Annotated in this window: 55 protein-coding genes (2 of these 55 only partly in view); 30 read left to right on the top strand and 25 right to left on the bottom strand. The window is 60.5% G+C overall.

The annotated features are described in order from the left end of the window. Positions 1-1,869 carry the beginning of a membrane-targeted effector domain-containing toxin gene (locus KSS96_RS23955; protein ID WP_217855369.1) on the bottom strand. 3,879 nt of this gene lie to the left of the window's left edge, so the window shows 1,869 of its 5,748 coding nt (coding positions 1-1,869); it begins with the start codon at positions 1,867-1,869; the stop codon falls past the left edge of the window. 178 nt (positions 1,870-2,047) lie between these two features. Here KSS96_RS23955 and bamJ point away from each other — a divergent pair, with 178 nt between their 5' ends. Beyond that, positions 2,048-2,665, top strand: a complete 618-nt coding sequence (gene bamJ / locus KSS96_RS23950; protein ID WP_017531131.1) for a BamJ family beta-barrel-assembly machinery protein — start codon at positions 2,048-2,050, stop codon at positions 2,663-2,665. Positions 2,666-2,723: 58 nt separating this feature from the next. On the opposite strand, the gene KSS96_RS23945 is transcribed toward bamJ, so the two are convergent. The 3 genes from KSS96_RS23945 to KSS96_RS23935 form a co-directional block, all read right to left on the bottom strand. Continuing rightward, positions 2,724-2,981 (bottom strand): PA4570 family protein, encoded by a 258-nt coding sequence (locus tag KSS96_RS23945; RefSeq protein ID WP_017531130.1) that lies wholly within the window; start codon positions 2,979-2,981, stop codon positions 2,724-2,726. A 162-nt stretch (positions 2,982-3,143) separates the two neighbouring features. Beyond that, a complete protein-coding gene (locus KSS96_RS23940; RefSeq protein ID WP_017531129.1) occupies positions 3,144-3,485 on the bottom strand; it encodes a zinc ribbon domain-containing protein YjdM in 342 nt (113 codons plus the stop codon). A 192-nt stretch (positions 3,486-3,677) separates the two neighbouring features. Continuing rightward, positions 3,678-4,646, bottom strand: a complete 969-nt coding sequence (locus KSS96_RS23935; protein WP_017531128.1) for a polyprenyl synthetase family protein — start codon at positions 4,644-4,646, stop codon at positions 3,678-3,680. Positions 4,647-4,885: 239 nt separating this feature from the next. Between KSS96_RS23935 and rplU the strand changes: the two genes are divergently transcribed. The 7 genes from rplU (at position 4,886) to KSS96_RS23900 (ending at position 10,493) form a co-directional block, all read left to right on the top strand. Next, on the top strand, positions 4,886-5,200 hold the full coding sequence (rplU, locus tag KSS96_RS23930; RefSeq protein WP_017847748.1) for a 50S ribosomal protein L21: 315 nt from the start codon (positions 4,886-4,888) through the stop codon (positions 5,198-5,200). A 34-nt stretch (positions 5,201-5,234) separates the two neighbouring features. Next, complete coding sequence (gene rpmA / locus KSS96_RS23925) at positions 5,235-5,492, top strand: 50S ribosomal protein L27 (RefSeq protein WP_003176049.1); 258 nt, start codon at positions 5,235-5,237, stop codon at positions 5,490-5,492. 193 nt (positions 5,493-5,685) lie between these two features. After that, entirely contained in the window at positions 5,686-6,909 is a 1,224-nt protein-coding gene (cgtA, locus tag KSS96_RS23920; protein WP_003176048.1) for an Obg family GTPase CgtA, read from the top strand. 123 nt (positions 6,910-7,032) lie between these two features. Next, positions 7,033-8,151 (top strand): glutamate 5-kinase, encoded by a 1,119-nt coding sequence (gene proB, locus KSS96_RS23915; RefSeq protein ID WP_026067516.1) that lies wholly within the window; start codon positions 7,033-7,035, stop codon positions 8,149-8,151. Between the two features lie 16 nt (positions 8,152-8,167). Next, the gene (locus tag KSS96_RS23910) at positions 8,168-8,632 is read left to right on the top strand and encodes a CreA family protein (protein ID WP_017531125.1); all 465 of its coding nucleotides are present in this window, start codon (positions 8,168-8,170) and stop codon (positions 8,630-8,632) included. Between the two features lie 100 nt (positions 8,633-8,732). After that, positions 8,733-9,215, top strand: coding sequence for a glutathione peroxidase (locus tag KSS96_RS23905; RefSeq protein WP_065876569.1), 483 nt, complete (start codon positions 8,733-8,735; stop codon positions 9,213-9,215). A gap of 174 nt (positions 9,216-9,389) precedes the next feature. Further along, the gene (locus tag KSS96_RS23900) at positions 9,390-10,493 is read left to right on the top strand and encodes an NADH:flavin oxidoreductase (protein ID WP_017531123.1); all 1,104 of its coding nucleotides are present in this window, start codon (positions 9,390-9,392) and stop codon (positions 10,491-10,493) included. 33 nt (positions 10,494-10,526) lie between these two features. Here KSS96_RS23900 and KSS96_RS23895 read toward each other — a convergent pair whose 3' ends face one another. Beyond that, positions 10,527-11,705 carry a glycosyltransferase family 4 protein gene (locus KSS96_RS23895; protein ID WP_017531122.1) on the bottom strand — a complete coding sequence of 393 codons (1,179 nt, stop codon included), beginning with the start codon at positions 11,703-11,705 and terminating at the stop codon, positions 10,527-10,529. A gap of 54 nt (positions 11,706-11,759) precedes the next feature. Next, positions 11,760-12,524 carry a sulfate transporter CysZ gene (cysZ, locus tag KSS96_RS23890; protein ID WP_017531121.1) on the bottom strand — a complete coding sequence of 255 codons (765 nt, stop codon included), beginning with the start codon at positions 12,522-12,524 and terminating at the stop codon, positions 11,760-11,762. A gap of 281 nt (positions 12,525-12,805) precedes the next feature. On the opposite strand from cysZ, the gene trxB reads away from it, so the two are divergent. Further along, entirely contained in the window at positions 12,806-13,768 is a 963-nt protein-coding gene (gene trxB / locus KSS96_RS23885) for a thioredoxin-disulfide reductase (RefSeq protein ID WP_017531119.1), read from the top strand. Between the two features lie 158 nt (positions 13,769-13,926). On the opposite strand, the gene KSS96_RS23880 is transcribed toward trxB, so the two are convergent. From KSS96_RS23880 to KSS96_RS23855, 6 genes are read right to left on the bottom strand one after another with little or no spacing between them, the layout of a single operon-like run. Next, positions 13,927-14,268, bottom strand: coding sequence for a HopJ type III effector protein (locus KSS96_RS23880; protein WP_017531118.1), 342 nt, complete (start codon positions 14,266-14,268; stop codon positions 13,927-13,929). After that, the gene (locus KSS96_RS23875) at positions 14,261-14,557 is read right to left on the bottom strand and encodes a DUF1244 domain-containing protein (RefSeq protein WP_017531117.1); all 297 of its coding nucleotides are present in this window, start codon (positions 14,555-14,557) and stop codon (positions 14,261-14,263) included. The genes KSS96_RS23880 and KSS96_RS23875 overlap by 8 nt, the downstream gene beginning before the upstream one ends. 16 nt (positions 14,558-14,573) lie before the next feature. Beyond that, entirely contained in the window at positions 14,574-14,945 is a 372-nt protein-coding gene (gene folX / locus KSS96_RS23870; protein ID WP_217855368.1) for a dihydroneopterin triphosphate 2'-epimerase, read from the bottom strand. Between the two features lie 2 nt (positions 14,946-14,947). Continuing rightward, positions 14,948-15,508 (bottom strand): GTP cyclohydrolase I FolE, encoded by a 561-nt coding sequence (folE, locus tag KSS96_RS23865; RefSeq protein WP_065876568.1) that lies wholly within the window; start codon positions 15,506-15,508, stop codon positions 14,948-14,950. A 20-nt stretch (positions 15,509-15,528) separates the two neighbouring features. Beyond that, a complete protein-coding gene (folM, locus tag KSS96_RS23860; protein ID WP_065876567.1) occupies positions 15,529-16,239 on the bottom strand; it encodes a dihydromonapterin reductase in 711 nt (236 codons plus the stop codon). A gap of 57 nt (positions 16,240-16,296) precedes the next feature. Then, complete coding sequence (locus KSS96_RS23855; protein ID WP_017531114.1) at positions 16,297-16,857, bottom strand: putative antibiotic biosynthesis monooxygenase; 561 nt, start codon at positions 16,855-16,857, stop codon at positions 16,297-16,299. Between the two features lie 227 nt (positions 16,858-17,084). On the opposite strand from KSS96_RS23855, the gene KSS96_RS23850 reads away from it, so the two are divergent. Then, complete coding sequence (locus KSS96_RS23850) at positions 17,085-18,044, top strand: MerR family transcriptional regulator (RefSeq protein ID WP_217855367.1); 960 nt, start codon at positions 17,085-17,087, stop codon at positions 18,042-18,044. 2 nt (positions 18,045-18,046) lie between these two features. On the opposite strand, the gene KSS96_RS23845 is transcribed toward KSS96_RS23850, so the two are convergent. Both KSS96_RS23845 and KSS96_RS23840 read right to left on the bottom strand, forming a co-directional pair. After that, the gene (locus KSS96_RS23845) at positions 18,047-18,652 is read right to left on the bottom strand and encodes a hypothetical protein (protein WP_068937468.1); all 606 of its coding nucleotides are present in this window, start codon (positions 18,650-18,652) and stop codon (positions 18,047-18,049) included. A 59-nt stretch (positions 18,653-18,711) separates the two neighbouring features. Continuing rightward, the gene (locus tag KSS96_RS23840; RefSeq protein ID WP_217856504.1) at positions 18,712-19,179 is read right to left on the bottom strand and encodes a PAS domain-containing protein; all 468 of its coding nucleotides are present in this window, start codon (positions 19,177-19,179) and stop codon (positions 18,712-18,714) included. Between the two features lie 128 nt (positions 19,180-19,307). Here KSS96_RS23840 and KSS96_RS23835 point away from each other — a divergent pair, with 128 nt between their 5' ends. The 7 genes from KSS96_RS23835 (at position 19,308) to KSS96_RS23805 (ending at position 29,024) form a co-directional block, all read left to right on the top strand. Next, a complete protein-coding gene (locus KSS96_RS23835; RefSeq protein WP_017531110.1) occupies positions 19,308-19,763 on the top strand; it encodes a flavodoxin in 456 nt (151 codons plus the stop codon). Between the two features lie 200 nt (positions 19,764-19,963). After that, on the top strand, positions 19,964-20,746 hold the full coding sequence (locus KSS96_RS23830; protein ID WP_017531109.1) for a class II aldolase/adducin family protein: 783 nt from the start codon (positions 19,964-19,966) through the stop codon (positions 20,744-20,746). Next, entirely contained in the window at positions 20,746-21,648 is a 903-nt protein-coding gene (locus tag KSS96_RS23825; protein ID WP_065876564.1) for an alpha/beta fold hydrolase, read from the top strand. Before KSS96_RS23830 ends, KSS96_RS23825 begins: the two co-directional genes overlap by 1 nt. 118 nt (positions 21,649-21,766) lie before the next feature. After that, complete coding sequence (locus KSS96_RS23820) at positions 21,767-22,678, top strand: SDR family oxidoreductase (RefSeq protein WP_065876563.1); 912 nt, start codon at positions 21,767-21,769, stop codon at positions 22,676-22,678. A gap of 484 nt (positions 22,679-23,162) precedes the next feature. Continuing rightward, positions 23,163-24,953, top strand: coding sequence for a DUF1302 domain-containing protein (locus KSS96_RS23815; RefSeq protein ID WP_065876562.1), 1,791 nt, complete (start codon positions 23,163-23,165; stop codon positions 24,951-24,953). 26 nt (positions 24,954-24,979) lie between these two features. Next, complete coding sequence (locus tag KSS96_RS23810; RefSeq protein ID WP_217855365.1) at positions 24,980-26,338, top strand: DUF1329 domain-containing protein; 1,359 nt, start codon at positions 24,980-24,982, stop codon at positions 26,336-26,338. A 184-nt stretch (positions 26,339-26,522) separates the two neighbouring features. Further along, positions 26,523-29,024, top strand: a complete 2,502-nt coding sequence (locus KSS96_RS23805) for a LuxR C-terminal-related transcriptional regulator (protein ID WP_217855363.1) — start codon at positions 26,523-26,525, stop codon at positions 29,022-29,024. On the opposite strand, the gene KSS96_RS23800 is transcribed toward KSS96_RS23805, so the two are convergent. After that, complete coding sequence (locus KSS96_RS23800; protein WP_017531103.1) at positions 29,021-29,893, bottom strand: helix-turn-helix domain-containing protein; 873 nt, start codon at positions 29,891-29,893, stop codon at positions 29,021-29,023. The two genes, KSS96_RS23805 and KSS96_RS23800, sit on opposite strands and share 4 nt — an antisense overlap. A gap of 138 nt (positions 29,894-30,031) precedes the next feature. On the opposite strand from KSS96_RS23800, the gene KSS96_RS23795 reads away from it, so the two are divergent. Continuing rightward, positions 30,032-30,934 carry a DMT family transporter gene (locus KSS96_RS23795; RefSeq protein ID WP_017531102.1) on the top strand — a complete coding sequence of 301 codons (903 nt, stop codon included), beginning with the start codon at positions 30,032-30,034 and terminating at the stop codon, positions 30,932-30,934. A 107-nt stretch (positions 30,935-31,041) separates the two neighbouring features. On the opposite strand, the gene norR is transcribed toward KSS96_RS23795, so the two are convergent. Beyond that, positions 31,042-32,583, bottom strand: coding sequence for a nitric oxide reductase transcriptional regulator NorR (gene norR / locus KSS96_RS23790; RefSeq protein ID WP_017531101.1), 1,542 nt, complete (start codon positions 32,581-32,583; stop codon positions 31,042-31,044). A gap of 147 nt (positions 32,584-32,730) precedes the next feature. Between norR and hmpA the strand changes: the two genes are divergently transcribed. From hmpA to queC, 8 genes are all read left to right on the top strand, one after another. Next, on the top strand, positions 32,731-33,912 hold the full coding sequence (gene hmpA, locus KSS96_RS23785) for an NO-inducible flavohemoprotein (protein ID WP_017531100.1): 1,182 nt from the start codon (positions 32,731-32,733) through the stop codon (positions 33,910-33,912). Positions 33,913-34,076: 164 nt separating this feature from the next. Next, the gene (locus tag KSS96_RS23780) at positions 34,077-34,583 is read left to right on the top strand and encodes a disulfide bond formation protein B (protein WP_068937464.1); all 507 of its coding nucleotides are present in this window, start codon (positions 34,077-34,079) and stop codon (positions 34,581-34,583) included. Positions 34,584-35,376: 793 nt separating this feature from the next. Next, positions 35,377-36,318: a ubiquinol oxidase subunit II gene (gene cyoA, locus KSS96_RS23775; protein WP_026067513.1), complete on the top strand. Its 942-nt coding sequence runs from the start codon at positions 35,377-35,379 to the stop codon at positions 36,316-36,318. Between the two features lie 3 nt (positions 36,319-36,321). After that, positions 36,322-38,340: a cytochrome o ubiquinol oxidase subunit I gene (gene cyoB, locus KSS96_RS23770; protein ID WP_217855362.1), complete on the top strand. Its 2,019-nt coding sequence runs from the start codon at positions 36,322-36,324 to the stop codon at positions 38,338-38,340. A 3-nt stretch (positions 38,341-38,343) separates the two neighbouring features. Next, positions 38,344-38,970, top strand: a complete 627-nt coding sequence (locus KSS96_RS23765; protein ID WP_003176004.1) for a cytochrome o ubiquinol oxidase subunit III — start codon at positions 38,344-38,346, stop codon at positions 38,968-38,970. Further along, a complete protein-coding gene (gene cyoD / locus KSS96_RS23760) occupies positions 38,970-39,305 on the top strand; it encodes a cytochrome o ubiquinol oxidase subunit IV (protein WP_003176003.1) in 336 nt (111 codons plus the stop codon). Before KSS96_RS23765 ends, cyoD begins: the two co-directional genes overlap by 1 nt. An 11-nt stretch (positions 39,306-39,316) precedes the next feature. Then, positions 39,317-40,204, top strand: a complete 888-nt coding sequence (gene cyoE, locus KSS96_RS23755; RefSeq protein WP_003194050.1) for a heme o synthase — start codon at positions 39,317-39,319, stop codon at positions 40,202-40,204. 104 nt (positions 40,205-40,308) lie between these two features. Continuing rightward, complete coding sequence (gene queC / locus KSS96_RS23750; RefSeq protein WP_017531097.1) at positions 40,309-41,007, top strand: 7-cyano-7-deazaguanine synthase QueC; 699 nt, start codon at positions 40,309-40,311, stop codon at positions 41,005-41,007. A 57-nt stretch (positions 41,008-41,064) separates the two neighbouring features. Here queC and KSS96_RS23745 read toward each other — a convergent pair whose 3' ends face one another. Next, the gene (locus tag KSS96_RS23745; protein ID WP_017531096.1) at positions 41,065-41,943 is read right to left on the bottom strand and encodes a queuosine precursor transporter; all 879 of its coding nucleotides are present in this window, start codon (positions 41,941-41,943) and stop codon (positions 41,065-41,067) included. After that, positions 41,930-42,532: a helix-turn-helix transcriptional regulator gene (locus KSS96_RS23740; RefSeq protein WP_017531095.1), complete on the bottom strand. Its 603-nt coding sequence runs from the start codon at positions 42,530-42,532 to the stop codon at positions 41,930-41,932. Before KSS96_RS23740 ends, KSS96_RS23745 begins: the two co-directional genes overlap by 14 nt. A 308-nt stretch (positions 42,533-42,840) precedes the next feature. On the opposite strand from KSS96_RS23740, the gene glyA reads away from it, so the two are divergent. Together glyA and ptaA are read left to right on the top strand one after the other, a co-directional pair. Beyond that, positions 42,841-44,196, top strand: a complete 1,356-nt coding sequence (glyA, locus tag KSS96_RS23735; RefSeq protein WP_068937462.1) for a serine hydroxymethyltransferase — start codon at positions 42,841-42,843, stop codon at positions 44,194-44,196. Between the two features lie 143 nt (positions 44,197-44,339). After that, positions 44,340-45,434 carry a pyoverdine biosynthesis transaminase PtaA gene (gene ptaA / locus KSS96_RS23730; RefSeq protein ID WP_065876557.1) on the top strand — a complete coding sequence of 365 codons (1,095 nt, stop codon included), beginning with the start codon at positions 44,340-44,342 and terminating at the stop codon, positions 45,432-45,434. A gap of 61 nt (positions 45,435-45,495) precedes the next feature. On the opposite strand, the gene KSS96_RS23725 is transcribed toward ptaA, so the two are convergent. Together KSS96_RS23725 and KSS96_RS23720 are read right to left on the bottom strand one after the other, a co-directional pair. Continuing rightward, on the bottom strand, positions 45,496-46,212 hold the full coding sequence (locus KSS96_RS23725) for a hypothetical protein (RefSeq protein WP_116079741.1): 717 nt from the start codon (positions 46,210-46,212) through the stop codon (positions 45,496-45,498). A gap of 131 nt (positions 46,213-46,343) precedes the next feature. Continuing rightward, positions 46,344-47,594 (bottom strand): 2-aminoadipate transaminase, encoded by a 1,251-nt coding sequence (locus tag KSS96_RS23720; RefSeq protein WP_217855360.1) that lies wholly within the window; start codon positions 47,592-47,594, stop codon positions 46,344-46,346. Between the two features lie 222 nt (positions 47,595-47,816). Between KSS96_RS23720 and KSS96_RS23715 the strand changes: the two genes are divergently transcribed. Then, positions 47,817-48,845, top strand: a complete 1,029-nt coding sequence (locus KSS96_RS23715) for an amino acid ABC transporter substrate-binding protein (RefSeq protein ID WP_017531090.1) — start codon at positions 47,817-47,819, stop codon at positions 48,843-48,845. Positions 48,846-48,857: 12 nt separating this feature from the next. Here the strand turns inward: KSS96_RS23715 and KSS96_RS23710 are convergent, their stop codons facing one another. From KSS96_RS23710 to KSS96_RS23690, 5 genes are all read right to left on the bottom strand, one after another. Further along, positions 48,858-49,871 carry a diguanylate cyclase domain-containing protein gene (locus tag KSS96_RS23710; RefSeq protein WP_026067511.1) on the bottom strand — a complete coding sequence of 338 codons (1,014 nt, stop codon included), beginning with the start codon at positions 49,869-49,871 and terminating at the stop codon, positions 48,858-48,860. 137 nt (positions 49,872-50,008) lie between these two features. Continuing rightward, complete coding sequence (locus tag KSS96_RS23705) at positions 50,009-51,901, bottom strand: alkaline phosphatase D family protein (protein WP_217855358.1); 1,893 nt, start codon at positions 51,899-51,901, stop codon at positions 50,009-50,011. 168 nt (positions 51,902-52,069) lie between these two features. Then, the gene (locus KSS96_RS23700) at positions 52,070-54,313 is read right to left on the bottom strand and encodes an ATP-binding protein (RefSeq protein WP_135196887.1); all 2,244 of its coding nucleotides are present in this window, start codon (positions 54,311-54,313) and stop codon (positions 52,070-52,072) included. Beyond that, the gene (locus KSS96_RS23695) at positions 54,310-54,924 is read right to left on the bottom strand and encodes a biliverdin-producing heme oxygenase (protein ID WP_065876552.1); all 615 of its coding nucleotides are present in this window, start codon (positions 54,922-54,924) and stop codon (positions 54,310-54,312) included. The genes KSS96_RS23700 and KSS96_RS23695 overlap by 4 nt, the downstream gene beginning before the upstream one ends. 191 nt (positions 54,925-55,115) lie before the next feature. Next, positions 55,116-55,499, bottom strand: coding sequence for a response regulator (locus tag KSS96_RS23690; protein ID WP_017531086.1), 384 nt, complete (start codon positions 55,497-55,499; stop codon positions 55,116-55,118). A 288-nt stretch (positions 55,500-55,787) separates the two neighbouring features. On the opposite strand from KSS96_RS23690, the gene KSS96_RS23685 reads away from it, so the two are divergent. Further along, on the top strand, positions 55,788-56,052 hold the 5' portion of the coding sequence (locus KSS96_RS23685; RefSeq protein WP_135196889.1) for a c-type cytochrome. It continues 110 nt past the right edge of the window; the window shows 265 of its 375 coding nt (coding positions 1-265); its start codon is at positions 55,788-55,790; the stop codon falls past the right edge of the window.

The following is a 56,052-nucleotide window of genomic DNA, read 5'->3' as shown; positions in this document are numbered from 1 at the left end:
CTTGAAGCTCAGGCCCATCAAGGTTTTTGCCATGGCCTCGCGAAACCGTAGGGCAACGCGTTCCAGCAGGTAATCGCTCATGGTTTTGCCGGCAGCGGAGCCGCTGTTTCGGCTCCAGCTCAGCACGTGGGTCTGACAGGCGATCTCACTGTCGAACGCCATGAATTGTTCTGGCCTGGGCGCGGAGGGCGTACACAGCAACAGGCGAATGGGCTTGCCGTTGCTGTCGACCTGGCGCAGTACCCACAGGTCCTGGAGTTGGGCCCCATGCAGCGAGAGGGTCGATGCACTCAGGCTCGGATCGTTGCCCAGGCGCAGGTTCTGGATCAGTTGGTAGTCCGGCTCGCTGATGTGCTGTTGCAGCAGGGCGGCGTAGGCCAGGCAATTGATGCGTTGATCCAGCATGTGCTGGATGGCCTCCTTGAGCCCGGGCCTGCCATGAATTTCACGCTGGAGCTGGGTGAACGCCATGCGGGGCTGCACGGTTTTGAGCAGTTGCGCCAGATAGCGCGGCGTCAGGTCTTGGTAACGCTCGGGCAGTGGGTCGCCAGCGTAACTGAGCGTGGTTTTTTCGAGAAAGGCCGAGCCGGGATTTTCGTCGCCGGTATGCAGGCCGCGAAGGGCCAGGTCGGTCAGGGACTTTTTATGCTCGTAGGCACCGACCTGCGGCACGTGGCGTTGCGTGGTAACTATCAGTTGATCGGGGTCCAAGTCCTGGATGTCGAGATCGACATCCAACTGTTCGATCAGTTGATAGTGTGCCAGCGCCTGCGGTGAGGCGGCGGGGCCAAAAAACTCGGCCAGTGCCTGGCGGGCCTGGTTGTAGTGCTGAACATGCTCGGCGAGCGAGGTGCGCCTGGCTGTATCGGCGCTGCGGTACCAGTCCGGTGCGCTGTAGCGCAGGCTGCGTTCCAACAAGGCTTGGGCGCGCATCTCAAGACGCTGGTCGTAGGTGGGCAGGGCGGCGCCGACGGCTTTGTCCAGGTATTGATAGAGCTGCCTTGCGCTGTGCTCGGGGTTGTCGATAAGGCTCAGTGCCCGTTCGATGTCCTGCGTGCGCTTGCTGATGCGGGCGTTGTAGAGGTGTTCAAAAAGGGGCGCGTCGTCGATTTTTTCCAAGGCCAGGGGCCAGATTCCTGCCACGCTGAGCGCTTGGTACTGCTGCGCCAGGCAGTCGGCGAATGCTGGGCGCAGGCTGGCGCTGTGAACGGCGTGTTGTAGCCAGGTATCGAGTTGCGCCAACGAATCGAAGGCTTCCAGGCCGCGGGAAGGCAGGAACAGCAGGAGGGGGCCAACGTTGGCGTCGCCGCTCAGGTTTGTAACCACGGGTGTGGGTTTTTCAGTCAGCACAAAGGCGCCGGCGACTTCGACACGTGTGTCCTGGTAGGTGAAGGTCAGTGCATACAGGCCGGGGCGCGCGTCGGGGCCCAGGGATATGTTCTGGATCGTTGTGCTCCAGTCCGGATGAAGCAGACGATCCTTGGCGAGCAGCTTGGCCTCGTGTTCCAGGGCCAAAATGCCGGCCTCGAAGGTGAGGTAGGTCTTGCGACTCTTGTTCTCGATCTGGGTGCGCTCGTCCAGCTCCTTGAGTGCTGGGTTCAGCTCAGCCTTCAGCCGGGTGATCAGTGCCTTACCCTGCGCCGTCTGCAGGTCGCTGTTTTCAACGGGTTGATACAGGGCGCGGGCACTGTGCAGCAGGGTCTGGTTATGGGTTTTGAGGGCCTGGTTCAGGCGCTCCAACTCAACGAGTTCCTCAGGTTTGGCCTGAGCCTTGATCGGGGCGCCCTGCAACAGGTAATCACTGATCTGTCCCAGGTCGTTGCGTATCTCCTGGAACGTCGGTGGGCGGTCAAGTGGGGTGGGGGTCATGTCTGAAGCTCCTTGATATTGAGGGGCTCAGCTTGTCGCCCGGTACCCGGGGCTCGGTAGTAGATACATAGCCGCCAGACGCGGGGCTCATCGGGAAGGGGGCTTGTGTGCTAGTCTGCGGGCCCTTTTAGTTTTGGATGGCGCGGGAAATCGTGTCGTCCTACAGCGGAGCCTCTTCATGTCCGAAGTTAATCTGTCCACCGACGAAACCCGCGTCAGCTACGGTATTGGCCGTCAATTGGGCGACCAACTGCGCGACAACCCGCCACCGGGTGTGAGCCTGGACGCGATCCTGGCCGGCCTGACCGACGCGTTCGCAGGCAAGCCAAGCCGTGTTGACCAAGAGCAAATGGCGGCCAGCTTCAAGGTTATCCGCGAAGTCATGCAAGCCGAAGCAGCTGCCAAGGCTGAAGCGGCGGCTGGCGCCGGTCTGGCGTTCCTGGCTGAAAACGCCAAGCGTGATGGCATCACCACCCTGGCTTCCGGCCTGCAATTTGAGGTGTTGACTGCCGGTGACGGCGCCAAGCCGACCCGTGAAGACCAAGTGCGTACCCACTACCACGGCACCCTGATCGACGGCACTGTGTTCGACAGCTCCTACGAGCGCGGCCAGCCTGCAGAATTCCCGGTAGGCGGCGTGATCGCCGGCTGGACCGAAGCCCTGCAACTGATGAATGCCGGCAGCAAATGGCGCCTGTACGTGCCGAGCGAACTGGCCTACGGCGCTCAAGGCGTTGGCAGCATCCCGCCGCACAGTGTTCTGGTGTTCGACGTCGAGCTGCTCGACGTTCTGTAAGACCTGCTGAAGCGGTGGGAGCGAGCCTGCTCGTTCCCACCGTTGTTGGCTGGTTTTTTCATGGATGGAATTTGCCATTCAGCTCTGTCGCCGGGCGCAACGCACGGGCATAGCAGAACAGAAACAGATTACGCACCACCTCTTTCAACACACTCGGTTCACTCGAACTCAGGCCATTGACGTCCAGGTCGCCCTGGTCCTGTAGCTCATTCAGCGCTTCTTCTTCCAGCACCGCACAGACTTCACCGGTTTCCCGATGCAGGATGCGCAGGTAAGGGTGTGGACGGTCCAGCCAGGCATCGATCAAATAAGTCATGGGGCGCATCTCCTTGATGGGTTTCAATGAGAATAATTCTTATTCGTGGAATAGCAAGAGCCTATTGGCGGTTTCCGGTTTTTTTCTGTGTGGATATTGAGAAGGGTCAACGGAGAGGGCAAAACGCCATCCCGCGGCGGGCGCGGGATGGAAGCAACGTATTCAGACTTTGCGCACGAATTCGGACTTGAGCTTCATCGGGCCGATACCGTCGATCTTGCAATCGATATCGTGGTCACCGTCACACAAGCGGATGTTCTTGACCTTGGTGCCGACTTTCACGACCAGAGACGTGCCCTTGACCTTGAGGTCTTTGATCACGGTAATGGTGTCGCCGTCCTGCAGGACGTTGCCCACAGAGTCTTTCTTCACGGTTTCATCGCCGGCCACTTCGGCCTCGCCGTTGGCGGACCACTCATGGGCGCATTCCGGGCAGATCAGTTGGGCGCCGTCTTCGTAGGTGAATTCGGAATTGCATTTCGGGCAGGGTGGCAACGTGCTCACTAAAGCTCCTCGGGAGTCAGGGATGGCTAAAAGTCGCACATTATATAGGGTTTTGTGCGCGGGGCGGTCTGGAATTGGCAATACACACTAAATGTGGGAGGGGGCTTGCTCCCGATGGCGGTGTGTCAGCCAGCAGATCCGGTGACTGACATACCGCCATCGGGAGCAAACCCCCTCCTACATGCAACTATTTTAGTGCGTACGCGCCACCGCAAATTCACTCAGCTCAACCAGGGCATCCCGGTATTCGCTGGCCGGCAGGGCTTGCAGGCATTTGATTGCGCGGGCCACGTAGTCACGCGCCAGTTGCGCGGTGTAGTCCAGCGAGCCCGAGGCTTCCACGGCAGCGCGGATGCTTTCCAGGTCTTCGATGCCGCCTTTCTGGATCGCCTTGCGCACCAGGGCGGCCTGTTCCGGCGTGCCTTCGCGCATGGTGTAGATCAGCGGCAGGGTCGGCTTGCCTTCTGCCAGGTCGTCACCGACGTTCTTGCCCAGGGTTTCGGCGTCGCCACGGTAGTCGAGCAGGTCGTCCACCAGTTGGAACGCCACGCCCAGGTGATCGCCAAAGGTGCGCAGGGCTTCGGCCTGTTCGACGGTGGCGCCACACAGCGCGGCGGCGCTGTGGGTGGAGGCTTCGAAGAGCATGGCGGTCTTGCCGCGAATGACTTCCATATAGGTTTCTTCGGTGGTGCTGGCGTCACGCACCTTCGACAGTTGCAAGACTTCGCCTTCGGCGATGATGCGCGTGGCCTGGGAGAGAATCTTCATCACCGGCATCGAGCCCAGCTCGACCATCATTTCGAACGAGCGCGAATACAGGAAATCGCCCACCAGCACGCTCGGGGCGTTGCCCCACATCGCGTTGGCGGTCTCGCGGCCACGGCGCATGCCGGACATGTCGACCACGTCGTCATGCAGCAGGGTGGCGGTGTGCAGGAATTCGATGGTGGCGGCGAGCAGGCGCAGGTCATCGCCTTCACGGCCCAGGGCCTTGCCACACAGCAACACTAATAAAGGACGCAGGCGTTTACCGCCCGCCGACGTAATGTAGTCGCCAATTTTGGAGACCAGCGGCACTTTAGACGTCAGCTGCTGCTTGATGATGCCGTCGACGGCGCTAAAATCGTCCGCGACCGCGCGGTAGAAAGCTTGGGGTTGCATCAGCGACAGTCGCTCCAGAAGGGTTGCGCGGCATGCTAGGACCCTGACCCCGCAGTGTCAAGGCGCGATAGACGGCCACTTGCAAGGCCTCAATAGCTTGCGTACAATCGCGCACCCTGAACTTCCTGGGCAGCACCTGCCTTACGCAATTGCATTCGGGACGTCCATCCCATGCAGCCATGCCAGCCAATACCTCTTCTTATAAAGAGCTGGGTGAGCAGGATTATCGGAGAAATACCATGTCGTACGCAGTAATTGTTACTGGTGGCAAGCAATACAAGGTCGCCCCAGGTGAATACCTGAAGATCGAAAAACTGGAACTCGCTACTGGTGACTCCGTGACATTTGATCGCGTTCTGTTGGTCGCCAATGGCGATGACGTGAACATCGGCGCTCCAGTTGTTGCTGGCGCTACCGTTGTGGCTGAAGTGATCTCCCAAGGTCGTCACGATAAAGTCCGCATCATCAAGTTCCGTCGTCGTAAGCACCACATGAAGCGTATGGGCCACCGCCAGTGGTACACCGAGATCAAAATCACCGGTATTCAGGCTTAATTTCAGCCTAATTCCTCACTAGGAGAATTGACTCATGGCACACAAAAAAGCTGGTGGTAGTACCCGTAACGGTCGCGACTCAGAAGCCAAACGCCTTGGCGTTAAGATGTATGGCGGCCAGAAAATCATTCCGGGCAACATCATCGTGCGTCAGCGCGGCACCCAATTCCACGCCGGTTACGGTGTAGGCATGGGTAAAGATCACACCCTCTTCGCGAAAATCGAAGGCGTGATCAAGTTTGAAGTAAAAGGCGCGTTCAACCGCCGTTACGTGAGCGTTGTCGCAGCTTAATTGCGAGATCGCTGGAAAAGCCCTGTCTTGCGACGGGGCTTTTTCGTTTGTGGAGTGAGTCTCTTGCAAAGCTGTTTGTAATGGGCTCAGGCGCTGGATAGGCGGTCGCTGTTTGAGGTCGCTGCGCTCATTTTTGCAAGAGTCTTATGTCTTGGTTTTTTAAGCTCGTCCGTGCGGCGAGAGGCGTTTTGTTATGAAGTTCGTTGATGAAGTTTCCATCCGAGTAAAAGCAGGCGACGGCGGTAACGGTTGCATGAGTTTCCGTCGCGAAAAATTCATCGAAAACGGTGGCCCCAACGGCGGTGACGGCGGTGACGGCGGTTCCATCTACATGATGGCCGACGAAAACCTCAACACCCTGGTCGACTACCGTTACACCCGGCACTTCGATGCCGAGCGTGGCTCCAACGGCGGCAGCACCGATTGCACCGGTAAAAAAGGTGAAGACCTGGTACTGCGCGTACCGGTCGGCACCACGATCATCGACTCCGCGACCCAGGAAGTGATCGGCGACCTGACCAAGGCCGGCCAGAAGCTGATGGTGGTGCAGGGCGGCTGGCACGGTCTGGGTAACACCCGATTCAAATCCAGTACCAACCGTGCGCCACGCCAGACCACGCCGGGCAAGCCGGGCGAGCAGCGTGACCTCAAGCTGGAAATGAAAGTACTGGCGGACGTTGGCCTGTTGGGCCTGCCGAACGCCGGCAAAAGTACCTTCATTCGCTCGGTCTCGGCCGCCAAGCCGAAAGTCGCCGACTACCCGTTCACCACCCTGGTGCCAAACCTGGGCGTGGTCAGCGTCGACCGCTGGAAAAGCTTTGTGATCGCCGATATTCCCGGCCTGATCGAAGGTGCTTCCGATGGCGCGGGCCTGGGGATTCGCTTCCTCAAGCACTTGTCGCGCACGCGTTTGCTGCTGCACCTCGTCGACATGGCGCCGCTGGATGAGACCAGCGCAGCGGATGCGGCCGAAGTGATCGTCAGCGAACTAACCAAGTTCAGCCCGGCTCTGGCCGAGCGTGATCGTTGGCTGGTGCTGAACAAGTGCGACCAGATCCTCGAAGAAGAGCACGAGGAGCGCGTCAAGGAAATCGTCGACCGCCTGGAGTGGACGGGTCCGGTCTACGTGATCTCGGCCATTGCCAAAGAAGGCACCGAACGCCTGACCCGCGACATCATGCGCTACCTGGAAGACCGCGCCGACCGCCTGGCGGCCGACCCGGTGTACAAGGCCGAACTCGCCGAACTCGACCAGCAGATCGAAGACGAAGCCCGCGCCCAGTTGCAAGCCCTGGACGACCAGCGTGCCCTGCGCCGCAGCGGCGTGAAGTCGGTCCATGACATCGGCGACGACGATTGGGACGAAGAAGACGTGGATGATGAAGACGGTCCGGAAATCATTTACGTGCGCGACTGATTCGTTGCAGTAAACTTAAGCGCCGCTCACATGAGCGGCGTTTTGGTATCTGGGTATACGTAGTCACTAATAACGTTATGGGGCGCGCTGGGTCGCGCGGCCCTCACTCTAAGGTTGAAGATGATGCGGAGCAAAGTGACAGGTGCGCAGCGCTGGGTCGTAAAGATCGGCAGTGCATTGCTGACGGCAGATGGCAAGGGCCTGGATCGGGCAGCCATGAGCGTCTGGGTTGAACAGATGGTGGCCTTGCATGAAGCGGGCGTGGAGTTGGTGCTGGTGTCGTCCGGAGCGGTTGCCGCCGGGATGAGCCGCCTCGGCTGGACCGCGCGACCCAGCGCGATGCACGAACTGCAAGCCGCCGCCGCCATCGGCCAGATGGGCCTGGTGCAAGCCTGGGAATCGAGCTTCGCCGAGCACGGCCGCCACACGGCGCAGATCCTGCTGACTCACGACGACCTGTCCGACCGCAAGCGCTACCTCAACGCCCGCAGCACCTTGCGCGCGTTGGTGGAGCTCAAGGTGATCCCGGTGATCAACGAGAACGACACGGTGGTCACCGACGAAATCCGCTTCGGCGACAACGACACCCTGGCCGCCCTGGTGGCCAACCTGGTGGAAGCCGACCTGCTGGTGATCCTCACCGACCGCGACGGCATGTACGACGCCGACCCGCGCAACAACCCCGATGCCCAGCTTATCTATGAAGCGCGTGCCGATGACCCGGCGCTGGACGCCGTGGCCGGCAGCGTCGGCGGTGCCCTGGGCCGTGGCGGCATGCAGACCAAGCTGCGCGCCGCGCGCCTGGCCGCGCGTTCCGGTGCCCACACCATCATCGTCGGTGGCCGCCTGGCGCGCGTACTGGACCGTCTCAAGGCCGGTGAGCGCATTGGCACGCTGCTGTCACCGGAGCGCGGCATGCTGGCGGCGCGCAAGCAGTGGCTGGCCGGGCATCTGCAGACCCGTGGCACCCTGGTGCTGGACGATGGTGCGGTCTCGGCACTTTCCCAGGGCAACAAAAGCCTGCTGCCGGTGGGCGTCAAGCTGGTGCAGGGCAGCTTCCGCCGTGGCGAAATGGTGGTGTGTGTCGCGCCGGACGGTCGCGAGATCGCCCGTGGCCTGGCCAACTACAGCGCCCTGGAAGCGCAGAAAATTATTGGGCAATCGTCTGACGCCATTGTCGGGCTTTTGGGGTATATGGCCGAACCGGAACTGGTTCACCGCGACAACCTGATCCTGGTTTAACCATAGGAAGTACACGATGCGCGTGATGAAGGGATTACTCGGCCTGCTGTTGGCCATGCCGCTGCTGGCCTCGGCCGAAGAGATTGGCCAGGTGTCGACGGTGTTCAAGTTTGTCGGCCCCAATGACCGGATCGTCGTTGAAGCCTTTGACGACCCCAAGGTCGAAGGCGTGACGTGCTACCTGTCGCGCGCCAAGACCGGCGGGGTCAAAGGCGGCCTGGGCCTGGCCGAAGACCGTGCCGAAGCCTCGATCGCCTGCCGTCAGGTGGGGCCGATCCGCTTCAAGGGCGAACTCAAGGACGGCGACGAAGTGTTCAAAGAGCGCACCTCGCTGGTGTTCAAGACCATGCAAGTGGTGCGTTTCCTCGACAAGAAGCGCAACACCCTGGTGTACCTGGTCTACAGCGATCGCCTCATCGAAGGCAGCCCGCAGAACGCCGTCACCGCGATTCCGATTTTGCCGTGGGCGACCGCTCAGTAACCCGCAGGCGAGTTTTGTAATCGGCGTCTATGATTGCAGGCTTGCGGGTTGTAATCTCGAATCACTGCAATGCAAAGACCTGGAATATCTGGAGTTCGTCATGAGTGCTTTCCACGACCTTAAACTCAAAGCTTTAGACGGACAGGAACTGCCGCTGGCGCCCTTCAAGGGGCAAGTCGTGCTGGTGGTCAATGTGGCGTCCAAGTGTGGCTTGACCCCGCAATATGCGGCGTTGGAAAACCTCTATCAGCAATACAAGGACCAGGGGTTTACCGTGCTGGGCCTTCCCTGCAACCAATTTGCAGGCCAGGAGCCGGGTACCGAGCAAGAGATTCAGGCGTTCTGCAGCCGGAACTACGGCGTGACCTTCCCCCTGGGCAGCAAACTCGACGTCAACGGCCCTGATCGTCACCAACTGTACCGCTTGCTGGCAGGCGAGGGCGCCGAGTTTCCAGGGGATATCACCTGGAACTTCGAGAAATTCCTGCTCGGCAAAGACGGTCGCGTACTCGCGCGTTTCTCGCCACGCACGGCGCCGGATGATCCCACAGTCATCCAGGCCATCGAAAAAGCCCTGATCTGACCCTTCCCACTGGGCTTTTGGGGTGAGCGGGCTTGCCCGCGTTGGGCTGCGCAGCAGCCCCGTCTAACCTTTGCCGCTTTTACCCTTTAATCACCCAGATCAATAGTGCTACTCAGCACCGGGCACGGCCCATATTATCCGCGTCATAAACCTCGTCTTTCGTGGAGTGCCCGCATGCCTGTCCAAGCCCTGTTCAAACCCTTCCAGCTCGGTGCACTGCAGCTGTCGACCCGTGTGGTCATGGCGCCGATGACGCGCTCGTTTTCTCCTGGCGGCGTTCCCAATTCCAACGTCATCGAGTACTACCGTCGCCGCGCGGCGGCCGGCGTAGGCCTGATCATCACCGAAGGCACCGTGGTCGGTCACCAGGCCTCCAATGGGTACCCGAATGTGCCGCATTTTTACGGCGAGGCTGCGTTGGCCGGTTGGAAGAAGGTGGTGGATGCCGTCCACGCCGAGGGTGGCAAGATCGTCCCGCAACTCTGGCACGTGGGCAGCGTGCGGCGTATCGGCACCGAGCCGGATGCCAGCGTGCCGGCTTATGGCCCGATGGAAAAACTCAAAGATGGCACGGTGGTCGTCCACGGCATGAGCGCCCAGGACATCAAGGACGTGATCAATGCCTTCGCTCAAGCCGCCAAGGATGCACAAAGCATCGGCATGGACGGTGTAGAGATCCACGGCGCCCACGGCTATCTGGTGGACCAGTTCTTCTGGGAAGGCAGCAACCAGCGTACCGACGAATATGGCGGCAGCCTGGCCAACCGTTCGCGGTTTGCCATCGAATTGATCCAGGCCACGCGCGCAGCCGTCGGCCCGGACTTCCCTATCATCTTCCGTTTCTCCCAGTGGAAGCAGCAGGATTACACCGCACGCCTGGTGCAAACCCCTGAAGCGCTGGGTGAGTTCCTGAAGCCGTTGTCCGACGCGGGCGTGGATATTTTCCACTGCTCCACCCGCCGTTTTTGGGAGCCGGAATTCGAAGGCTCCGACCTCAACCTGGCCGGCTGGACCCGCCAACTCACCGGCAAACCGACCATTACGGTGGGTAGCGTCGGCCTGGATGGCGAATTCCTGCAGTTCATGGTCAACACCGACAAAGTTGCGCAGCCAGCCAGCCTGGAGAAACTGCTGGAGCGCCTGAACAACGATGAGTTCGATCTGGTTGCCGTGGGCCGTGCGCTGCTGGTTGATCCGGAGTGGGCGGTGAAGGTACGGGAAGGTCGCGAGGGCGATATTCTGCCGTTCAGTCGTGAGGCGTTGACGACCCTGGTCTAAGCGGCGCCAGCGATCTGACAAGCCTCACGCGTGTCAGATCAGGCGCGAGGCCCCCGCAAGCGCAGGCTGCTCGCCGCACGCCCCACGCAGTTGCTGTTCGAACTGCTCGATAATCGCCGGCCAGCCCTGGCGGCTGGCGTGTTGGCGTGCATTCAGGCGCGCCCTGCGCAACGTTTCCCGTTCTTCCAGCAGCCAAATGGCCGCATCGCAAAACGCATCCTCATCCCCCGGCATCGCCAGCACACCGTTGTAGCCATGGCGGATGTGCTGGGTGGCGGCCGCCTGGTCATAAGCCACTACGCCCAACCCTGAAGCCATTGCTTCCAACACCACATTGCCAAAGGTTTCGGTCAGGCTGGGGAACAGGAACAGATCCCCAGAGGCGTAATGCCTTGCCAGTTCCTCGCCGCGCTGGGTCCCGCAAAACACCGCGTCGGGCAGCTCGCGCTCCAGCAACAGGCGTTGCGGGCCGTCGCCGACGATGATCAGCCGCATCCGGCGCTGTGGGTACGTTGCCCGCAAGGCATCGAAACAGCGTTTGAGTAACCCGAGGTTTTTCTCCTGGGCCAGGCGCCCAACGTGCAGCACGGCAATATCGTCGTTTGCCAAGCCCCAGCCCTCACGCAGTGCGTTGTCGCGCTTGATCGGGTGGAACAGTTGGCTGTCGACCCCACGCGACAACATCCCCAGGCGTTCGAAATGCCGACGCTCCAGTTCCAGGCGCTGGCTGGCGCTGGGCACCAGGGTCAGGGTGGAGCGGTTATGAAACCAGCGCAGGTACTGCGTGACCATGCGGCTCAACAGGCTCAAACCGTACTGGTTCGAGTACTGCTGGAAGTTGGTGTGAAAACCGCTGACCACGCTGATCCCCAAGCGCCGCGCCGCCCGCAAGGCCGACAGCCCCAGCGGCCCCTCGGTGGCGATATACAGCACGTCCGGGCGCTGCCGTGTCCAGCGTCGCAGCAGCTTGTGCATCGAAGATTGACCCCATTGCAGGCCTGGGTAACCGGGCAACGGCCAGCCACGGCACAACAACAATTGGTCGTCGCTGGGGCGGCTTTGGTCGGCGCCCTGGCGTGGGCGTACCAGTTCGACTTGATGGCCACGCGCACGTAGCCCTTCGCACAGGCGGCCAAGGGTATTGGCCACTCCGTTGATCTCTGGCGGGAAGGTTTCGGTAATCAGGGTGATATGAAGCAAAGCAGTCGTCATGACCCACAGTGTCCCTGTGGGCCATGTCGCCATTGTGTCGTGCAGATGATGGATTTATGACGGGGTCACTTTCGCCACGGCCATCGCCTCGGCACCCTGCTCGCGCACCCAGAACAACGTCGCCCCGGCCACCGCCGCCGGCATCATCAGCAGGTTGAGCACCGGCACCAGCAGCACCAGGTAGACGATTCCGCCGAAGCTCATGCTCTGCCAGCGTTTCTGGCGCAGCCAGGCGAGCATTTCGTTCCAGCCCAGCTTGTGGTTGTCGGCCGGGTAGTCGATGTATTGGATCGCCATCATCCACACGCCGAACAACAGCCACAACGGCGCGGCGATCAGGTTGACCACCGGGATAAACGACAGGATAAACAGGCCGATGGCCCGCGGCAGGAAATAACCCAACTTGCGCATTTCACGGGCCAGGGTGCGCGGCACCATGGCGATCAGCTCGCCCCAACTAAAGGCCGGGAAGTCATCGGTGCCACGCACCACCACTTCGACCTTTTCCGAGAGAAAGCCATTGAACGGTGCCGCGATGATATTGGCGAGCATGGTGAAGGTGAAAAACACCATCAGCACCACCAGCACCACAAACAACGGCCAGAGCAGGTAATTCAAAAAGCTCAGCCAACTCGGCAGGGTCGGCATCAAATGGTCAACCCAGAGGCTGAACTGATGACCGGCGAAATAAATCAGGCCGACGAACAGCACGAGATTGATCACCAGCGGTAGCAGCACAAACAGGCGCAAGCCAGGGCTCAGCACCAGTTTGAGGCCTTCACGCAGGTATTGCGGGCCGGAAAGAGCAGGGGCAGGCATGGAAAACTCCGAGCATAGGGACGAACGCGCCGACCTTACCGGCTTTGTATTCCGGGCGAAAGCGGCGACATCAGCGGTAACAAACCTGTCGATTGACCGAGCCGACTGCATAGAGACCACCTATGAGCTGGATTGTTATTCCGTATTTCCTTAATCTTGCCCCCCTCTATACGCTGCACCCATTATTTTCAGGATCTGCGAGTTCAAGCCTTCCCCAAGTGCTTCGCGGTCCTTTTTTATTCCAGCCGTCTTGTAGTCCGGGCGGTCGATAGGAGCGAGTCATGTCTGATACCCGTCATTCGCGAGTGATTATTCTGGGTTCCGGCCCTGCCGGTTACAGCGCTGCCGTCTATGCTGCCCGGGCCAACCTCAAGCCGCTGCTGATCACCGGCATGCAGGCGGGCGGTCAGTTGACCACCACCACCGAAGTCGACAACTGGCCTGGGGATGTCCACGGCCTGACCGGCCCGGCGCTGATGGAACGCATGAAAGAGCACGCCGAGCGCTTTGAAACCGAGATCGTGTTTGATCACATCAACAAGGTCGACTTCTCCAAGAAGCCTTACAGCCTGACCGGCGACAGCGGCGTGTACACCTGTGACGCGCTGATCATCGCCACCGGCGCCAGCGCCCGCTACCTTGGCCTGCCGTCGGAAGAGGCGTTCATGGGCAAGGGCGTTTCGGCCTGCGCCACCTGCGACGGGTTCTTCTACCGCAACAAGCCGGTCGCCGTGGTCGGTGGCGGCAACACTGCCGTGGAAGAGGCGCTGTACCTGGCCAACATCGCCAGCACCGTGACTCTGGTTCACCGCCGCGAAACGTTCCGCGCCGAGAAGATCCTGATCGACAAGCTGCACGCCCGTGTCGCTGAAGGCAAGATCATCCTCAAGCTCAATGCCACCCTGGACGAAGTCCTGGGCGACAACATGGGCGTGACCGGTGCCCGCCTGAAGAACAACGACGGCAGCTTCGACGAGCTGAAAGTCGACGGTGTGTTCATCGCTATCGGCCACACCCCGAACACTTCGCTGTTCGAAGGTGTGCTGGAAGCCAAGGATGGTTACCTGGTGGTGCAGGGCGGCCGTGAAGGCAATGCCACCGCGACGAACATCGAAGGTATCTTTGCTGCGGGTGACGTGGCTGACCACGTGTACCGCCAGGCCATCACCTCGGCCGGCGCCGGTTGCATGGCGGCTCTGGATGCCGAGCGGTACCTCGATGGGTTGAAGGACGCTTCGTTCTAACCAACGCCGCAAAAAAACAAATGTGGGAGGGGCGGTGCGACGATTCGACTTGCTCCCGATAACAGGGTGTCAGTCACCGGATTTTTGGCTGATTCACCGCTATCGGGAGCAAGTCGAATCGTCGCACCGCCCCTCCCACATTTTGGTTTGCGTCTGGCTTAGGGTTTGCGGATCAGAGGCTGTGCGGTGAATTTGACACCGGCCAGGCCATGCTCGATCAGCGCCCGAATATTGCCGTGATCGCTGCCCTCAGGCGTAGCCACCACCGAACGGTAATGCTCCCCAAACGCCAGCAACGCCTCCTGGTCACTCAACCCTTCCAGCAGCGCCAAACCCAGGGTCTTGCACGAACCTTCGTTCTGCCCGGCGGCGTTTTCCACGCCGCCGTTGGTGAAGGCTTGCGGCTGGTAGTCGTAGCCGGCAGCGACAAAGGCCAAGGTGTCGGCAAACGCGTGTTCGCCACTGTTGAGGCTTGCGCGCAGGGTGTTCAAATCAGTCATGGGTTTTTCCTTTGACGAACGCCGCGTGTTGCTCGGCGCTGGCTTCTTTCTGGTAGTGGGCTTTCCACTCGGCGTACGGCATGCCGTACACCACTTCACGGGCGTCATCGAGGCTGACGTCGATCTGGCGCTCATCGGCCTCGGCCTTGTACCACTTGGATAAGCAGTTGCGGCAGAAACCGGCGAGGTTCATCAGGTCTATGTTCTGCACATCCTTGCGGCTGTCCAGGTGCGCCACCAGCCTGCGGAAGGCTGCGGCTTCGAGTTCGAGGCGTTGTTGGTCGTTCATAAGGCTCACTTAACTATCAGCGGCTGGCCGCCAGAGTGATCGAAACCGACTCGGCAAAACGCAGCGCATGGGGCTTGTCCACTTCGACTTCGGCGTACAGGACCGATTCATTGCTTATCACCAGGTCCAGCAACTCCTGGGTCAGGCGCTCGAGCAGGGCAAAACGGTTGCCCTCCACGTGGGCGATGATTGCCTTGGTGATGGTGCGGTAGTTCAGGGCATGGTCGATGTCGTTGTCGCGCACGGCTTCCTGGGCGGCATACAGGATGGTCAGGTTGATCAGCACATCCTGCTTGTTGAGGATCTCGTCCTCATTGATGCCGATATAGGTGCGCAGGCACAGGTCCTTGACCCGGATGCGCGCCATGCCTGGTTGAAGTTGTGGCATTGCTACTTGCTCCGTCCAATCAGTTGCAGGAACTCCATGCGCGTGGTGTTCGACTCGCGGAAGGCGCCGAGCATCACCGAGGTGTTCATGGTTGAATTCTGTTTTTCCACACCGCGCATCATCATGCACATGTGCTTAGCCTCGATCACCACCGCCACACCGGCGGCCTGGGTCACGTCCTGGATGGCGTCGGCGATTTGCCGCGTGAGGTTTTCCTGGATCTGCAGGCGCCGGGCGAACATGTCGACGATGCGCGCCAGCTTTGACAGGCCCAGCACCTTGCCGGTTGGAATATAGGCCACGTGAGCCTTGCCGATAAAGGGCAGCAGGTGGTGTTCGCACAGCGAGTACAACTCGATGTCCTTGAGAATCACCATCTCGTCGTTGTCGGAGGCGAACAGTGCGCCGTTGACGATGGTTTCCAGGTTCTGCTCATAACCATGACACAGGTATTGCATGGCCTTGGCGGCGCGTTTGGGCGTATCGAGCAGGCCTTCGCGCTCCGGGTCTTCACCCAAGCCCTTGAGAATCTCACGGTAATGGTGGGGCAGGGATAAAGTCATACAACATCCTCACAAACGGCTTACTTGATATGCCGCCCGCCGTTGACGGTCAGGGTGGTACCGGTGACATAGGGATTGTCCAGCAGGTAACGCACGCTCTGGTAGATCACCTCGGGGCCGGGCTCGATGCCCAATGCCGACTTGGCCAGGACCTTGGCGCGGTAGGCCGCGTCGTCGTCCGCGTTGAACATCACCATCGCCGGGGCGATGCCGTTGACCTTGATCTGCGGCGCAAACTGCGCGGCAAATGACAGTGTCAGGCTGTTGAGCCCCGCCTTGGTGGCGCAATAGGCGATGTGCTGACGGCTGCCCTTGCGCACCACATCGTCGCTGATATGCACGATATCGGCAGGTGATGAGCGTTGCAGCAACGGTGAACAATGCAGGTTGATCAGGTAGGGCGCAAGCATGTGTACGCTGAACATGTCGCTGAACGCGCGACTTTCATCGCCTGGCGTTTCCGCGACCCAGGCCGAAGCGTTGTGGATGATCGCACGCAGGCTCTGGGTATGGGTGTTCAGTTCAGCAATAAACGCCAGGATCCCGGCCTCGCTGGAGAAATCGGCAAACACGCCGATCGCACCCCGTTCGCGCAGGGCCTGCACGCCGGGGCGTTCGCTGCGGTAGCTGAAAATCACCGACTGGCCCTCGTCCAGCAGGCGCTGGGCGCAATGTTGGCCGACGCGCTGGCCGGCGCCGGTGATCAGGATCGGGGCGTTCGTTGCAGTCATGGGAGGCTCGCGTCGCTGGCAGGCGCAAATCATACCAGCGACGGGCCGCCCCTGTACTCACGCCGCCGCTTCGGTGGCCTTGCGCGGTGCCGGCGCGGGATGCAGCCAGTTCGAAAGCAGGTGGGTCGACAGCGGAATGAACAGGTAAACCATCAGCGGTGTGAGCGCCAGCGTGCTGACCAGTACGCGCGGCAGCAGGGCCAATTCGTTGAGCAATGGCCCCAGTACAAAGTTGAACAGCAGCGACACCGGGAAAAACGCCAGCCAGATCGCCACGGCCTGCTTCCAGCGCGGCGGCCTTGAACCCACCGCACCGAACCAGCCATCGATGCCGCGCACGCGGTGCTCGGAGGGGTCGGCAAACAGCTCGCTGCCACGGCTCAGCCAGGCGCCGCGGGACGCGGAAAACTCCCAGGCGTGCAGGGTCTTTTCGTCGGCGAAGCGGAAAATGATCTGGAACTCATCATCGTTGGGCGGTGGCGCGAGCACGCCTGAACCCAGGTAACCGGGGAAGTCCGTAGCCAGTTGCTCGCCTTCGCGCAGCCAGGCCATCAGTTCTTCGTAACGACCTTTGGCGACGCGGCGCGCAACCATCAAGGTGACGGGAGAAGTAGACATTGTGTATCTCCAAGTATTCGGGTGCGTTCAACCGGGTAGGTGGTGCACGGACGACGCTGCGGGGTGGTGCCGCGTCGTTGCTCTTTTCACCAGAGCAGACAGGCAAGAATTATTCCTGTTTTAGCGCAATAAATCAGCGACATTGGTCCGAAAAGCGCAGAACTTGAAAAAGACAGGTGTAAAGGCGTTAAATAAGCGCCCAATATCCGTCGGTGTTTTGCTCTCAAATGCCCGTGATTACTGCTCACATTGATAGGCTTTCGCATCTGGAACCGGTCGACGCCGACGCGTTGTTTCCAATCCGTGAAGTCTCGAGATTGACAGGCGTCAACCCGGTCACCCTGCGTGCCTGGGAGCGCCGTTATGGCCTGATCCAGCCCCTGCGCACCGAAAGCGGGCACCGTCTCTACTCCCAAGCCGATATCGTGACCGTCAATCGTATTCTCGATTGGATTGAGCGCGGGGTGGCGGTCAGCAAAGTGGGCAAAATTCTTGCCCGCGACGATCAACAGGCCGAAACGGTTCGCGCTCAGCGGGGCGCCGTCGAAGAGTGCGAGTGGTCGCAGTGGCGGGCCCGCCTGCGGCAGGCCGTCAGTGCCTTTGATGATCGTCAACTGGAATGCCTGTATGGCCAGATCTGCGCGACATACCCCCTCAGCGTGGCATTCCAGGACATCCTGATGCCCCTCTGGAATGAACTGTTGCGTCATCAAGGCCGTTTCGGCCAGGCCAGTGAATGGCTGTTTTACGACTCTTTCCTGCGTATCCATACCTTTGAGCGCTTGCACCTGGCGAGCGCGTCGCCTGCACCTCGGGTATTGCTGGCGGCGATGCCCGGCGAGTGCCGTAAATTGGAGTTGCTGGTGGCGGCAATGCTGATGAGCCGGGAAGACCTGGCCGTGAAGGTGCTGGGCATGGGCCAGCCATTTGATGAGTTGACGCTGGTGTGTGAGAAGGCTCGTCCGAAGGCGCTGGTGATGTTCTCCAACTATTCACATAACCACGAACTGGTCGGGCGCCTGAACCGTCTGGCGCAGACCCTGGACTGCCCGCTGTTCATCGCCGGGGCCGCTTCGGACCTGGCGGAACACGACCTCGCGGGGTCTTCCGTCGGTTGCCTGGGCAGTGAAGGGCGCTTGATGCAGCGCCGCTTGCAGCAGTTTCTCCGTGGCAGCCTGGATACCTGAGGTCAGGCGTGCACGTGCGGGTGCATCAGGCGATGTTGATGCAGGATGAACTGGCGCAGGCGCTCGGTTTCGCCCCCATCAGTCTGGCTCAAGCGGTAGGCAAACAGGCCACGGGCGGTTTCCCGCTCCAGCGTGCCACGCAACGCGATGCGTTCGTAGCCGGACGGGCTGAACCATAGTGAAAAGGTCCTGGGTGGTTTGATCCGGCCGCGAATTTCCACCAGCACGCCCTTGAACGACACTTCATGCACCCAAAGCGCGCCAGGAGTACCCCTGACGTTCTCCAATGCCACCGGTTCCTCAAGTGCCATGCGCCACGGCCGGATCATCGGCCCGTCTTCGAAAATGCTCGGTACCCCCAAGCGCAGATGCACCGCATTGAACTCATCTTCGACCAGATGCAGAGGGAAGGTCAGTTGCTGGTTGTCGAACTGCGCCTGGATGGTGACCTGGTCGTGGGCCGCCAGCCGGGTGAGCAAGTCGCGAATCTGTGCGCCTCCATTGACGGTCAGGCTCGACGAAGCCTCATGCAGGTTCAGTTGCGGGTTGTGCTGCATGCTCTGGATGAAATCCAGTTCGTCTTGGGTCAAGAGTGCGTTGCGTGGCATCGCGGTTGCTCAATAGAAGGGCATTAAAGTGCCATTATCCTACCGAATGGCTGCGGATTCTAAATTTTGTTAGATCCGCTCGTCGCCTTGAGCGCGGCCAGCTCGGCCTTGACCCCCGCCAGTTCGCTTTCCAACTGGGTAACACGCTGCTGGGCCTTGACCTGGAGCGTGACGTCCTTTTGTACGCCGACAAAATAGGTTTGTTTATCGGCCTCGTTATACACCGTTGAAAGTGACAGCTCATTCCAGAAATGGCTGCCGTCCTTGCGGTAATTACGCAGGATCTCCCGGCACGCACCGCCGTCTTCCAAGGCATCTCGAATCGCCATCAGGGCCGGCTGATCGCGGTCGCCCGATTGCAGGAAGCGGCAATCCTGATAGAGGATTTCATCCAGCGTGTAGCCCGTCAGCCGTTCGAAGGCCGGGTTAACGTAGATCAGCGGCTTGTCCTTGCCTTCGCGTTCGGCGACCACGATGCCGTCGTTGGAAGCGTTGACGATCATTTGCATCAGCTTGGCGTTGATCATTAGGCGATCCATGGCTTAGTCAGGAGTGAGACAGTTTATGGCAACTTCACAATCTTGCATGGCGTGCCGCGAAATTTTTGCACCGCTGTTAATATCCCAGCCTTTCGCTCAACTACAGGATCAGATTGATGAAAGTCGCCATCCTTTCCGGCTCGGTGTACGGCACGGCTGAAGAAGTCGCCCGCCACGCCGCAGGCATCCTCAATAACGCCGGTTTTGAAGTCTTGCACAACCCGCGCGCTACCCTGGCCGAGGTGCAGGCCTTTGCCCCGCAGGCCTTCCTTGCAGTGACGTCGACCACCGGCATGGGCGAATTGCCCGACAACCTGCAACCGCTGTACTCGACCATTCGCGATCAGTTGCCCGCCGCCTGGCGTGGCCTGCCCGGCGCGGTGATCGGCCTGGGCGATGCGAGCTACGGCGATACCTTCTGTGGCGGCGGCGAACAGATGCGCGAGTTGTTCGGTGAGTTGGGTGTACATGAAGTGCTGCCGATGTTGCGCCTGGACGCCAGCGAAAGCGTCACCCCGGAAGCCGACGCCGAGCCTTGGCTGGCCGAATTGGTTAGCGCACTGCGCAATTGAACGGGCTTTGCCGACGGTGCGCGGCAGTTTTATTGACGGCGTCTCTTTGACGCCGTTTAAACAAAATTAAACTATCCTCACAGCTGACTCGCTCGGTCATCAAGCTGGCTGCGAAGGCAACTCCTTCGGCCAGGGCGTCTGACTAGACTGGCCCATCACTTAAAAAAACAATAAGAACGTGCGCCAAGGAGGTCATTGCCGTGAGCCTAGCCCCGGTTGTATCGCCGCAGAATGTCAAAGACCAGGTCAGCGCTGCCGAATGGCAAACCCGTGTCGACCTGGCGGCCTGCTACCGCCTGGTGGCGCTGCATGGCTGGGATGATTTGATCTTCACCCATATCTCGGCCAAGGTGCCGGGCACCGATGATTTCCTGATCAACCCCTACGGGCTGATGTTCCACGAGATCACCGCGTCGAGCCTGGTCAAAGTCGACCAGGCCGGCAACAAGCTGATGGACAGCCCCTACGAGATCAACCCGGCGGGCTACACCATCCACAGCGCCATCCATGAAGTGCGTCACGACGTGACCTGCGTGCTGCACACCCACACCGCCGCCGGTGTTGCGGTGGCCGCGCAAAAGCAAGGTGTGTTGCCGATCAGCCAGCAATCGATCTTCGTGCTGTCGAGCCTGGCCTATCACGCCTATGAGGGTGTGGCGCTGAATCACGAAGAGAAGGCGCGCCTGCAAGCCGACCTGGGCGACAAGCATTTCCTGATGCTGCACAACCATGGGCTGCTGACCTGCGCCAACACCATCGCCGACACCTTCCTGATGATGTTTACCTTCCAGCGTGCCTGCGATATCCAGGTGCTGGCGCAAAACGGCGGCGCGGAACTGATCGCCATCGGCCCGCAGATTCTGGCGGGCGCCAAGGCCATGGTGGCGGCGGTCACCAAGAGTGCTCAAGGTATGGGGGGCGCGCTGGCCTGGCCGGCGTTGCTACGTAAATTGGATGCTCAAGACCCTGGGTATAGAAGCTGATGCCACTCGCCGAGATCCCCCTCAGAGCCTGGCGCAAGCGCAGCCAGAGTTTCGATTTTCGCGGCCACACCCTCCGCTATTGGGTGGCGGGGCAGGGCGAACCCTTGCTGTTGATCCATGGCTTCCCCACGGCCAGTTGGGACTGGCATTACCTGTGGCAGCCCCTGACCCAGCACAACCTGGTCATTGCGTGTGACATGCTCGGCTTCGGCGATTCGGCCAAGCCGCTCGATCACGGCTACTGCCTGTTGGAGCAGGCGGATGTGCAACAAGCCCTGCTCGAACACCTGCGGGTTGAGCAGCCGGTGCATGTGCTGGCCCATGACTACGGGGACAGCGTCGCCCAGGAACTGTTGGCTCGCCATTCCGAGGGCCGGTTCCGGATGGCCAGTTGCGTGTTTCTCAACGGCGGGTTGTTCCCGGAAACCCATCGCCCGGCGTTGGTACAAAAGCTCTTGCTCAGCCCATTGGGCTGGATGATCGGTCGAGCCTTCGGGCGCAATGCCCTGGCGAACAGCTTCAACGAGATTTTCGGCCCCGATACCCGCCCCAGCGAAAGCGCCCTGGACGACTTCTGGAGCCTGATCGACGGCAATGACGGCACGCGCATCCTGCACAAATTGATTGCCTACATCCCTCAGCGTCGGCGCCTGCGTGAGCGCTGGGTTACGGCGATGCAGCAGGGTGAGGTGCCGCTGAAGCTGATCAACGGCGAGCTCGACCCCATCTCCGGTGTTCATATGCTGGAGCGTTACCACCAGTTGGTGCCCCACGCCGACACGGTGTTGCTCGCCAATATCGGCCACTACCCGCAGATCGAGGCGCCGGTGCAGGTGCTCAAGCACTACCTGGCGTTTCGTGAGCGCATCCGGCAGGTTGAGTCGCGAGTGGCTTATTCCTGAGCCGCAGGATCATCCCCCAGCCTTATCGAGCACCATTCAGCCCTGGCCGTTTTTATTGTGACCAGAGACGCTGTGCCTGACACTCCACCCATTGCCATTGTCGCCATTGGAGTTCGGTATGAGTGAGTCAGTGCAGTTCCAGGATAAGGTCGTGATCGTCACCGGTGCCGGCGGCGGCTTGGGCCGGGCCCATGCGCTGTTGTTCGCCAGGCACGGGGCCAAGGTACTGGTCAACGATCTGGGTGGTTCTACCCAGGGCGAAGGCGCCAATGCGTCGGCGGCTGATCGGGTGGTGGCGGAAATCCGCGCGGCGGGCGGTATCGCCGAGGCCAACCATGACTCTGTCACCGACGGTGACAAGATCGTGCAGCACGCACTGGACGCCTTCGGCCGCATCGATGTGGTGGTCAACAATGCCGGCATCCTGCGCGATAAAACCTTCCACAAAATGGACGACGCCGACTGGGACCTGGTTTACCGCGTGCATGTCGAAGGCGCCTACAAAGTCACCCGCGCCGCCTGGCCCCATCTGCGTGAGCAAGGGTATGGCCGGGTGATCTTCACCGCGTCCACTTCGGGCATCTACGGCAACTTTGGCCAGTCCAACTACGGCATGGCCAAGCTTGGCCTGTATGGCCTGACCCGCACCCTGGCGCTGGAAGGGCGCAAGAACAATATCCTGGTCAATGCCATCGCCCCCACCGGCGGCACGCGCATGACCGAAGGCCTGATCCCGCCGCAGGTATTCGAGCGCCTCAAGCCGGAGCTGGTCAGCCCGCTGGTGGTGTACCTGGGCAGCGAGGCGTGCCAGGAAACCTCGGGTCTATTCGAAGTGGGCGGCGGCTGGGTTGGCAAGACCCGCTGGGAGCGCAGCCTGGGTGTGGGTTTTGACCCCGAGGCCGGTTTTTCGCCCGATGACGTGGCGGCGCACTGGCAGCAGATCTGCGATTTCGAAGGCGCAGCCCATCCTCAAGACAACATCGAGGCGTTGAAGGAGATGATGGCCAACCTGCAGAAATACAGCCTGTGATCGTTGCTTGAATACCCTTGAATATGACGGGGCGCCATGGGCGCCCCGTTTTTATTCCAGGCATAAAAAAGGCCGCTGCAAACGCAGCGGCCGAAGTAAGACGTTGGATCAAGGAGCGACAAATCAACGTCAGTGAACACCGGTAACAGATTGAAAACAGGCACCAATCCATTTGAACATGGCTTTTCTTCCGGTGGCGGAAGCGGGCGGTTTGCCCTGAAAGCCCGGCAAGAATAGCCGTTGGTAACACAATGAGTAATAGCGCTTCGGAACAAGGACTGTTACCGATACGGCAACAGTTGCCCTGGGCGCCATCCATTCCCCTGATAAGCCACCATCCACCCGATCCATGCCGTCGCCAAGACCCCAGCCAGAGCGCCCGGTAATCCTTTTGAGCGACAACGCGAATCCCTCCTTGGTGCGCTTATCGCTCCCGATGCGCGGCAGTAGGGTGGAGCCTTCTGTCACTCACCGGGGAAGACGCATGACAAAAACAACAATGCGCGCCATCTTCACGCCACAGGCGCTGGCCGCTGCGGTTGCCTTGGGTTGCTGTGCCCAGGCTCAGGCTGTTTCGTTCAATATTGGCGAGATCGAAGGGCAATTCGATTCGTCGTTGTCGGTGGGTGCGAGTTGGGGCATGCGCGATGCCGACAAGAGCCTGGTCGGCACCGTCAACGGCGGTACGGGGCAAGCGTCCACCGGGGATGACGGGCGGCTCAATTTCAAGAAGGGCGAAACCTTCTCCAAGATCTTCAAGGGCCTGCACGACCTTGAGCTCAAATACGGCGACACCGGTGTGTTCGTCCGTGGCAAGTACTGGTACGACTTTGAACTCAAGGACGAAGACCGCGAGTTCAAACAGATCAGCGACCACAACCGCAAGGAAGGCGCCAAGTCCAGCGGCGCGCAGATCCTCGATGCGTTCGTCTACCACAACTACTCCCTGGGCGACCTGCCGGGCACCGTGCGCGCCGGTAAGCAAGTGGTCAGTTGGGGCGAAAGTACCTTCATCGGCAACTCCATCAACAGCATCAACCCCATTGACGTGTCGGCCTTCCGTCGGCCCGGTGCCGAGATCAAGGAAGGCCTGATCCCGGTGAACATGCTATTCGCGTCCCAGAGCCTGACCAGCCAGCTGACCGTGGAGGGTTTCTACCAGTTGGAGTGGGACCAGACCGTGCTGGATAACTGCGGCACGTTCTTCGGTGGGGATGTGGCGGCGGATGGTTGCACGGGTAATTACACGGTGGGCAGCCCGGCGATTGCACCGTTGCAACCCGTGGCCGCGCGCTTTGGCCAAGGCTTTGGGGTAACCAATGAAGGGGTGATCGTACGCCGCGCCGGCGACCGTGATGCTCGCGATTCCGGTCAATTTGGCGCCGCCCTGCGGTGGTTGGGGGACGACACCGAGTATGGTTTGTACTTTATGAACTACCACAGCCGGACGCCGACTGTGGGGACAATTACCAACAACTCCAACGCGACGACGATGGACGCCATCCGCGACCTTTCCAACCTGTTGCGGCCGAATACGGGAGATAGCCTGGTCACCAGCACGATGCTCGGCCGTGGCCAGTACTACCTTGAATATCCGGAAGATATCCGCCTGTTTGGGGCCAGTTTCTCCACCACCCTGCCCACCGGCACTGCGTGGACCGGTGAGATCAGCTATCGCCCGAATGCCCCGGTGCAGTTGAATACCACCGACCTGACCCTGGCCCTGATCAACCCGACGTCCGGTCAACTCGCGTCGCCCATCCGCAGCAATTTCGGCAGCGACAACAAAGGCTATCGCCGCAAGGAAATCACCCAGATCCAAAGCTCCCTGACTCAGTTCTTCGACCAGGTGCTGGGCGCCGAACGCCTGACCCTGGTAGGCGAGGCGGCCGTCGTGCACGTGGCGGGCCTGGAGGACAAATCCAAACTGCGTTACGGCCGTGATTCGGTGTACGGCGCCTATGGTTTCCAGGGCGACACCGACGGTTTCGTCACTTCCACCTCGTGGGGCTACCGCGCGCGGGCGATCCTGGACTACAACAATGCGATTGCCGGGGTGAACCTCAAGCCCAACCTGTCCTGGTCCCATGACGTGGCCGGTTACGGTCCCAACGGTCTGTTCAATAAAGGCGCCAAGGCCATCAGCGTCGGCGTGGATGCGGACTACCGCAGCACCTACACCGCCAGCCTCAGCTACACCGATTTCTTCGGTGGCGACTACAACACCCTGACCGACCGTGACTTCCTCGCCCTCAGCTTCGGCGTGAACTTCTGATCTGGCTTAAAGAAGGACAAGAACCTATGCGTAAGACAATTGCAGTATTGGCCCTGAGTCTGTTGGCCGCCCACGTGATGGCGGCGGTGTCGCCGGAAGAAGCCGCCAAGCTGGGCACCATCCTGACCCCGGTCGGTGCCGAAAAGGCCGGCAACGCCGACGGCTCGATCCCGGCCTGGACCGGCGGCATCCCGAAAAACGCCGGCGCGGTGGACAGCAAAGGTTTCCTTGCCGACCCATTCGCCAGCGAAAAACCGCTGTTCGTGATCACCGCCGCCACCGTCGACAAGTACAAAGACAAGCTCTCCGACGGCCAGGTGGCGATGTTCAAGCGCTACCCCGAGACCTACAAGATCCCGGTGTACCCCAGCCACCGTACGGTCAACCTGCCGGCGGATATCTACGAGTCGATCAAGCGCAGCGCGCTGAACGTCAAGGCGATCAATGACGGTAACGGCCTGGAAAACTTCACCGGCAACCGTTACTACGCATTCCCGATTCCGAAGAACGGCGTGGAGGTGCTGTGGAACCACATCACCCGTTACCACGGCGGTAACTTGCGCCGCATCATCACCCAGGCCACCCCGCAGACCAACGGCAGCTACACGCCGATCCGCTTCGAAGAAGAAGTGGCGGTGCCGCAAGCGATCCCGGATATCGATCAGGCCAAGGCGGCCAACGTGCTCAGCTATTTCAAGCAATCGGTCACCGCCCCTGCGCGCCTGGCGGGCAACGTGCTGTTGGTGCATGAAACCCTCGACCAAGTGAAGGAGCCACGCCTGGCCTGGATCTACAACGCTGGCCAACGCCGCGTGCGACGCGCGCCGCAAGTGTCCTACGACGGCCCGGGCACCGCCTCCGACGGCCTGCGCACCACCGACAACTTCGACATGTTCTCCGGCGCGCCCGACCGCTATGACTGGAAGCTGGTGGGCAAAAAAGAGATGTACATCCCCTACAACAGCTACAAGCTCGACTCGCCCTCGCTCAAGTACGACGACATCATCAAGGCCGGGCACATCAACCAGGACCTGACCCGCTACGAACTGCACCGGGTGTGGGAAGTGGTCGGTACGGTCAAGCCCAGCGAGCGGCATATCTATGCCAAGCGCCACATGTACATCGACGAAGACAGCTGGCAAGTCGCGCTGGTGGATCACTACGACGGCCGCGGCCAACTGTGGCGGGTTGCCGAAGGCCATGCGCAGTTCTACTACGACCACCAGGTGCCGGCCTACACGGTGGAAACCCTGTATGACCTGATCGCCGGGCGCTACATCGCGCTGGGCATGAAAAACGAGGAGAAAAGCAGCTTCGTGTTCGGCTTCGCGGCCAAGGCGGCGGACTACACCCCGGCAGCCTTGCGGGCTGAGGGCGTGCGCTGATCCCGGATCGAAGTGGAGGCAAAATCTGGGAGGGGGCTTGCTGCCCCCTCCCACACTGGTTTTATACACATGGGGTTCTATGCATGGCCCTCAATCACCCCGCTGAATACTTCTTCAACAACCGCCCGCCTCAGGACTAGGGTACGCATCACGTTGCATAACAATAAAAACGCAGGATGCAGCAATGACTGCCATGACACGCTGCCTGGACCGTCCTGGATTCATGCCTCGGCTGTCCGCCCATCATCTGCTGCGCCCGCGCCTGGCCGAGCCGTTGCTGGCGGCGCAGGTACGGGTCAAGTTGTTGTGCGCGCCCGGCGGCAGCGGCAAGAGTGCCTTGCTCGCTGAATGCGCATTGCAGGCGCCGACGGGTTGTCAGGTGTATTGGCTGCCCCTCAATGGCGTGGCCCTCAGCCCGCTCGACCTGTGTCGGCACCTGGCGCAGAACCTGGGCCTGGCGTTTACCGATGAAGCCACCTTGCTGCTGGACCTCAGCCGTTGGCAGACCCCTGCCTGGCTGTTCCTCGATGATTTTTGCCGCTTGCCCGCTCCTGCCACCGACGCCTTGCTCGATCGCCTACTCATTGCCAGCAGCCCGGCGCTGACCTGGTGGCTGGGCGCGCGACGGCGGCCGGCGTGTAACTGGCCGCGGCTGCTGCTCGACGATGAGCTGCTCGAATGTGGCGCCGAACTGGCGTTCAACCCGGCGGAAATCCAGCAACTGCTCAGCCATGCGCCGGGGCAGACTCTGCACAGTGTGTTGCAGTTCAGCGCCGGCTGGTGCGCCGGGGTGCGCATCGCCTTGCTGGGCGACGGCCATCCCGACAAAACCCTGCTCGATTACCTGCAACATGAACTCTTCAGCACCCTGCCGCCCGAACTGACGGAGGCCTGGCAGGTGCTGGCCCATCTGCCGCGTTTCAACATTGGCCTGTGCGAGCATCTGTTCGGCGCCGGTGATGGCGACCAGTATCTGCGCGATCTACAGGCCCTCGGTGCATTTATCCAGCCGTGGGAAGACAGCGACTGGCTGCAGGTTTTTCCGCCGCTGGCGCAGTTGATGCGCAACGCACCCTGGCCGGCCAAGCGCTCGTGGCACCGGCGCGCCTGCCAATGGTTCTGCGCCGAACAGGACTGGCAGGCCGCCTTCGAGCAGGCGCTGTTGGCCGAAGAATATGAAGTGGCGGTGAGCCTGTTGCAGCACTTCAGTTTCGAGGACCTGTTCCGCCAGCAAAACGCCGCGCTGCTGTTGCGTCTGCATGAACAGCACGGCGATGAATTGATGCTCGGTTCGGCGCAACTGGTGGGCCTGCTGACGGCGGCGCTGCTGTTCGCCGGGCGCTTCGATCAGGCGGCGGTGTGCATCGATCAGCTCGCGCGGTTTGCCCCGCAATCCACGGCGCCCCGCCAGCGACATTTGCTGGCGCGCTGGCAGGCGCAGTGGGGCTGGCTGTTGCACCTGGGCGGCGATGCCGAGGGTTCTCGCGGGCATTTTCTGGAAGCCCTGCAAGCCTTGCCCGACAGCGCCTGGACCTCGCGCCTGATGTGCCTGTCGGGGCTGACCCAGCAAGCCTTGCTGCGCGGTGAACTGGACGTGGCCCAGGGCCTGAACCGCGAGGCGTTGTGCCTGGCTCGCGCCCATGGCTCATTGTTGCTGGAGGCGCTGCTCGAGCTGGATCACGCCCAGTTGCTGGAACAGCGCGGCGCGCCTTACCGTGCGCAAAGCCTGCTGGAAGGGGTGCAGGCGATGTTGCTTAAACAGCGGCTCAGCGCGGGCCCGTTGGTTGGGCGTATCGCTCTGCGCCGTGGGCATCTGGCCCTGCGCCAGGGGCAGGATAGCCTGGCGGTGGAGTGTTTCGAGAGCGGCATGAAGATGTGCCTGCACAGCCAGGACAAACGCGTGCTCTACGGGTTTCTCGGCCTGGCGCTGGTGGCTGCCAATCGTGGCGATTACGCCCAGGCATTTTTCCAGTTGCGCGAGGCCGAGCGCCTGATGCAGCAACGCCAGGTGCCGGACACGGTGTACCGCGCCGTACTGTTGTTGGTCAGTGGGCACTTCTGGTTGCAGCAGGGCCGCGCCGAACTGACCGTGGAAGCGATGCGTCGCGTATTGCGCCACTTCCGTGGGCCCCAGGCCAAACAAGCGCCGCCGGCCACCCTGGAATTGATCCCGCGCCTCGAATACCTGCTGGTGTTGGCGGAGGTGAAGCTCGGTTGCGCCGAGCAACCGGTGGCGCGGCTCAGTGCCTTGCTGCAGGCGACTCATCAGCGCGGCATGCTCTGCCTGGAAACCGAACTGCACCTGGTGCTTGGGGAAGTCGCCTGGCACGTCGGCGAGCCCGCGTTGGCGCGTCGCTCGCTGCAAAACGGCTTGGAGTTGGCCGAGCGTTGCCAGGTGCAACAAGCGATCCGCGAGCTGCGACTACGCTCGCCGGGGTTGTTGAGTGAACTGGGGATGGAACCCCGCGCATGCACTTCGGGGGCAGTGGAAAACCCCTTGAGCCAGCGTGAGTTGGAGGTGTTGCAGTTGATCGCGTTGGGCAGTTCCAACCTGGAAATCGCCGACCGGCTGTTTATTTCCCTGCACACCGTCAAGACCCACGCGCGGCGTATCCACAGCAAGCTCGGGGTGGAGCGACGCACCCAAGCGGTGGCCAAGGCCAAGACGCTGGGCTTGATGGTTTAAATGAAGGCCTGGCGGTAATCGCCAGGCGCCGCGCCCATGGCCTGGCGGAAGCGATGGGTGAAGTGGCTGGCGCTGGAAAACCCGCACAGCAAGGCAATTTCACCCAGGGCCAGGGCGCCGCTGCGCAGCAGGTGTTGCGCGCGGCTGAGCCGGCGCGCCAGCAGGTACTGGTGGGGCGGCAGGCCGAAGCTTTGGCGGAACATCCGCGCGAAGTGGTAGTGCGACAGCGCACACAGCCCGGCCAGTTGCCCGAGGCTGAGCGGCTCTTCCAGGTGTTGCTCGATGTAGTCCACCAATAGCCGTCGCTGGTATGCCGCCAAGCCACCTTTGAGGCGCAGGCCTTCGCGGCTGCCGACTTGGCTGAGCAAGGTGTGGCTGAGCATTTCATGGGCCAGGCTGCTGGTCAGCAAGCGTTCGGCGGGCTCGGCCCAGTTGAGGGCGATGAGCTGGTGGAAGCGCCGGGCCTGGCGGGCGTCTTCCAGGAAGGTGCTTTCGCGCAGCTCCAGCGCGCGCGGTTCGCGGTCGAGCAGGGTGACGCAACCCAGGGCAAATTGCTCCGCGCTGAAATACACATGGGCCAGGCGGATCTCACCGTTGATTACCCACGCCGACTGGTGCTCGGCCGGCAGGATGCACAACTTGTCGGGCCCACCCTTGGTGCCCGGTTGGTCACGCCGAAACGTGCCGGTGCCGCCGCCGATGTAACAGGACAAAGTGTGATGGCTGGGCGCCTGGTAATCCTGGGCGTCGTGGTGGTTGCTCCACAAGGCTGCGGACAAGCCGTCACCGAGCTCGGCGCAGGCTTCAAGGCGTGCGTTGGGCGAGCGGTTAAGGGCTTGAAAGACTTGCAGGGATTCCAGGTCTGGCATGGTGAGTGTTCTCCGACGCTTTGCATCCTACTCCGCGAAGCCTGCGCTGTGATCCGGGCGCCCGACAAAAGCGCAAGATTGTGCAAGAACGGTGTACGGGTTCAAGGCGACACTGTGGCTCAACCGATGGAGCCCGCTATGAACCTTTCTTTGTATCTACTCACCGTGCTGATCTGGGGTACCACCTGGATCGCGCTCAAATGGCAGTTGGGCGTGGTGGCGATTCCGGTGTCCATCGTCTATCGCTTCGGCCTCGCGGCGCTGGTGCTGTTTGTGTTGTTGCTGCTCAGCCGCAAGTTGCAGGTGATGAACCGACGAGGGCACCTGATCTGCCTGGCCCAGGGCCTGTGCCTGTTCTGCATCAACTTCATGTGCTTCCTGACCGCCAGCCAATGGATCCCCAGCGGCCTGGTGGCGGTGGTGTTTTCCACGGCCACGTTGTGGAACGCCCTCAACGCCCGTGTGTTCTTCGGCCAGCGCGTGGCGCGCAATGTATTGATGGGCGGCGGTCTCGGCCTGGCGGGCCTGGGTTTGCTGTTCTGGCCGGAACTGGTGGGGCATACCGCCAGCCCTCAGACCTTGCTCGGCCTCGGCTTGGCGTTGCTGGGGACGATGTGCTTCTCGGCGGGCAATATGTTGTCGAGCCTGCAACAGAAGGCCGGGCTCAAGCCGTTGACGACCAATGCCTGGGGCATGGCCTATGGCGCCGCGATGCTGGCGACCTATTGCGCGGTAAGCGGGATCCCGTTTGAGATGGACTGGAGCGCACGCTATATCGGTGCCTTGTGGTACCTGGTGATTCCCGGGTCGGTGATCGGCTTTACCGCCTACCTCACGTTGGTGGGGCGCATGGGGCCGGAGCGGGCGGCGTATTGCACGGTGCTGTTTCCGGTGGTGGCGCTGAATGTGTCGGCGTTTGTCGAGGGCTACCAGTGGACCGCGCCGGCGTTGGCGGGGTTGGTGCTGGTGATGGTGGGGAATGTGTTGGTGTTTCGTAAGCCGAAGTCTGCCAGCCCGGCCTTCCAGGCGAAGACCGTCTAATGTGAGAGGGGACTTGCCCCCGATGGCAGTGTGTCAGCCAGACCGCTATCGGGGGCAAGCCCTCTCCCACATTTCCTGCATTTCATACATTTGATCCAGTTGTGTGGTTATTTGAGGCCAAGGCGCTTGGCCATGCGGCCCAGGTTGGCGCGGTCCAGGCCCAGTTCGCGGGCGGCGCCGGCCCAGTTGTGCTGGTGGCGTTCGAGGCAGGCGTTGATCACCTGGCGCTGGTAGTGCTCGGTGGCCTGGCGCAGATCGCCGGTTATCGGCGCCACTGGGCTGGGCGCGTCAGCGACCGGTGCGCCGACATCAGGCAAGTCCAGGTCCTGGGCGCTCAGGCTGAGAATCTTCGGACGTTCGCGACAGTTGCCCAGGGCTTTCAACGCGCTGCGTCCGATCAGATGCTCCAGTTCGCGCACATTGCCTGGCCAGTTATAGGCCAACAGTGCCGCCTGGGCGTCGCTGCCCAGGCGCAGGCTGCCCAGGCCCATGCGTGAGCGGTTCTGCTCCAGGAAGAAACCCGCCAGCAGCAATACATCACGTCCGCGCTCGCGCAGCGCGGGCACTTGCAACGGGTACACGCTGAGGCGGTGGTAGAAATCGGCGCGGTAGCGGCCGTTGCGCACTTCATCGGCGAGGTCGCGGTTGGTGGCGGCGATCAGCCGCACATCCACCTGGTGCTCCTTGTCCGACCCCAGGCGCTGCAACTGGCCGCTTTGCAGTACCCGCAGCAGCTTGGCTTGCACGGCCAGCGACAGTTCGCCCACTTCATCCAGGAACAACGTGCCGCCATTGGCCAGTTCGAACTTGCCCCGGCGCTCGTTCAACGCGCCGGTAAAGGCGCCGCGGACGTGGCCGAACAGCTCGCTTTCCACCAGGGTTTCCGGCAGGGCTGCGCAGTTGAGGCTGATCAGCGGTTTGTCCGCACGGGTTGATGCCGCGTGAATGGCCTGGGCCACGAGCTCCTTGCCCACTCCGGTTTCGCCGGTGATCAGCACGGTCAGGTCGCTGCCGCCCACCAGTTTGATTTCCTCGACCAGGCGTTTATGAGCCTTGCTTTGGCCGATCATCTCGTTGTGTTGCTGGCCGCTGGCCTGACGGTAGATCTCGGCGCGCTGGTGTTCGTCTTCGGCACGCAGGGCCAGGCGTTCGATGCGTTCGGCGACGTTGACGGTGGCGGCGGCGAGGCTGGCGAAGGCTTGCAGGGCGTCGAGCTCAACCCGTTCGAAACGTTCGGTGTCGAGGGCGTCCAGGGTCAGCAGGCCCCAGGGGTGGTCGTCGACAAACAACGGGCAGCCCATGCAGTCGTGGACTTCAAGGTGCCCGTGCAGGCCATCGACCAGGCCGTCGTAAGGGTCGGGCAGTTCGCTGTCGCTGTCGAAACGTGTCGGGCCGGGGCTGCTCAGCAGCACGCCGAAGCGCGGGTGTTCGCTGACCTTGAAGCGCCGGCCGAGGGTGTCGGCGCTCAAGCCGTCCACCGCCAACGGTACCAGCCATTCGCCATCCAGGCGCAGCAAGGCGGCGGCATCGCAGGGCAGCAGGGCGCGCATGGCTTGCAGCAGGCGGCGGTAGCGCTCGCCTTCGGGCAGGTCGCGGGACAGGTCGGCGACCAGGGGCAGCAGGGTGGTGAGCAGCGACTGTGCGGTCATAATGACTCCTTGTAGTCCTTATGACTATAAAGTGTAGGAAGTCATACTGACTACATATAATTTAAGCTATTGAAAAATAACGGTTTATTAGTTGGCATGAATGCTGACTAGGTAAAGGCAGTCAGTAAAGAAGCCCAGGAGGCTCCCATGCTTAGTGCCCAAGACCGTGCCATCGTCAAATCCACCGTGCCTCTGCTGGAAAGCGGCGGTGAGGCGCTGATTACCCATTTTTACCGCATGATGCTCGCCGAATACCCTGAGGTGCGTCCGCTGTTCAACCAGGCTCACCAAGCCAGCGGCGACCAGCCTCGCGCCCTGGCCAACGGCGTGTTGATGTATGCGCGGCATATCGACCAGCTTGACCAACTCGGCGACCTGGTGGCGAAGATCATCAACAAGCACGTGGCGTTGCAGATATTGCCCGAGCATTACCCGATCGTGGGGGCGTGCTTGCTGCGTGCGATATCCGAGGTGCTGGGCAGCGAGATTGCCACCCCCGAGGTGATGAATGCCTGGGGCGCCGCCTATGGGCAACTGGCGGATATTTTGATTGGCGCCGAGGCGGCGATCTATGACGAGAAAGCCCATGCGGTGGGTGGCTGGCGCGGTGCGCGATCGTTTACCGTGGTCCAGCGCGTGCAAGAGAGTGGCGAGATCACCTCCTTTTATTTCGCCCCGGTGGACAACGGCCCGATCCTCAAGGCCGCGCCCGGCCAATACATCGGCATGAAGCTGGTGCTCGACGGCGAAGAAGTGCGCCGCAACTATTCCCTGTCGGCCTTGAGCGATGCCGGCCAGTACCGCATCAGCGTCAAGCGCGAAGTGGGTGGGCGGGTGTCCAATTACCTGCACGATCAGTTGCAGGTCGGCGCGACGATCGAGCTGTTCCCGCCAGCGGGCGAGTTCACCCTGGCAGACAGCGACAGGCCACTGGTACTGATCAGCGGCGGCGTCGGCATCACCCCAACCTTGCCGATGCTCGAAGCGGCCCTGGCCACCCAGCGCCCGGTGCACTTTATCCACTGCGCGCGTAATGGCGGGGTGCATGCGTTCCGCGAGTGGGTGGATGCACTGGCGGCCAAGCATCCACAGCTCAAGCGCTTCTATTGCTATGCCGAGGATGACGGGGTGAGCGCGGCGGCGGATAAGGTCGGGCTGCTGAGCCAGGAGCAACTGGCCGAGTGGCTGCCCGAGCAGCGGGATGTGGACGCCTACTTCCTGGGGCCTAAAGGCTTCATGGCGGCGATCAAGCGCCACCTCAAGGCGTTGGGCGTGCCGGAGAAACAGAGCCGCTACGAGTTCTTTGGCCCGGCGGCTGCCCTGGAATAGATTTTTCGAAACAACACTGTTCAAAGTGTGGGAGGGGGCTTGCCCCCTCCCACATTTGCTTCTCTATTCCTCCAAATTAATCCGCTGTTAACCCCCTTCTGTTTTAACCACTCCCTGTGTGTAAACTTGCGCCCATAGGCACAACCAAACTAAGGAATACGGGGATGAGTGACGAATTGCGTTTAGGCAGGGAGCGGCGCTTTCTGGTGTTGCTGGGCATTATCTGCCTGGCGCTGATCGGCGGGGCGTTGTACATGCAGGTGGTGCTGGGCGAGGCGCCATGCCCGCTGTGTATCCTGCAGCGTTATGCCTTGTTGTTGATCGCGCTTTTCGCGTTCATTGGCGCAGCCATGCGCACCAAGAGTGCGCTGACCTTTTTCGAAGGGCTGGTGGTGCTCAGCGCCCTCGGGGGCGTGGCGGCGGCCGGGCATCATGTGTACACCCAGTTTTTCCCACAGGTGAGCTGCGGCGTTGATGTGCTGCAACCGATTGTCGATGACCTGCCGCTGGCCAAGGTCTTCCCGCTGGGCTTCCAGGTCGATGGTTTTTGCAGCACACCGTATCCGCCGGTGCTGGGCTTGTCGCTGGCGCAATGGGCGCTGGTGGCGTTCGTGCTCACGGTGGTCCTGGTGCCGCTGGGCATCTATCGCAATCGCCAGCGCAAGGCCTGACCCATTCGCTCAAACGCCCCGGTCCCTCTACAAAGAAGGCCGGGGCGTTTTTGCATGTGCGGGTTTTGTGAACAGAGCGTGACGCCGGACAATTTTGGGTGCGCGCAGTGTGCGACATGTTGTCACACGGAAGCGGGCGCAGGACGTTTCCACGCCGCCGAACCGCACTTTAAATTTGCAAAAAACAGCCGGGGTGTGCTGTCAGTTTGCAGCTTGGACAATGCCGCCAACCTCACGCCGCACGCGTGTTTGCGTGATGTCCGAATGCCTTGTTTTCTGGGGGCTTGCATAGGTTTTACCTGCCCTTACAAGGCGTATGGGGTGTGGCGGTTTGCCCTATAACACGGCAATTTTTGTGGTTTTTGTTGAGAATCGAACGCGATAAGATCGCGAACCTTTGCGATATTGGTGAAGGATTATTGCTGCTTTCGATAAAAATTATTTCTTTATAAGACATGGTTTATACATCGCCAGCTAACTACAATCGCCCGCACTGAATGTCCGGTGCTGTTCAATATTTGAGCATTGGAGCGGTCGAGGGGGCAGATGGATGGCTCTGTGCGACCCCAGGTTCCGGCAGCCTTTCAACTATCCGCACCAAAGGGAATTGGTCTGTAACAAGGCCTTTAACCACGAAATCGAATAAGAACTCACCGCAGGTCCGTGCAACGTACATGTGTGACGTGACGGGCAGGCTCTTATTCAATCGAAGAGAAATGCCAACCCTTGGCAGGGTGAAGTGTTGGCGATCAAAACCCAACTGCATTGCGCAAGCTGCTTTAGAGGTCGTGAGATGAGTAAAAACAGGTACCCCCGATTACTAGGCTTTTTGCCGCTGCTTGGCATGTTCTTAATGCTGGGAGGCTGCAAGTGGACCTTGCTCGACCCAAAAGGACAGGTCGGCCTGGATGAACGAAACCTGATCATCACCGCCACCCTGCTGATGCTGCTGGTCGTGGTCCCTGTGATCATCATGACCTTCGCCTTCGCCTGGAAATACCGCGCGTCCAACACCAGCGCCACCTACGCGCCGAAGTGGTCGCACTCCACCAAGATTGAAATCGCGGTGTGGCTGGTTCCGATCCTCATCATCATTGCCCTGGGTTATGTGACCTACAAGTCGACCCACGCACTGGACCCGTACCGTCCGCTGGAATCCGACGTCAAGCCGATCAACATCGAAGTGGTCGCGCTGGACTGGAAGTGGCTGTTCATCTACCCGGACCTGGGTATCGCCACGGTTAACCAGATCCGCTTCCCGGAGCACACTCCGCTGAACTTCAAGATCACCTCCGACGCTGTGATGAACTCGTTCTTCATCCCTGCCCTGGGCGGTCAGATCTACGCGATGGCAGGCATGCAGACCAAGCTGCACCTGATCGCCAACCAGAAAGCTGAAATGGAAGGCATCTCCGCCAACTACAGCGGCGCTGGCTTCACCGGCATGAAATTCAAAGCGATCTCGACGAGCCAGGAAGACTTCAACGCCTGGGTAGCCGAAGTCAAGGCCGCACCTAAACAGCTTGATCAAGCTGAATACGACGCCCTGACCAAACCAAGCCAGAACAACCCAGTCGCCCTGTACTCCGCGTACGAGCCGAACCTGTTTCAGAAAATCGTCGACAAGTACGAAGGCATGAAACCAGGCAAACCGGTCAAGCACGAGAAGAAAGAAGTGGCCGCGGTTGAAGGTTCTGACACGGGCGCGCATTCAACTGCTGGGGCAGAGGAGTAAACGATGTTTGGTAAATTAAGTTGGGATGCGGTCCCGTTCCACGAGCCGATTGTGATGATTACCATCGCCATGATCGCGCTGGGTGGTCTGGCACTGTTTGCAGGTATCACTTACTTCAAGAAGTGGACCTACCTGTGGACCGAGTGGCTGACTTCGGTCGACCACAAGAAAATTGGCGTGATGTACATCATCGTTGCCATGGTCATGCTGCTGCGCGGCTTTGCCGACGCCATCATGATGCGTACCCAGTTGGCCATGGCCACCGAGGGTTCGCCTGGCTACCTGCCGCCTGAACACTATGACCAGATCTTCACCGCTCACGGTGTGATCATGATCATCTTCATGGCGATGCCTTTCTTCACCGGCCTGATGAACCTTGCGGTGCCGCTGCAGATCGGTGCGCGTGACGTTGCCTACCCGTTCCTGAACTCCCTGAGCTTCTGGCTGCTGGTTTCCGGTGTTGTGCTGATCAACGTGTCCCTGGGCGTCGGCGAATTCGCCAAGACCGGTTGGGTTGCGTATCCGCCGTTGTCGGGCATTCAGTACAGCCCTGGCGTGGGTGTGGACTACTACATCTGGGCGCTACAGTTATCAGGGCTCGGGACGACGCTGACGGGGGTCAACTTCCTGGCCACCGTGCTGAAGATGCGCGCCCCTGGCATGAAACTGATGGACATGCCGATCTTCACCTGGACCTGCACCTGGGCAAACGTGCTGATCGTGGCTTCGTTCCCGATCCTGGCCGCTACCATGGCGCTGCTGTCGCTTGACCGTTACCTGGATTTCCACATTTTCACCAATGAACTTGGTGGCAATCCGATGATGTACGTGAACCTGTTCTGGGCATGGGGCCACCCTGAGGTGTACATCCTGATCCTGCCGGCGTTCGGTATCTTCTCCGAAGTGATCTCGACCTTTACCGGCAAGCGCCTGTTCGGTCACCACTCGATGGTCTACGCCTCGGGCGCGATCTCCGTACTGGGCTTCATGGTCTGGCTGCACCACTTCTTCACCATGGGTTCGGGGGCCAGCGTCAACGCCTTCTTCGGCCTGGCGACGATGCTGATTTCCATCCCGACGGGGGTGAAGCTATTCAACTGGCTGTTCACCATCTATCACGGTCGTCTGCGCATGACCAGCCAGGTTCTGTGGACCCTGGGCTTCATGGTGACCTTCGCCATCGGCGGCATGACCGGCGTACTGCTGGCCATTCCGGGCGCTGACTTCGTGCTGCACAACAGCCTGTTCGTGATCGCGCACTTCCACAACGTGATCATCGGTGGTGCGGTATTCGGTTACATCGCCGGCTTCAGCTTCTACTTCCCGAAAGCGTTCGGCTTCAAGCTGCACGAAGGTTGGGGCAAGGCTGCGTTCTGGTTCTGGATCTCGGGCTTCTTCGTCGCGTTCATGCCGCTCTATGCACTGGGCTTCATGGGCATGACCCGTCGTCTGAACGCCACCACCAACCCTGAGTGGGTGCCGTACCTGTACGTCGCCATGTTCGGTGCGGTGATGATCGCTGTGGGCATCGCCTGCCAGCTGATCCAGCTGTATGTCAGCGTGCGTGATCGCAAGCAGAACATGTGCGAATCCGGCGACCCGTGGAATGGCCACACCCTGGAATGGTCGACCTCGTCGCCACCGCCGTTCTACAACTTCGCCGTGATCCCGACTGCGAACACCATCGATGCGTTCACCGAAGCCAAGGAAGACGGTACTGCGTACCAGCAACCCAAGCACTACGAACCGATCCACATGCCAAGCAACACCGCCACTGGCGTGGTGATGGGTGCGCTGTTGACCGTGTTCGGTTTCGCGATGATCTGGCACATCTGGTGGCTGGCAATCGTGAGCCTGGTGGGCACCATCGGCTACTTCATTGTCCACGCAGCACGTGATGATCAAGGCTACATGGTGCCGGTCGAGACAATCGAGCGCATCGAAGCCGAGCAGCACGCTCGCCTGGTAGCCGAGAAGGAAATCCCGGCCAACCGTGTTGAAACCTCGTTGGAACAGGCTTAAACCATGTCGAACTTAGTGACCAATGCTGGACACGCCCATGTCGATGACCATGGGCACGATGACCATCACCACGACTCGGGGCCAATGACCGTCTTCGGTTTCTGGCTCTACCTGATGACCGACTGCATCTTGTTTGCGTCGATCTTCGCGGTGTACGCGGTACTGGTAAACAACGTAGCGGGTGGCCCGTCGGGCCACGACATCTTCGAACTGCCTTACGTGCTCGGCGAAACCGCCTTGCTGTTGTTCAGTTCGATCACCTACGGCTTCGCCATGTTGGCCTTCTACAAGGGCAACAAGAAAGGCGTGCTGAGCTGGCTGGGCCTGACGTTCCTGTTCGGCCTGGGCTTCATCGGCATGGAGATCAACGAGTTCCACCTGCTGATCTCCGAAGGCTACGGCCCGCACCGCAGCGGCTTCCTGTCGGCGTTCTTCACGCTGGTTGGCACCCACGGCCTGCACGTTTCGGCCGGCCTGCTGTGGATGGCGGTGATGATGTATCAGGTCAATAAGCACGGTCTGACCAACACCAACAAGACGCGCCTGAGCTGCCTGAGCCTGTTCTGGCACTTCCTGGACGTGGTCTGGATCTGCGTATTCACCGTCGTCTACTTGATGGGGACTCTGTAATGGCTAATGCACACTCCCATGACAGCCACGATGCAAGCCACGGCAGCGTAAAGTCTTACGCTATCGGCTTCATCCTGTCGGTCATCCTGACCCTGATCCCGTTCGGCCTGGTGATGTACCCGACCTTGCCGAAGTCGATCACCCTGATGATCGTCCTGGCGTTCGCGGTGATCCAGGTGCTGGTTCACCTGGTGTACTTCCTGCACCTGGACCGCTCCGAGGCCCAGCGCGAGAACGTGATTGCGTTCGTGTTCGCAGGCCTGGTGATCGTTCTGCTGGTTGGTCTGTCGCTGTGGATCATGTTCAGCATCCACACCTACATGATGGCGAAGTGAGGTAAGACCCGATGTCGCTTAAGCACTTTATCCAAATCACCAAACCGGGGATCATTTTCGGTAACGTGCTTTCTGTGGCGGGCGGTTTCTTCCTGGCCTCCAAGGGACATGTCGATCTGGCCATCTTCCTGGCTGCGATGATCGGTACGTCCCTGGTGGTGGCTTCCGGTTGCGTATTCAACAACTGCATCGACCGTGACATCGACATCAAGATGGAGCGCACCAAGAATCGCGTGCTGGTCCAGGGCCTGATCTCCCTGAAGCTGGCACTGATCTATGCGACCGTTTTGGGTGTTGCCGGTGTGGCGCTGTTGTACAAGGTGGCCAACCCGCTGGCGGCGCTGTTTGCCGTGATCGGCTTTGTCATCTACGTCGGCCTCTACAGCCTGTACCTCAAGCGCAAGTCGGTTCACGGCACGCTGGTGGGCAGTCTGTCGGGGGCGATGCCGCCGGTGATTGGTTATGTGGCTGTGACCAATAGCTTCGACATGGCCGCGCTGACGCTGCTGGTGATGTTCAGCCTGTGGCAGATGCCGCATTCCTACGCCATTGCGATCTTCCGTTTCAACGACTACCTGGCTGCGTCGATTCCGGTCCTGCCGGTCAAGCGTGGTATCCAGGTCGCCAAGAAACACATCCTGCTCTACATCCTGGCCTTCCTCGTGGCGACCTTGATGTTGACCTTCAGTGGCTACGCCGGCATGAGCTACCTCGCCGTCGCCGCCGCCATGGGCATGTACTGGTTGTACATGGCCTGGACCGGCTACAAGGCGGTGGATGACACCGTCTGGGCGCGCAAGCTGTTTGTGTTCTCGATCTTCACCATCACCGCGCTCAGCGTGATGATGTCCCTGGATTTCCAAGTGCCCAAAGAGCTGTTGCTGACTTACGCACACTGAGTGGCATGAGCAACAAAAAGCCCCGCCTTCGCAAGAAGCGCGGGGTTTTTTATTGAGTGACCCTTAAACTAGCGCTAAACCCTATCCGTGCAGGAAGCAAAGCAATGAGTAAAAAAGCCGTTATGGTGTTCAGTGGCGGGCAGGATTCGACGACCTGTCTGATCCAGGCGCTGGCGCTGTATGACGAAGTGCACTGCATCACCTTCGACTACGGCCAGCGCCATGTGGCGGAAGTCGAAGTCGCCCAACAGTTGGCCAAACAGTTGGGAGCCACCGTTCATAAAGTGATGGATGTGTCGTTGCTCAACGAGTTGGCCATCAGCAGCCTCACGCGTGACAACATCCCGGTACCCACCGTGAACAGCTCGGGCGACAGCCTGCCCAGCACCTTTGTGCCCGGGCGCAATATCCTGTTTTTGACCCTGGCGGCAATTTACGCATACCAGGTCAAGGCTGAGACGGTGATCACCGGCGTCTGCGAAACCGACTTCTCGGGCTACCCCGACTGCCGCGACGAGTTCGTCAAGGCGTTGAACCAGGCGCTCAAGCTGGGCATGGAATACGACGTGCGCCTCGACACGCCGTTGATGTGGCTGAACAAGGCTGAAACCTGGGCATTGGCTGATTACTACCAGCAACTGGACTTGGTCCGTGAGCAGACACTGACCTGCTACAACGGCATCATCGGCACCGGCTGCGGCAACTGCGACGCGTGCAACCTGCGCGCGCGCGGTTTGAATGATTACCTGCAGAACAAAGCGCAGGTCATGCAGAGCCTCAAGCAGAAGTTGCCACTGGCCTGACCGCCGACCGTCATGGCAGCTGCTTCGGCAGCTGCAACGACGCCAGGCAACGGCCGATCACGCAGTGGCGTTGGTCAGGTAGCGTTTGAATAATGAACGTGCGCCATAGGCCGGCAAGATGTTGAAGAACGCAAAACCGACTTTGATCGCGATCTGCACGTAGATCATGCTCACAATGTCGCTGGTCTGCATGGCGCCATAAAACGCGATAAAACAGAACAGGAAGCTGTCGATAATCACCGCAAAGAACGTGCTGAGGAAGATGCGCAAGTACAAGTACCTGGAGTTGGTCAGCTCTTTGATCTTGCACAGCAAATACGAGTTGATGTTCTCCGACACCAGGAACGACACCGACGACGCGATCAATACCGATGACACCTGCACGATCACTGCGTTGTAAGGCCCATCGAGCTTCCAGCCTGGCAGGCCGGGCAGAAAGGTCGAGCCGTAGAGCAGGATAATAATCATCGCGTTGCTGGCGAAGGCAAACAGGATGGCCTTTCTGGCAAGCCTTAGGCCGAAGTTCTCGTTGAGCAGATCCACGATCAGGAAGGTCAGCGGATACAGGAAAGTGCCCGGTGTGACGATGATGTCGAGGGATTCGATGTAGATCGGTTTGGTCGCGGCGATGCTGGTAAAAATATAAAACGTGAAGAGCAGCAGGTTCAGGATGATGTAGATCATCCAGGAGTTTTCATTGCGATCATTGAGGTCGTACGCGGTGACCGCGCCGCCCTGGGAATAAAACTTCTTGTACAGGTTTTTAATTTCCATTTTGTTCAGATTGTCCATGATTTCGCTGTTTAAGACTTCGCTCAACTTGACCCGAATGATCTTGCCCGTGGCGATGATCATGATCACCGCCAGGCACTTGTCATTTTCAAAGCCAAGCAGTTTGTATTTGCTGTTTTCGATCTCGCCTTCATACGCCGTCATTGAAGCGCTCCTCAATGATATCGCCCAGTACACACAGGCGTTCTGAGCTGGCGCAGGGTTCACGGCGGATAGACAGCGTCTGGGTGGCCCTGTCGAACACCAACTTTTCCTTATCGTCGCTCGACATGCCCTTTTGGATGATCAACAGATCGCCCGGCTCGTTCACCCCCGGTATGGCCTGCTCCAGCCGCACGCCGATCAGGTTGTGGGACGTGCCGAAGTAGTACGTAAGGGGGAAGAGTGTGGCCAGTTCGCCAATGCGCTTGTCCAGGTGCTGCATGACCTGGCTTTGCTTGAGCACCGGCACGGCCGCCGGGTTCATGTTGCCTTGGGGCGAAACGCTGCTCTCGATAAGCTCTTTGGCTTCAAAATCGATGGTCTCGATTTCTTTGTAAGACACACCGAAAAAATCTGAAATCTTGCGCAGGGTCGACTGCTGTACGTTGACGACCTTGCCTTCGAGGATGTTGTAGATCGTGGTGCGGGTGAGCCCGGCGGCGTTGCACAACGACAACTGGGTCTCGCCGCGGCTTTTGATCAGATACTTGATGTTGCTCTTCAAATGCTCGGTTTTTTCGCGTCTGTGCATCACGTGCTCACCACTTCCTTTTAGTCAGAACCTTTGGACCTTGCCGCTGCCATGGGATGTTTTCCAGCGATTGAGCGCCCATCCGGGGCGTTTATGGCTGCGTGGCGGGCGCAAGTGTTGCACGCGTGCGGTTCAACAATAAAGTCCAAGATGCTCGGCGCTGGCAGCAGGCAAGGCAGATGGCCATTAACTCGGTTGGAGCGGACGAAAGAGAACATATAATTTGGAAAATGTTTAATTTCCTGTTTAATTGGTCGCCACGGTTCAGGACGAACTGACGAGCAGCAACCCAGAAAAGGACATCGCCCATGGCAGTCAACACCGTACAACTGCAGGATCAGGCTGACTTGCTGCGCCGAGGCATGGCAGATCTGCGCGCCGAGGACTTGGAGCTGGCGATGCTCCTCGACGCCGAAGTCGAGCGTCAACACCGAACCCTGTCGCTGGTGCCTTCCTCCTGCGCTGTAAAACCCCGCACTCTGGCGGCGTCTGCTTCTGCACTGGTCAACGTCACCGCCGAGGGCACGCGGGGCAGTCGCCATCGCGCCGGTTGCGAGAATGTCGACCGGGTCGAATCCCTGGCGATTGGCCGCGCCCGTGAACTGTTTGATGCCCACTACGCCCATGTTCAGTCGCACTCCGGCTCCCATGCCAACGCCCAAGTGCTGTCCGCACTGCTTGAACCTGGCGATACTCTGCTGGGCATGGCCCCTGATCATGGTGGGCACCTTACCTACGGCAGCCCGTCGATATTTACCGGCGCCTATTACAAGGCTATCCGCTACGGCACCACCGCCGAGGGGCTGATTGATTACGCGCAGGTGCGCAGCCTGGCACTGGCCCATCGGCCACGCGTTATCCTCTGCGGTGCTTCGGCCTATTCGCGAGTGGTGGATTTCGAGCGGTTCCGTGCAATTGCCGATGAGGCGGGCGCGATCCTGCTGGCGGACATCTCCCATATCGCCGGGCTGGTGGCGACAGGTCGGCACCCAAGCCCGATCAATGCGGCACACGTCACCACCACCTGTACTCACAAACAACTGGGCGGCCCACGTGGCGGGCTGATCCTTTGCGGTCGCGATGCACATACCAAGGTGCCCGGCTTGCGGGCGACGTTCAGCCGTGTGCTCGACCAGGCTGTATTTCCGCGCATGCAGGGCGCGCCGGCGGTCAATATGATCGCCGCCAAAGCGGCCGCGCTGGGCTACGCGATGACCGCGGAGTTTGACGCCTGCATGGGCCGGGTTCGCAGCCTGGCCGATGAGCTGGCCGGTGCATTCCTGGCCCGCGGCTATGAAGTGGTGGGCGGGCGCAGTGAAAACCATACCGTGCAGATCCGCTTGCGCGACGGTATTAGCGGTTCCATCGCCGAAGTGGCATTGGAAAGCTGCGGCATCGTGGTGAACACGCATCGCGTGCCGGGCCAGGCCCGCGCGTGCGCTGTCGACAATGGGTTGTGCATCGGCACCGGATCCATGGCGCAACGTAACATCGACACCGATGGCTGCCGACAGGTCGTCGATCTGGTGTGCCGAATACTGCAGCAGGTGACGCCGCTCGGCGAACACGAGTACCGGTTGGAACCGGCAATGCAGGCGCAATTGCGTGCGGAACTCGAGCACCTGTGCGCGAAATATCCCATCGCCGACTACTGGGAAAGCTGAGGCCGTGGCTGGAAAAAAGCCCCGCCTTGAGTGGTCGCGCGCGGCTCGTTTATCGGGGCTCGGTTAAATCATCCGACGCTTGTCTCGTCATACCTTTCAATAGGAGCAGTGCCCATCCATTCCCTCTACACGGAGTAGTCACCATGGTCAGCGTCAGCCGTCGATCCCTTCTGGCCCTGGGGGCCGCCCTGCCGGTGCTGGGCCACCTGAATTGGGCGGTCGCCGCGCCGCCGGCGGCGGAGACTGACGAGGTGCTGCTCAACTATAACGAAAGCCCCTACGGACCATCGCCGGCGGCCCGCGCGGCGATGCAGCGCGGGATCACGACGGCCGGGCGATATCCCTACACGCATATGTATGCGCTGGCCGGTTTGTTTGCCCAGCAACACGGGCTTGCCGAAACGCAGGTGGCGGTATTTTCCGGTTCCATGGCCGCATTGCGTTACGCTGTGCTGGCATTCACCAGCCAAACCCGTGGCCTGGTAATGGCCACGCCGTCGTACGAAGTGCCACGGCAGGCAGCCGAGTCACACAAGGCGCCCGTCAAGGAAGTGAGCCTCAACGCCGAGCATGCCCACGACGTGTCGGCCATGCTGGCGGCCGACACGCAGGCCGGCATGCTGTACCTGTGCAACCCTAACAACCCCACCGGCACCCTGACCCCGTTCGAAGCCATCCGCCAGGCGCTGACCAACAAACCCAAGGGCAGCGTGCTGGTGGTGGACGAGGCTTACATCGACTTTGCCGACACGCCGAGCGTGGTCAATTGGGTCAAGGACCACGACGATCTGCTGGTGCTGCGCACCTTTTCGAAAATCTATGGCATGGCCGGTGCGCGCCTGGGCTTGGCGATCGGCCACCCGGCGCTGCTGGAACGCTTGGCAGTGTTTGGCGGCGACAACGTTCCGGCGGGCGCTTCTTTGCTCGGAGGCCTTGCCAGCCTGGAAGACGTGAAATTATTGCCGCAACGCAAGGCGCTCAATGCCCAACTGCGCGATGAGACCATCACGTGGCTCAAGGGTCGCGGTTTCGCCTGCACGGCCTCCCAGGCCAACTGTTTCATGATCGACGTCAAGCGGCCGGCGGAGCAGGTCATCGAGACACTCGCTGCACACGGCGTACTCATCGGACGGGTGTGGGAAAACTGGCCGCAGTGGGTGCGGGTGACGGTGGGGAGCAAGCAGCAGATGGCGCGCTTTCGCGAGGTGTTCGCGGCGCAGGTTGAGCGCGTCGGTTGATACCACGTGTGGGAGCGGGTTTGCTCCCACACGTTCAGTTGTGCGGTGTTGCCTGGAGGGGTTATTGCTGCGCGATGCTGTAGCCTTCGAACGCGCTCTGTTGCTGCAGGGCGGTGATCACGCTCTTGCGGCTCAGCGGCTGTTCAATGCCGGCGTTATCCACAAAGCTGTCCACTTCCAACTCCGCTTCATCGCCTTCGCCTACAAAGCGCAAACCCAGGAACTCGAAGGCTTCACGGTCGACATTCAACTTGGAGCGCGGCGTGCGCAGGGGCAGCGTGACGCTGACGCCATCTTTGCTGATCACAAACACTTCGGCTTCTTTCTTGGCGCGTGCGGCCTTGCCCTTGCCGGTGCTTGGGTTGCTGATGGCCTGGTGAGACTGGTTCAGCACTTTGAGGGCCAGGCCGTAGACCAACTCCTGGAACTCGGGGTCGTCCTTGAAGCTGGACAGGATGCGGCTGATCGAGAATTTGCTGCTCAGGTCTTCCAGTGCGATGTTGTCGGCGGCTTCGGCGTCTTTCAACTGCTTGAGCTGGCCCATCAGTTCGTAGGCTTTGTCGTCGTCGAAGGCATCGTGCGCCTGGCGGATGGCGATGCGCAGTTCGCGGATCTGATCGCTTTCCTTGGAGGTATGGAACGCGTCCAGCACCATCTCGCTGATGATCTTGGCGGCGGGTACATGCTGTGAAAGATTGATGGCATTTTCGTATTCAGCTTTGGCGTGCAAGGCGACTACGGATTCTTCGGCGGTGTGTTCGGTGTAAGAATCGGACATTGAAATTTCACTACTTCAGTAAACGGGGGAGACAAAAAAACGTCGCGCATTTTCAGGGGGCGGGGGAATCAGGTCAAGGCAGCACAATGCCCTTATCGTGCAGTTGGGCTGCCGGCCGGCGGATGCGGGGGTTAAACCAACTGCTTGAGACACGCTTGAAGAATATCCAACCCTTCTTCCAGTACCGCAGGTTCAATGGTCAGCGGCGCCAGCAGGCGAATGATGTGCCGAGACTTGCCACTGGGCATCAACAGCAAGCCGGCGTCCCGCGCCAGGCTCAGCAACTGGGCCAGTTGCTTGGGCGCGGGTGTACCGTCGGCATGCGCCAGTTCTATGCCGCGCATGGCACCAACGCCAGTCAAGCGGCCCAGGTAGGGCGACAGATGCTGCTCGCGCCAGGCCTGGTAGCGACTGACGATGGCCGCTTCTTGCCGGGCGCCCCACGCGTGCACCTGTTCATCGGTCATTGCATCCAGGGTCGCCAACGCCGCCGCGCAGGCGATGGGGTTACCGGAGTAGGTACCGCCCAGCCCGCCCTTGGGCAGGTTGTCCATCAACGCTTTGCGCCCGACCACCGCACCCAGTGGCACGCCGCCGGCGATGCTTTTGCCGAGCAGGATCAGGTCGGGTTCGATGCCCAGGCGCGAAAAGGCGAAACGCTGGCCGGTGCGGCCAAACCCTGATTGGATTTCGTCGGCGATCAGCAGGATATTTTTTTCATCGCAGAAACGCCGCAGGGCTTGGGCGAATTCGCTGTCCAGGAGCAGAAAGCCGGCTTCGCCCTGTACCGGTTCGATGATGAAGCAGGCTACATCGTCGACGTCGATTTCTACGCTGAACAGTCGGTCCATGGCCTTCAATGCTTCAGCGCAGGTGACACCGTTATCGGCACTGGGGTAGGGCAGGTGATACACCGGGCCGGGCAGTACGCCGACCTTTTGCTTGTAGGGCGCCACTTTGCCATTGAGGTTGAGCGTGGCCAGGGTGCGGCCGTGGAACGCGCCGTCAAAGGCGATCACCGCCGTGCGGCCCGTGGCCCCGCGCACGATCTTCAAGGCATTTTCCGCGGCCTCGGCGCCGCTGTTGGTGAGCATGCCGCTGACCGGATAGCCCACCGGAATAAACGCGGTCAGGCGATCCATCAGTTCGAGGTAGGGCTTGTGCGGCGCGGCGTTGAAGGCGTAGTGGGTCAGTTGGGTCGCCTGTTCACGAATCGCCGCCACCAAGGCGGGGTGGCAATGGCCGAGGTTGAGCACGCCGATGCCACCGACAAAATCGATATAGCGCTTGCCCGAGGTGTCCCAGACTTCGGCGTTTTTACCGTGGCTGAGGCTGATGGGGTGAACGACGGAAATCGACTGGCTGATGGTTTCGCGGCTCATGGATCCTGGACTCGGCAGTGGCGGGCGTCTTTTTATCTAAGCTGCCGGCGGGGCCCTGGCGCAAAGGAAATAAAATCGCCGGGTCATTCCAAATCGGAAGGAGCTGTTGCCAAAAGGTCGTTTGTGGCGGCGCTGTAAACCCGTCACTCTCCCCCGGCAGCATCAGAAACCGGCGCGGGCTGTGCAGCGCCGAATAATAAGGACCGACAGGGAGCGCCTCGCATGAACCTATTCAAAACCACCTTGGCCACGATCAGTGCTACGGCCCTATTGGGCCTGGCCGGCACCGCCCACGCCGGTGCGACGTTGGATGCAATCCAGAAAAAAGGTTTTATTCAATGCGGTGTCAGCGACGGGTTGCCTGGCTTTGGCGTGCCCGACAGTACGGGCAAGATGACCGGCATCGATGTGGATGTGTGCCATGCCGTGGCGGCCGCGGTGTTCGGCGATGCATCAAAAGTGAAGTTCACCCAATTGACCGCCAAGGAACGTTTCACCGCCTTGCAGTCCGGCGAGATCGACCTGATCTCGCGTAATACCACCTGGACCAGCTCCCGCGATTCGGGCATGGGCCTGGTGTTTACCGGCGTTACCTACTACGACGGCATCGGTTTTCTGGTGAACAACAAACTCGGTGTTAGCGCCGCCAAGCAGTTGAATGGCGCCACCGTGTGCATCCAGGCCGGCACTACCACCGAACTCAACGTGGCCGATTACTTCCGCACCCATGGCATGAAGTACACGCCTATCACCTTCGATACCGCCGACGAAAGCGCCAAGGGCCTGGAAGCCGGGCGTTGCGATGTGCTGACCACCGACCAGTCGGGCCTGTATGCCCAGCGCATCAAGATGGCGCACCCGGATGAGTTTGTGGTGCTGCCGGAAGTCATCTCCAAAGAACCCCTGGGACCGTTGGTGCGCAAGGGGGATGACGAGTGGTTCAGCATCGTCAAATGGACCCTGTTCGCCATGCTCAATGCCGAGGAGATGGGCATCACGTCGCAGAATGTCGAAGCGCAGGCCAAGGATTCCAAGAATCCGGATGTGGCGCGGCTGCTGGGTGCCGACGGCGAATATGGCAAGGACCTCAAACTGCGCAAGGATTGGGTGGTGCAGATCGTCAAGCAAGTGGGCAACTACGGCGAAGTATTCGAGCGCAACATCGGCCAGGGCAGCGTGTTGAAGATCAAGCGCGGGCTCAATGCCTTATGGAACAACGGCGGCATTCAGTACGCGCCGCCGGTGCGCTGATACCGGGGCGGCCTATGTCGATACGCCGTCTTTGCCCGCCGCTTTGGCTCGATACAGGGCCTGATCGGCGCGCGCCATCAGGGCGGCGGGGGCTTCATTCACTTGGCGTTCGACCACGCCCAGGCTCAGTGTGACCTTGACGTCGTCGGTTATCCGGTGAGTTCTCAAGCTCTGGCAGATAGTCTCAGCCAGGGCCTTGGCTGTTTCCAATGAGCTTTCGGGAAGGACCACCATAAACTCATCGCCCCCCCAACGAGCCAACAGGTCGCCCTGGCGGACGCAGCTTTCCAGGCGTTCCACCACCTGCACCAGGGTCTGGTCGCCTACGCCGTGCCCGTGTCGATCATTGATCGGCTTGAAGTCGTCAACATCCATCGCGATCAGTGACAACGGCAGGTGAAAGCGCTGGGCGCGTTCGCACTCTTGGAGCAACACTTTTTCCAGGCGATACCGGTTGGCGACGAGGGTCAAGGCATCCCGTTCAGCCAGGACGCGGTTCTCATCCACCTGCAGCTGCAATTGCTGATTGACCCGCGACAGTTCAAGCGTGCGCTCGGCCACCAATGCCTCAAGGGATTGATTGCGCCGCTCCAGTTGCTCGATGGAATATTTGCGCAGCTGGATATCGCGCAGGGCCCCGACCATCCGCGCCACCGAACCGTCGGGGTTACGCGCCACCACATAACCGCGGTCCTCGATCCACAGGTAGCTGCCGTCTTTTTTGCGGCAGCGGTATTCAGTTTGATACTGGGGGGCGCGACGGTTGATGTAGTCGTCAAACACCGTCATCACTTGGTTGTAATCGTCGGGGTGGATCACGTTTTCCCAGGTGAATACGTTGTTGTCCAGAGCGTGGCGGGGGTAGCCGAGCATTTCGTACCAGCCTGGGTTGCGGTAGACGAACCCGGTATTGGCGTTCCAGTCCCAGATCCCGTCGCTGGAGAGCTCCAGGATGGTGTGCAACATATCGGCATTGAGGCGAGAGAAATCATTTTTCGTTGAGCTTTTTCCGGAGATATCGTCCATCTGCGTACTCCTTGCCTGGGCGGGCGACAAAGGCCTGCCAACGTTGACACCGATACTCCGTGGCTGGCGCTACTGTACAACGGCGCTTGGGCACTTTGAATAGAGGCGATGGGACGCTGTGAAAGAGTGGCAGCGGGCTACTGCTTCGGCGCCACCATCCTCGTCCGTGGCTTCCCGTCGGCGTTGTGCTGGTAAATCGCTTCCGGTTGGCCCTGCTCGTTGAAAAATACCTGGCCGATCCCGGCCGAATTCCACAAGCGCTCACCGGCTTCGGCATGTTCCGGAATATGGGGCACTACCTGCATCGTGCGACGCCGGGTGAACCAGTTGAGCGGCGAGCGGGGGGAGTAGAGCCAGCGGTTGAGGCGGTCGAACCATTCCAGCAAGCGCGGTGGGAATTCGTTCTTGATGCCGCTGCTGGTGATTTGCCAGATCCTCGGGCCCGCGTTGCGATGACGGATCAACACTTCATAAACGAAGGAGTAGTGCACGTCGCCCGACAGGATCACGTAGTTACCCGGCGTGCGCGAGTGACGGAAAATGTTGAGGATGACCTGCGCGGCTCCGCGATGGGCCATCCAGTTTTCCGCGTCCACCAGCAAGGGGTGGCCGCACCAACTGAAGATTTTCTGCACAGTCTCGATCAGCTTCACGCCAAAGATCGGCGCGGGCGAGACGATGATGGCCGAGGGATGGTCAAGCAGTTCCTGTTGCAGTTCACTCAAGGCTTCCCAGTCCAGCAGGCCGGAGGGTTGCTTGAGCGTGAATTCACTGCGCCAGCGCCGGGTACGGGTGTCGAGCACCACCAGGGCGGGGGTGGTGGGCAGCACGTAATGCCATTGTTGAAATTTCAGCAGCGCGCCGAGCAAATTATCCTGTTCGGTCGCGTCCAGGTGATTGTTGTGCGCCTGGCGGCCGAGCGCCTGGGTTTGACTTATTAATGTGTCGAACGCATCCGGGTTGTTACCCCAGCCCTGGCACAGCAGGTACGCGAGCAAGGCATTGCCGATGATGCGCTTGGAGAACGGATGGCCGTAGGCGGTTTCTTCCCACTGGGCGCTGAGGTTCCAGTCGTCGGTGATGTCGTGGTCGTCAAAGATCATCAACGTGGACAGATGGGCGAATACCCGTGCCACGCCGGGCAGGCCATCGCGGAAGTCATCCACCTGCACTTGCTCGCGGGCATAGCGCGCCGCTTCATCGGTGTTCAATTGTGGCGGTTGCGTGGCGATCAGGCGCCACGGGGTGGGTGACCATACCAGCAGGTACATCGCCATGACTTCGGCGAAGCTCACCAAGTGGTTGTCGGCCGTGCTGCTGGTGAAGATCGGTTTTTTCACGCCACCAAAAAAACGCTCGCGCAGGGTCTCGTTGCTGTCCAGTGCCGGCAGCAAGTCCGCGCGATGGTAATAACTGGCGGTGTGCCCGTAGAGGCTGGCGCTGTCATCTATCACTGCCCCTTCCAGGTATTCGTCGAACAGGCCCAGGCGAGCGATCAGCGCGTGGATCGCCCGCAGCATCGGCCCGGCGACATCGTCGGCGTAGACCTGATCGCCACTCATGATCAGCAGGGCCGGGCGCTCGGCACGGGTTTCGGCGAGCAGGCGGTCGACGCACAGCAGGCCTTCATCGGCGCAATGGTGAGGTTTGCGGCAAGAGCCGTGCACCAGTTGGTGGATACGGCTGTGCAGTATGAAAGAGGCGGATTGGGCGTTGGCGTACAACAGGTGCGGCGCCCACTGTGCCATGCCGTTGCCATCGATCAGCAGGTCATAGTCGATGCTTACATTCTGCGGCAGCGCCTGCTCCAGCGACACATCAATGAGGTGGATAAACGCCTGGCGGCCCACTGGCACCACTTGGCAGTGGCGCGGGTTCAGTGGGATATCACGCGTCTGCTCGCCAACGTGCAGCCTCAGGCTCAGTACCAGCTCCCGGCTGCCCACCAGCCACATCACCAGCCGCCGAGGTTCCAGGCGGCGGAGCATGGGGCCTGCGAGAACGGTGGGCAATGGGTCGGTCAGCGGCATGCGGATGAGGTTTCCAGGCAGGTTTGAGCCGGCAAGATTAGCGCACTGAATGTCAGTGTTTTGTTAAGCGCCTTCCTTCAAGGGCAGCGTTAGCGCGACTGCCCGTGGCTAGGGTGGATGGCTGGAACACGGCATTGGCGGGCAGGCCGCGCCCAGCGTTTTACGGCGTCAGGTCGGTGAGTTTTCAGTCACCTTCGGCACCGTGAACCGGAACTCACTGCCACGTCCCACTTCACTCTCGGCCACGATCCTGCCGCCATGGGCCTGGACGATGCCCTGGGTAATGTAGAGTCCCAGGCCACTGCCGGTGGGGTTGTTTTCGGTTTGTGTCCAATAGCGTTCGAACACATGAGGTAACTGCTCCGGCGCAATGCCTTCGCCGGAGTCGCGCACCGAGAATACGATCTCTTCGCCATTGCTCATGGCACTGATGCCGATATTGCCCTGGCGCGGGGTGAACTTGATGGCGTTGCCGATCAGGTTCGAGAGCACCTGGAACAGGCGCTCGGGGTCGCCGTTGATTTGCAGGCCTGGCTCGGCGTTGAAGCACAGGTCGATGCCTTTTTCCATCGCCAGCGGCGCAAGCAACGAGTACGCCTCTTCGAACATTTGGCTGACATCCAGTGCCACCGGCTTGACCACATAGCGTCCGGCTTCGATTTTGGAGGTGTCCAGCAAGTCTTCCAGCAGGACGTTCATGCGTCCGGCAGCCTGCTGCATGGTGTCGATTGCCGAGGAAATCCGCCGCGAGGTATGTGGGCCGTCGGAACTGAACGCCTTTTGCATCATGCCGCACAGCATCGATATGACCGTCATGGGGTTGCGCAAGTCGTGGGACACCACCGCCACCAGTTCATCGCGGGCGCGCACGGCTTGTTGCTCGCGCAGCACCTGGCGGGCCAGGTCGTTCTCCAAGGCAAAGCGGCGCAGGTCATTGGCGGCGAACAGGTCGCCATGGCTCCACTTGGTGGAGATACCGGCCATTTCCACTTTCCAGATTTCAAACGAGGTGCGTGGGCGAAGGCGCAGGCCTGCGTCGGAACTTTCCAGGTTCAGTGGCTTGTTCGGGTCGCCGCTCCAGTGGATGTTCTCTTTCACTTCCGGCCGGAACCACAGCACACCATTGTCCACTGGCTTGGGCAGGCTCATGGCCAAGACTCCGCTGGCCACTTGCTGGAACTCGGCAGCGGGCGCGTACACCGAGGCCAGGTTATGGTTGGCAAACACGGGTTCGCCGCGTGCCTGCAGCCACTTGTGCAACGCTCGGATCTGCGCCGGCTCGGGGCAGTTGCCGTAGCGGTGCAGTTGCTTGTCTTCGATGATCGCTACGCCGCCGGCCAGGGTCAGGTCCATCAGCAGTTGGCCGCGCTGGGCCAAGCCTTCGAACACGTTGTACTCCGAGGCTTTCATCGCCTTGTCCAGCAGCTGCAGGGCCTCGACTTTTGCTTCGCGCTGACGGCTCAGGTCCAGCGCTTCCATGGCGCTGATCTGCAATGACAGCACCTGGCCGATAGTCTGGCAGGCCATGCGCAACTCGTTGGGCACCAGCAGTGGCTCACGGTTACCGCAACTGATCAGGCCCCAAAGTTTGTCGCCCTTCATCAGCGAGATGCTCATGGACGACAGCACGCCCATGTTCTGCATGTACTGGCAGTGAATCGGCGACACGCTGCGCAGGGTGGCGAAGCTCAAATCCAACGGTTTGCCGGTATCCGGGCGCAGCTTGGGCAGCAGCGGCACCGGCTCGTAGGCTGCGTTGGGGATAATGCGCAGCCAGTTGGTGCGATACAGCTCGCGAGCCTGTTCCGGGATGTCGGACGCGGGGAAGAACAACCCGTGGAAAAGCTCCATGGACGGCGCAGACGCTTCGGCGATTACCTGGCCATGGCCTTCGTCTTCAAAGCGGTAGATCAGCACGCGGTCGTAGCCGGTCATGGCCTGGATTTCATTTACGCTGACTTCGTATAACGCCTGCAGGGTTTTCGCTGCCTGCAAGCGTTGCAGCATCTTGCCCAGGTCACTGGTGCGGCCATTCACTGCACGTGGCTGGAAGTCCTCCAGCAACGGCTCGAACTCCAGCACCAACACACCCTGATGGCGATGCAGCAGGCCGTCGAACCTGGTGCCATTGAAGGTCATGTGCAACGGCGGCGCATCGGTAAAATTGTTGAGCTCGACCATGCACCGCACGGCCGCAGCAGGCTCGGCACCGAGCAATACGTGCAGCGGTTGGCCCAGCAGGGTCTCGGGCGCATGGTCGAACAGGCTGGCGACATTGGCGCTGACCTGGAGGATCTGCAAGTCAGGGTCCGACAGCGTCAGCAACACACCATGGGGCTGGATAGCCCCGGGAAAGCGGATAGGCTCGTCGGCGCAGTTGGCAAGCAGCTCTTCAAAATCATCGGGTTTCATAGCAGTACCTCCTGGCTGTCGAGCCATTGCTCAAAGCAGCTAAATGTCGAACGGGCCGCATCCACGGCGCACGGTCTGGCTTGCGCGTCCATCGGCTGGCGGGCCAGGTAATCGAGAAAGTCTTTCCAGCGCCGACCGGTCTCGGCACCGTACACATTGAGAAAGGCACCCCCGTTGTCGGCGTCCAGGCCCAGGCGCCGGGCCATCTCGCGACGCAATACTTGACCGCCCAGGGTTGCGCCTTCCAGCACATAGGCGGCGCCGAGGCAGGCAGCGGGGGTATCAAGGGACGGCAGGTGGGTGCAGCGGGGCAGGGCGTCGATGGCTGCGTCATTCAAGCCGAGGGCATGAAGGTCGCTCACCAGGGTAGGCGTTTTCACGCGCAGTTGCGGATCAAAGCCTTCCGGGATCAGATCACCTTCATACAGCGCGGCTTCAATCGGCGCATAAAACCCGTAATACGCTCGGAGCAAGCTCAGGTAGCCGTCGGCATCCAGGTGTTCGGAGAAAAACGGCAGGCGCTTTTCCAGCGCGATGTGCAGCAAGGCCGTGCCGGCGCGTAGTGTTTCCAGCAATGAGGGCGCACCAACGTCATGGGCCTGTGAGTGCATTCAATAAGCTCGAACTGTGGGCCTGCCGGCCATGAATGACGCGAGAAAATGGGCGACGATTCTACACAACTCATAGCCACTGACTGTAGGCGCAAAGCGAAAAGCCTGACCAGCGGATCAGAAAAGTCGCTCCTTGCCCATTAGTGACCGCTGCGCTGGTGTTGAAGTTCGGTTTAAATGATGTCGCGACGCTATCGATGCATGGGCGAGCCTTGTTGGGTCAGCGCCGATTGCACACACTCCAGCAGGTGCTCAGTGCTCCAGGGTTTGGGTAAAAACCGTACTCGGCTGCTCAGTTGCGAGGCCATGGCGCTGTTGCCCGAGGTGAGCAATACCGCGACGGTTGGCCAGCGATGGGCTACAACCCGGCTCAAGTCATAGCCATTCAACAAGCCTGGCATCTGGATATCGCTGACGATCAGATCGACTTGTTCATCATCACGCTCCAGAAAAATCATTCCTTCGTCCGCTGAAGGAAACGAAGTGACATGGGCACCAAATTCCTCCAGTACATCCACCATTAACGAGCGAATGATCTCGTCGTCCTCCAGTACCAAAATCGATGGCTGAGCCATGATCCTTACTCCGCCATCAGGGTTCAGTAAGGTGGAGTGGGGCACGGCTGGATAGGTTCGATTGGAAGTGGATTAAACGATGGGTGGTCAAGTGTCTAGGTTGCGTATTTGCCGGGAGGTGAGGCGCGAGCCACAGTTGCAAACGACGTGGCGACCATTGCCTTGATTGTGTATTAAGAGTGGCGTATGACCGGTGCGCTGGCGGTAGGGCTTGAAGCTGTGATCCGGATGGTCAAGCGTTCCTGGCAAGCAGGCATAATCGTGTGCAACAGCTGATGTGGAGTCCCTATGAAATACGCCTTGCTAACCCTCGCTTTGATCTTGAATGCCCACGCGGCCCTCGCAGCCGGCGATGCGCAGGCGGGTGCCAAGCTCTTCACCAAGACCTGCGGCGGCTGCCATAGCGTCGGCGAAGGTGCGCGCGCAGGGTTTGGCCCGGAACTCAACGGCATCATTGGCCGACCTGCGGGGGCGACCACCGATTACCAATATTCCGATGCGATGAAAAACTCGGGGGTAGTCTGGACTCGCGACAAACTTGCCGCCTATATAG

Source organism: Pseudomonas asgharzadehiana (genome assembly GCF_019139815.1).
In the GTDB taxonomy this organism is placed as follows: Bacteria; Pseudomonadota; Gammaproteobacteria; order Pseudomonadales; family Pseudomonadaceae; genus Aquipseudomonas; species Aquipseudomonas asgharzadehiana.
The sequence above is the reverse complement of the archived record's forward strand: the minus strand, read 5'-3'. Positions and strand labels throughout refer to the sequence as shown.

Coding starts and splice junctions, on each gene's coding strand:
- KSS96_RS23855 (WP_017531114.1), bottom strand. CDS start 16,857: ATGTCTACTTCTCCCGTCACCTTGATGGTTGCGCGCCGCGTCGCCAAA.
- KSS96_RS23945 (WP_017531130.1), bottom strand. CDS start 2,981: ATGACTTATTTGATCGATGCCTGGCTGGACCGTCCACACCCTTACCTG.
- KSS96_RS23820 (WP_065876563.1), top strand. CDS start 21,767: ATGAGTGAGTCAGTGCAGTTCCAGGATAAGGTCGTGATCGTCACCGGT.
- KSS96_RS23905 (WP_065876569.1), top strand. CDS start 8,733: ATGAGTGCTTTCCACGACCTTAAACTCAAAGCTTTAGACGGACAGGAA.
- KSS96_RS23895 (WP_017531122.1), bottom strand. CDS start 11,705: ATGACGACTGCTTTGCTTCATATCACCCTGATTACCGAAACCTTCCCG.
- queC (WP_017531097.1), top strand. CDS start 40,309: ATGAGTAAAAAAGCCGTTATGGTGTTCAGTGGCGGGCAGGATTCGACG.
- KSS96_RS23710 (WP_026067511.1), bottom strand. CDS start 49,871: ATGGACGATATCTCCGGAAAAAGCTCAACGAAAAATGATTTCTCTCGC.
- trxB (WP_017531119.1), top strand. CDS start 12,806: ATGTCTGATACCCGTCATTCGCGAGTGATTATTCTGGGTTCCGGCCCT.
- folX (WP_217855368.1), bottom strand. CDS start 14,945: ATGCCACAACTTCAACCAGGCATGGCGCGCATCCGGGTCAAGGACCTG.
- KSS96_RS23825 (WP_065876564.1), top strand. CDS start 20,746: ATGCCACTCGCCGAGATCCCCCTCAGAGCCTGGCGCAAGCGCAGCCAG.
- cyoB (WP_217855362.1), top strand. CDS start 36,322: ATGTTTGGTAAATTAAGTTGGGATGCGGTCCCGTTCCACGAGCCGATT.
- rplU (WP_017847748.1), top strand. CDS start 4,886: ATGTCGTACGCAGTAATTGTTACTGGTGGCAAGCAATACAAGGTCGCC.
- folM (WP_065876567.1), bottom strand. CDS start 16,239: ATGACTGCAACGAACGCCCCGATCCTGATCACCGGCGCCGGCCAGCGC.
- KSS96_RS23810 (WP_217855365.1), top strand. CDS start 24,980: ATGCGTAAGACAATTGCAGTATTGGCCCTGAGTCTGTTGGCCGCCCAC.
- KSS96_RS23715 (WP_017531090.1), top strand. CDS start 47,817: ATGAACCTATTCAAAACCACCTTGGCCACGATCAGTGCTACGGCCCTA.
- KSS96_RS23690 (WP_017531086.1), bottom strand. CDS start 55,499: ATGGCTCAGCCATCGATTTTGGTACTGGAGGACGACGAGATCATTCGC.
- KSS96_RS23795 (WP_017531102.1), top strand. CDS start 30,032: ATGAACCTTTCTTTGTATCTACTCACCGTGCTGATCTGGGGTACCACC.
- KSS96_RS23910 (WP_017531125.1), top strand. CDS start 8,168: ATGCGCGTGATGAAGGGATTACTCGGCCTGCTGTTGGCCATGCCGCTG.
- cyoA (WP_026067513.1), top strand. CDS start 35,377: ATGAGTAAAAACAGGTACCCCCGATTACTAGGCTTTTTGCCGCTGCTT.
- folE (WP_065876568.1), bottom strand. CDS start 15,508: ATGACTTTATCCCTGCCCCACCATTACCGTGAGATTCTCAAGGGCTTG.
- hmpA (WP_017531100.1), top strand. CDS start 32,731: ATGCTTAGTGCCCAAGACCGTGCCATCGTCAAATCCACCGTGCCTCTG.
- KSS96_RS23845 (WP_068937468.1), bottom strand. CDS start 18,652: ATGCCACGCAACGCACTCTTGACCCAAGACGAACTGGATTTCATCCAG.
- KSS96_RS23805 (WP_217855363.1), top strand. CDS start 26,523: ATGACTGCCATGACACGCTGCCTGGACCGTCCTGGATTCATGCCTCGG.
- KSS96_RS23695 (WP_065876552.1), bottom strand. CDS start 54,924: ATGCACTCACAGGCCCATGACGTTGGTGCGCCCTCATTGCTGGAAACA.
- cgtA (WP_003176048.1), top strand. CDS start 5,686: ATGAAGTTCGTTGATGAAGTTTCCATCCGAGTAAAAGCAGGCGACGGC.
- cyoE (WP_003194050.1), top strand. CDS start 39,317: ATGTCGCTTAAGCACTTTATCCAAATCACCAAACCGGGGATCATTTTC.
- ptaA (WP_065876557.1), top strand. CDS start 44,340: ATGGTCAGCGTCAGCCGTCGATCCCTTCTGGCCCTGGGGGCCGCCCTG.
- KSS96_RS23720 (WP_217855360.1), bottom strand. CDS start 47,594: ATGAGCCGCGAAACCATCAGCCAGTCGATTTCCGTCGTTCACCCCATC.
- KSS96_RS23900 (WP_017531123.1), top strand. CDS start 9,390: ATGCCTGTCCAAGCCCTGTTCAAACCCTTCCAGCTCGGTGCACTGCAG.
- KSS96_RS23835 (WP_017531110.1), top strand. CDS start 19,308: ATGAAAGTCGCCATCCTTTCCGGCTCGGTGTACGGCACGGCTGAAGAA.
- KSS96_RS23745 (WP_017531096.1), bottom strand. CDS start 41,943: ATGACGGCGTATGAAGGCGAGATCGAAAACAGCAAATACAAACTGCTT.
- KSS96_RS23705 (WP_217855358.1), bottom strand. CDS start 51,901: ATGCCGCTGACCGACCCATTGCCCACCGTTCTCGCAGGCCCCATGCTC.
- KSS96_RS23725 (WP_116079741.1), bottom strand. CDS start 46,212: ATGTCCGATTCTTACACCGAACACACCGCCGAAGAATCCGTAGTCGCC.
- proB (WP_026067516.1), top strand. CDS start 7,033: ATGCGGAGCAAAGTGACAGGTGCGCAGCGCTGGGTCGTAAAGATCGGC.
- glyA (WP_068937462.1), top strand. CDS start 42,841: ATGGCAGTCAACACCGTACAACTGCAGGATCAGGCTGACTTGCTGCGC.
- KSS96_RS23765 (WP_003176004.1), top strand. CDS start 38,344: ATGTCGAACTTAGTGACCAATGCTGGACACGCCCATGTCGATGACCAT.
- KSS96_RS23740 (WP_017531095.1), bottom strand. CDS start 42,532: ATGCACAGACGCGAAAAAACCGAGCATTTGAAGAGCAACATCAAGTAT.
- cysZ (WP_017531121.1), bottom strand. CDS start 12,524: ATGCCTGCCCCTGCTCTTTCCGGCCCGCAATACCTGCGTGAAGGCCTC.
- KSS96_RS23935 (WP_017531128.1), bottom strand. CDS start 4,646: ATGCAACCCCAAGCTTTCTACCGCGCGGTCGCGGACGATTTTAGCGCC.
- cyoD (WP_003176003.1), top strand. CDS start 38,970: ATGGCTAATGCACACTCCCATGACAGCCACGATGCAAGCCACGGCAGC.
- bamJ (WP_017531131.1), top strand. CDS start 2,048: ATGTCCGAAGTTAATCTGTCCACCGACGAAACCCGCGTCAGCTACGGT.
- KSS96_RS23850 (WP_217855367.1), top strand. CDS start 17,085: ATGCCCGTGATTACTGCTCACATTGATAGGCTTTCGCATCTGGAACCG.
- KSS96_RS23880 (WP_017531118.1), bottom strand. CDS start 14,268: ATGACTGATTTGAACACCCTGCGCGCAAGCCTCAACAGTGGCGAACAC.
- KSS96_RS23700 (WP_135196887.1), bottom strand. CDS start 54,313: ATGAAACCCGATGATTTTGAAGAGCTGCTTGCCAACTGCGCCGACGAG.
- KSS96_RS23875 (WP_017531117.1), bottom strand. CDS start 14,557: ATGAACGACCAACAACGCCTCGAACTCGAAGCCGCAGCCTTCCGCAGG.
- KSS96_RS23780 (WP_068937464.1), top strand. CDS start 34,077: ATGAGTGACGAATTGCGTTTAGGCAGGGAGCGGCGCTTTCTGGTGTTG.
- KSS96_RS23840 (WP_217856504.1), bottom strand. CDS start 19,179: ATGATCAACGCCAAGCTGATGCAAATGATCGTCAACGCTTCCAACGAC.
- KSS96_RS23800 (WP_017531103.1), bottom strand. CDS start 29,893: ATGCCAGACCTGGAATCCCTGCAAGTCTTTCAAGCCCTTAACCGCTCG.
- norR (WP_017531101.1), bottom strand. CDS start 32,583: ATGACCGCACAGTCGCTGCTCACCACCCTGCTGCCCCTGGTCGCCGAC.
- KSS96_RS23815 (WP_065876562.1), top strand. CDS start 23,163: ATGACAAAAACAACAATGCGCGCCATCTTCACGCCACAGGCGCTGGCC.
- rpmA (WP_003176049.1), top strand. CDS start 5,235: ATGGCACACAAAAAAGCTGGTGGTAGTACCCGTAACGGTCGCGACTCA.